This is a genomic window from Streptomyces sp. NPDC002619 (assembly GCF_042889305.1).
Classification (GTDB): domain Bacteria; phylum Actinomycetota; class Actinomycetes; order Streptomycetales; family Streptomycetaceae; genus Streptomyces.
In genome coordinates, this window is sequence record NZ_JBIAQV010000054.1 from 1 (window position 1) to 41,738 (window position 41,738).

At 70.4% G+C, this 41,738-nt stretch carries 26 protein-coding genes and 3 pseudogenes; 4 read left to right on the forward strand and 25 right to left on the reverse strand.

The window, feature by feature from the left end; translation table 11 throughout:
• Nucleotides 1–621: 621 nt before the first annotated feature.
• From ACFYXB_RS39700 to ACFYXB_RS39735, 8 genes are all read right to left on the reverse strand, one after another.
• Nucleotides 622–1,887: a TIGR02679 family protein gene (locus ACFYXB_RS39700; protein WP_389589881.1), complete on the reverse strand. Its 1,266-nt coding sequence runs from the start codon at nucleotides 1,885–1,887 to the stop codon at nucleotides 622–624.
• On the reverse strand, nucleotides 1,884–6,032 hold the full coding sequence (locus ACFYXB_RS39705; RefSeq protein ID WP_389589882.1) for a TIGR02680 family protein: 4,149 nt from the start codon (nucleotides 6,030–6,032) through the stop codon (nucleotides 1,884–1,886). Before ACFYXB_RS39705 ends, ACFYXB_RS39700 begins: the two co-directional genes overlap by 4 nt.
• Before the next feature lie 5 nt (nucleotides 6,033–6,037).
• A complete protein-coding gene (locus ACFYXB_RS39710; RefSeq protein ID WP_388505184.1) occupies nucleotides 6,038–7,267 on the reverse strand; it encodes a TIGR02678 family protein in 1,230 nt (409 codons plus the stop codon).
• Nucleotides 7,264–8,859, reverse strand: coding sequence for a TIGR02677 family protein (locus ACFYXB_RS39715; protein ID WP_389589884.1), 1,596 nt, complete (start codon nucleotides 8,857–8,859; stop codon nucleotides 7,264–7,266). The genes ACFYXB_RS39710 and ACFYXB_RS39715 overlap by 4 nt, the downstream gene beginning before the upstream one ends.
• 1,029 nt (nucleotides 8,860–9,888) lie before the next feature.
• Nucleotides 9,889–12,273 carry a SpoIIE family protein phosphatase gene (locus ACFYXB_RS39720; RefSeq protein WP_389589886.1) on the reverse strand — a complete coding sequence of 795 codons (2,385 nt, stop codon included), beginning with the start codon at nucleotides 12,271–12,273 and terminating at the stop codon, nucleotides 9,889–9,891.
• Nucleotides 12,274–12,774: 501 nt separating this feature from the next.
• Nucleotides 12,775–13,488, reverse strand: a complete 714-nt coding sequence (locus ACFYXB_RS39725) for a hypothetical protein (protein ID WP_389589887.1) — start codon at nucleotides 13,486–13,488, stop codon at nucleotides 12,775–12,777.
• A 769-nt stretch (nucleotides 13,489–14,257) separates the two neighbouring features.
• Entirely contained in the window at nucleotides 14,258–16,630 is a 2,373-nt protein-coding gene (locus ACFYXB_RS39730) for a SpoIIE family protein phosphatase (RefSeq protein WP_389589912.1), read from the reverse strand.
• A gap of 76 nt (nucleotides 16,631–16,706) precedes the next feature.
• A complete protein-coding gene (locus ACFYXB_RS39735) occupies nucleotides 16,707–19,172 on the reverse strand; it encodes a SpoIIE family protein phosphatase (protein WP_389589889.1) in 2,466 nt (821 codons plus the stop codon).
• Between the two features lie 373 nt (nucleotides 19,173–19,545).
• Between ACFYXB_RS39735 and ACFYXB_RS39740 the strand changes: the two genes are divergently transcribed.
• Nucleotides 19,546–20,181, forward strand: coding sequence for a TetR family transcriptional regulator (locus ACFYXB_RS39740; RefSeq protein WP_389589890.1), 636 nt, complete (start codon nucleotides 19,546–19,548; stop codon nucleotides 20,179–20,181).
• 151 nt (nucleotides 20,182–20,332) lie between these two features.
• On the opposite strand, the pseudogene ACFYXB_RS39745 reads toward ACFYXB_RS39740, so the two are convergent.
• The 7 genes and pseudogenes from ACFYXB_RS39745 to ACFYXB_RS39775 all read right to left on the reverse strand — a co-directional run.
• Nucleotides 20,333–20,530 (reverse strand): annotated as a pseudogene (locus tag ACFYXB_RS39745) (cytochrome P450); the annotation flags it as partial.
• A gap of 569 nt (nucleotides 20,531–21,099) precedes the next feature.
• Nucleotides 21,100–21,186, reverse strand: a pseudogene (locus ACFYXB_RS39750) (diacylglycerol kinase); the annotation flags it as partial.
• Between the two features lie 453 nt (nucleotides 21,187–21,639).
• A complete protein-coding gene (locus tag ACFYXB_RS39755; protein WP_389589892.1) occupies nucleotides 21,640–22,686 on the reverse strand; it encodes an NAD(P)-dependent alcohol dehydrogenase in 1,047 nt (348 codons plus the stop codon).
• A 23-nt stretch (nucleotides 22,687–22,709) separates the two neighbouring features.
• The gene (locus ACFYXB_RS39760) at nucleotides 22,710–23,978 is read right to left on the reverse strand and encodes a cytochrome P450 (protein WP_389589894.1); all 1,269 of its coding nucleotides are present in this window, start codon (nucleotides 23,976–23,978) and stop codon (nucleotides 22,710–22,712) included.
• Nucleotides 23,979–24,038: 60 nt separating this feature from the next.
• Nucleotides 24,039–25,442, reverse strand: coding sequence for an FAD-dependent oxidoreductase (locus ACFYXB_RS39765; protein WP_351362112.1), 1,404 nt, complete (start codon nucleotides 25,440–25,442; stop codon nucleotides 24,039–24,041).
• Nucleotides 25,439–25,657, reverse strand: coding sequence for a ferredoxin (locus tag ACFYXB_RS39770; RefSeq protein WP_388505405.1), 219 nt, complete (start codon nucleotides 25,655–25,657; stop codon nucleotides 25,439–25,441). Before ACFYXB_RS39770 ends, ACFYXB_RS39765 begins: the two co-directional genes overlap by 4 nt.
• Nucleotides 25,658–26,194: 537 nt before the next feature.
• Nucleotides 26,195–26,620 carry a hypothetical protein gene (locus tag ACFYXB_RS39775; RefSeq protein WP_351362109.1) on the reverse strand — a complete coding sequence of 142 codons (426 nt, stop codon included), beginning with the start codon at nucleotides 26,618–26,620 and terminating at the stop codon, nucleotides 26,195–26,197.
• 355 nt (nucleotides 26,621–26,975) lie between these two features.
• Here ACFYXB_RS39775 and ACFYXB_RS39780 point away from each other — a divergent pair, with 355 nt between their 5' ends.
• Nucleotides 26,976–27,143, forward strand: coding sequence for a hypothetical protein (locus ACFYXB_RS39780; RefSeq protein ID WP_351362106.1), 168 nt, complete (start codon nucleotides 26,976–26,978; stop codon nucleotides 27,141–27,143).
• A 142-nt stretch (nucleotides 27,144–27,285) separates the two neighbouring features.
• Here ACFYXB_RS39780 and ACFYXB_RS39785 read toward each other — a convergent pair whose 3' ends face one another.
• The 8 genes from ACFYXB_RS39785 to ACFYXB_RS39820 all read right to left on the reverse strand — a co-directional run bounded on the left by ACFYXB_RS39785 (nucleotide 27,286) and on the right by ACFYXB_RS39820 (nucleotide 37,308).
• Nucleotides 27,286–27,972, reverse strand: coding sequence for an HdeD family acid-resistance protein (locus ACFYXB_RS39785; protein ID WP_389589897.1), 687 nt, complete (start codon nucleotides 27,970–27,972; stop codon nucleotides 27,286–27,288).
• Between the two features lie 257 nt (nucleotides 27,973–28,229).
• Nucleotides 28,230–29,897, reverse strand: a complete 1,668-nt coding sequence (locus ACFYXB_RS39790; RefSeq protein ID WP_389589898.1) for a bifunctional 3-(3-hydroxy-phenyl)propionate/3-hydroxycinnamic acid hydroxylase — start codon at nucleotides 29,895–29,897, stop codon at nucleotides 28,230–28,232.
• Nucleotides 29,894–31,039 carry a VOC family protein gene (locus tag ACFYXB_RS39795; protein ID WP_389589900.1) on the reverse strand — a complete coding sequence of 382 codons (1,146 nt, stop codon included), beginning with the start codon at nucleotides 31,037–31,039 and terminating at the stop codon, nucleotides 29,894–29,896. The genes ACFYXB_RS39790 and ACFYXB_RS39795 overlap by 4 nt, the downstream gene beginning before the upstream one ends.
• A gap of 152 nt (nucleotides 31,040–31,191) precedes the next feature.
• The gene (locus ACFYXB_RS39800; RefSeq protein ID WP_389589901.1) at nucleotides 31,192–32,958 is read right to left on the reverse strand and encodes an FAD-dependent monooxygenase; all 1,767 of its coding nucleotides are present in this window, start codon (nucleotides 32,956–32,958) and stop codon (nucleotides 31,192–31,194) included.
• 49 nt (nucleotides 32,959–33,007) lie between these two features.
• The gene (locus tag ACFYXB_RS39805; protein WP_389589902.1) at nucleotides 33,008–33,733 is read right to left on the reverse strand and encodes an amidohydrolase family protein; all 726 of its coding nucleotides are present in this window, start codon (nucleotides 33,731–33,733) and stop codon (nucleotides 33,008–33,010) included.
• Between the two features lie 186 nt (nucleotides 33,734–33,919).
• Nucleotides 33,920–34,270, reverse strand: a complete 351-nt coding sequence (locus ACFYXB_RS39810) for a DoxX family protein (protein ID WP_389589903.1) — start codon at nucleotides 34,268–34,270, stop codon at nucleotides 33,920–33,922.
• 66 nt (nucleotides 34,271–34,336) lie between these two features.
• The gene (locus tag ACFYXB_RS39815) at nucleotides 34,337–36,259 is read right to left on the reverse strand and encodes an acyl-CoA synthetase (RefSeq protein WP_389589905.1); all 1,923 of its coding nucleotides are present in this window, start codon (nucleotides 36,257–36,259) and stop codon (nucleotides 34,337–34,339) included.
• Nucleotides 36,260–36,354: 95 nt separating this feature from the next.
• Nucleotides 36,355–37,308 (reverse strand): fumarylacetoacetate hydrolase family protein, encoded by a 954-nt coding sequence (locus tag ACFYXB_RS39820; RefSeq protein WP_389589906.1) that lies wholly within the window; start codon nucleotides 37,306–37,308, stop codon nucleotides 36,355–36,357.
• Between the two features lie 157 nt (nucleotides 37,309–37,465).
• Between ACFYXB_RS39820 and ACFYXB_RS39825 the strand changes: the two genes are divergently transcribed.
• A complete protein-coding gene (locus ACFYXB_RS39825) occupies nucleotides 37,466–38,116 on the forward strand; it encodes a TetR/AcrR family transcriptional regulator (protein WP_389589907.1) in 651 nt (216 codons plus the stop codon).
• Between the two features lie 288 nt (nucleotides 38,117–38,404).
• On the opposite strand, the gene ACFYXB_RS39830 is transcribed toward ACFYXB_RS39825, so the two are convergent.
• Both ACFYXB_RS39830 and ACFYXB_RS39835 read right to left on the reverse strand, forming a co-directional pair.
• The gene (locus ACFYXB_RS39830) at nucleotides 38,405–39,589 is read right to left on the reverse strand and encodes a cytochrome P450 (protein ID WP_389589909.1); all 1,185 of its coding nucleotides are present in this window, start codon (nucleotides 39,587–39,589) and stop codon (nucleotides 38,405–38,407) included.
• A gap of 31 nt (nucleotides 39,590–39,620) precedes the next feature.
• Nucleotides 39,621–40,987: pseudogene (locus tag ACFYXB_RS39835) on the reverse strand (NAD(P)/FAD-dependent oxidoreductase).
• 277 nt (nucleotides 40,988–41,264) lie between these two features.
• Between ACFYXB_RS39835 and ACFYXB_RS39840 the strand changes: the two are divergent.
• Nucleotides 41,265–41,501 carry a transposase gene (locus ACFYXB_RS39840; protein WP_389589911.1) on the forward strand — a complete coding sequence of 79 codons (237 nt, stop codon included), beginning with the start codon at nucleotides 41,265–41,267 and terminating at the stop codon, nucleotides 41,499–41,501.
• Nucleotides 41,502–41,738 lie beyond the last annotated feature (237 nt).

The window sequence follows — 41,738 nt, forward strand, 5'->3', positions numbered from 1 at the left end:
CGCACCGCGCCGCCGTCCTCGACCACCGCGATCTGCGACCGCTTGCGGTGTACGTCGATACCGACGTAAACAGACATTGAGGGCCTCCTTCCCGAACTCGTGCATACCCGGACGATAGGAATTACCGGGCTGAGCAGGGAAGGGGGCCCGGCCCTCATAGGGTCAGGTCACCACGCCCTCTTCGGCTTAGTCGCCAGCCCGACATCCCCCTCTGCACACCCCCGCGCTCGCCCCGAAACAGAAGAACAGGTGACAGGGGACGGCGGGCGAACGGGGCGGGCGCGTGCTGCCGGGGGATCGGGGCCGCCGTTGCCCATGTTGCGCGTCGGCGGCCGCCTCCGCGCTCGTGCGCCGCAAGAAGCGGCGCACACCACCAGCAGCATCAGGGTCTGGGGCGTCGGATTCGTTCACCTCGGTCAGGACGGCATTGAGTTGCGTCGCCGGCTGCCCAGAAACTCCTTCGCCGATTGGCCACCGGCGGGGGAGGGGATAAAAGGGACGCTCGAGACCCGTTGCCCGGAACGAGCGCGTCACATTGACGCACGGAACACGAGCCCCAGTGCCGACCGGAATGGCCGAGCCGTCGACGTGTGATGTCCACGTTCGGCAGGCGCGACGGTCTCAGGGCACGAGGTCGGCGAGGAGGGTGTCCAGCACGGTCTCTTCCTCGATACGCACCCCGAGTTCGGCCAGGGCCACGGCCAGGTCGGGGTCCCATGCAGCGGTGGCCGGTGTGCCGGTCAGGGGTGAGGCCAGGGGTGTGACGGCGGCCGCGGTGCGGTAGTCGGCGGCGGTGTAGCGCCAGGGCTGCCAGGGGACGCGGCGCAGCAAGGCGTCGGCGATGCGCAAACCGCCCCAGTCGAAGTCGCCGTGGTAGCGGAGCGTGGATCCGTGGGAGTGGAGGTGGCGTAGCAGGGTGAGGGCGGCGGCCGAGGGCTGGCCCTGGAGGCAGACCAGGGGCGGGCACGTGGGGCCGTGGGTGTCGGCCGCGGTGGCCAGGACTGTCGGGTTCTCGCACACGTACACGACTGTGGGTGCCGTTCTCGGCGGGTTGTGAGTGAGCTGGCGCAGCGTCAGGACGGCCGGTTCGCCTGCGTCGGTCATCCAGTCCAAAGCGGGGGTGCCACGCAGGCCCAGAGTGAGGACGGTGGAGGATAGGGCGTCCCTGAGCAGGCCGGCCGAGGCCCAGGCCTCGCGGCGCCATTCGGCTCCATTGCCGTCAGGGAAGCCGGTCAGGGCGCGGACGCCGGAGAGGACGATCGTGGCGAGCGGGGTTCCGTCGTCGAGCGCGTGGGCGTCGCCGAGCGCGGTGGCGGCGAAGGCGGGCAGGGACACGGCCCGGGCGGCGGGCAGTGCCCGCAGGGCCGTCGTGGCGTTGGTGAGCAGGGTCTTCGCCGCTTGCGGGGTGCGGGCGAGGCGGCGTACGAGACCGTCCTGGCGCAACCGGTCGGCCCACTCGGACAGTTCAGGCCGCAGCGTGGCCAGTGGGGCGTACGCATTCTGCCAGGCGTTCGCCTCCTGTTCGCGCACGTCGGCAAGCCGGGCTATGGGACCGGTGAGGGCGATGACGGCTGCGGCGAGGCCCTCGGGGCTGATGCCGGAGTGGCGCAGCACGGCGTCCACCGCGTCCAGGCGCACGGTCAGTGAGCGTCCGGCGCCCGGACCGCGGCCCAGCAGGCGTTCGGCGGCGGCGCGCTCGGCGGTGGTGGGGGCGGCCAGGGTGACCGGACCGGTGAGGGGTTCGTCCCGCTCCATACGGCGCCGGACGCGCTCGACCAGCCAGACAAGGCCGGGGTCGCCGAGCAGGCGGTCGAGGCGGTCGAGGCCGTCGCGATTGACGCGTGTGCCGGGTTCTGCCGGACTACCGGGCTGCCCGGGGCTGCTCATGCCCACAGCGCGTCCTGGCCGGGGTCGGTGCCGTCAGCGGGCCCGGGCGCCGCCGCGCCGACCGCAGCAGCCGGGGACGCCGCCTCGGCGGGAAGGGTCGCCAGGCGGTGGTCCTGTTCCGTCCCCCGTACGCGCTCGGTCCCGTCCCATTCCCAGCGGGTCACCAGGACCGCGGCGATCTCGTCGACGCGGGAGAGCTGGGCGATGGCGATGCCGGGGACCTGGGGGTAGCAGGCCCATTCGCGTTCGCTGGTCATCACCACGTCCAGGTCGAAGGCGTGCAGCAGACCCAGGCACTTGGCGCGCGAGTCGTCGTCCACGCCCGCGAACGCCTCGTCCAGGGTGACCAGACGAGGGGCGTCGGGGGCGGCCGTGGCGTAGTGCGAGGAGGCGGCGGCGAACAGCGGCACGGACACGGCCAGGACCCGTTCGCCGCCCGAGGCGGGGCCGGTGGCCGGAACCCAGGTGCCGTGCTGGTGGCGTTCGATGCCGAACTCGTGCCAGGAGCGGTAGTCGAGCGCCGCCGTGAGCACCTCCAGCCAGCTGCCCGCCGCGTCGTCGGACTGCCGGCAGGCGATCTCGGCCTGCAAAAACTCCCCGACCGCCGCCCGGTCCTCGGGCGCCCAGGCGTCCGCGGACTGGCGTAGGCGTTCGCGGGCCTGGGCAAGGCCCGTCGGTGCCTTGCGCGAGGGGCGCCACACCAGGCGCAGCTTCATGCCGGTGGACGTGGGCCGCTCCTGGAGTTCGGCGTTCATGGCCCGCACCTGCCGCTCGGCGGCCGCGATCAGCTCCTGCAGGGTGCCGGCGACCTCGGTGAGCAGGTGGGTTTCGAGGATCTCGCGTTCGTGCGCGGACAGAATACGCGCCAGCTCGGTTGTCTCGGTGGCGAGGGCCGCGGCCAGTTCGGGCACGGTCCGTCGGCGGCCTTGGTAGACGATGTCGACGACCATGCCGTCTTCGACCATGCGGGCGGTGGCGGTGTGGCCGCCCCGGGAAAGGGCGTCCTGGAGCTTCTTGTACTCCTCGCTGAGCCGCTTTTGTACGCGTTCCCAGGCGCCGTCGGAGTCGTCGGTGCCGGACGGGCCCGACAGCTGCGCCTCGATGGTGCGGGCGAGCGCGACGGCAGGGGTGGCCGCCCACGGACCGCCGTCCAGCGGGGGTACGACCGTCTCGGGCAGGGCGACGGTCAGCAGGCCCGTGGCCGCGAACCGCTGGAGCGCGCCGATTGCCTCGGCGCGGGAGGCGGCGGCCTCGCGTACGTCCTTCTCCAGCTGCTCGATGCGACCCTCCGCATGGCCGACGCGCCGGCCGGCGGCGGTGTGCTCCTCGAGAGAGCGGCGTTGGTCGCGGCCGCAAGCGGCCAGGGCATCGGCGGTGGCGGCCAGGCGCCGCTCCAGCTCCGCGACGGCGGCGCCGACGGTGGAGCGCAAGGTGATGTGACGTTCGTCGGCGGCGGCCGCCAGGCGGGCCGACTCCTCGGCGCGCAGGGCCAGTTCGGCCACCCGCGTGCTGGCTTGTTCGGCTTCCGCGCGCTCGTTGGCGACCGTGCGCCCTGCGTCGGCGCATTCGCGCAGGGCGGGCCACAGGGCGGCGAGGACGGCGATGTAGTCGGCCAGCGCCTGGCGGACGGCGGCCAGTTGCGGCCGGTCGGCGGGCAGGTTCACGGCGGCGGCTGTGTCGGTGAGTTCGGTGGCGGCCTCGGCTTCCTGTCCGGCCGCCGCGGCCAGTTCGGCGGAGCGTTCGTCCTGGCGGGCGCGAGCCCGGTGGGCGGCGTCCGCGGCGGCCGCGGCCAGCGCGTGCGCATGGCGCAGGGCGGCGTCGTCGGGGAGGGCGGCCAGTTCGGCGTCCAGGGTGCGGCGGCACCGCGCCACCGTGGCCCGCTCGGCCTCCATTCGGCTCAACTGGCCTGCCAGGCCGTCGAGTTCGTCGCGCAGGACGGCGATCTGGGCCCGGCGCGCCTCCTCGCGGGCGCCCTCGCCCACGTACACGGCCGCTTGCTTCGACCAGCTGCCGGTCAGGGCCCCGACGCGGAAGCGGCCGTCCGCCGCCACCCAGGTGTCGCCGCCGGAGCCGAACCCCACGGCGGCCAGGAGGCGGACCACCGTCTGCTCGCCCACCGCCACGGCCCGCGCGTCACCGTGGTCCACGGCCGGGCGCAGCACGTCACCGAGCACCGGCCCGGTGAGCGGGGTGCCCGGCGACAACAGGACGTCATGTCCGTCCGCATGCAGGACCGTGCCGTCCGGGCACACCCAGGCATCCAGGAGACCTGAGGCCTCCAACGCCGCCTCCAGGCTCGCGCGTTCGTCGGCAGTGACGTGGTCGTGGAAGTCGACCAAGCGCCACAGGGGCGCCCCGGGAGCCTGCTCGCGCACGCCGGGAGTCCGCGTGTGAGGTGCCGTAGGGCCGCGCTGGCCGCCCGCCTCCAGGTCGGTCAGCTCCCGCTCGGTCTCGGCGCGCCGGGCATGCAGTTCAGTCAGCCGCTGACCGAGGGCGGCCATCTGGTCGGCCAGGTGCGCGGCCCGGGCGCGATGGGCGTCGGCGGCGTGCACGCGCGCGGGACTTGGGCCCTGCAGGTGCGTGACCCAGTCCTGCAGACCGTCCAGCAGGCCCGCCGGGTCCTGGGGCCTCAACTCCTCACAGGCGTCGAGGTGTCCGCGTACGGCGGCGACCAGTTCCCGGCCCGCCTCGGTGGCGGCGGCCTCCGCCTGAGCGTGCCGTTCGGCGGTATGCCCGGCCTCGGTCTGTGCCTCGTCCAGGCGGCGGGCGGCGGCGCGCCGCTCGGCGGTGGCTTGCTCGGCGCGCGACGCCAGCTCCTCCACGTGGTCGAGGGTGCGCCGCCTGCGGGCCACCGACTCCTCGGCCGCGCGGCGCAGTTCGGCCTCCGGCGCGCCCTCGGTGCGCAGATCACCGTCGAGGCGGGCGGCCGCAGCCGCCTCCCGCTCGCGCGTGAGCGTGTCCGCGACCTGCTCCTCGGCCGCCGCAAGCCGCCTCCCGGCACTCTCGAGGCGGTCCAGGACGCGGGTGTGGGCCTGGGCGGCCTGCTCCCGGTCCGCCTCCGAGCGGGCCTGGTCCCTGGCGGTGTGGCGGGCGTCGGCCGCCGCCTGCTCCAGTTCCCGGGCGCTGCGCATCTCCGGGCCCTCGCGCAGCGCAGCCTCCTGCGCCGTCAGCCGTGCGGCACGCTCCTCCAGCTCCGCGATGCGTCCGGCGATCCGCTCCCTCTCCTCTTCGGCCTGCGACCGCTCGGTCTGGGCCTGCGCGAGGTCGCGGTTCAGCTGTTCGTAGCGGGCGTGTTCGTGGCGGGGCAGCCGGGCTCGGCGGCGGGTGGCGACGCGGGCGTAGCGACGGTAGTGGTCGAGGAAGGCGGAGGCGGCCCGCTCGGCCTCGGTGGCCGCCCGCAACTCCTCCTTCTCCTCGTCCAGGGACCGGAACGCTTCGGCCACATCGGCGATCACCGCCTGGTCCATGGGCGGCAGCGCCTCGGTCAACGCACGTGACAGCGCCGCCTCGTTGGGCCGCTTCGACAGCTGCGGCTGGCGCAGCTGGATGAGCAGGTCCACCAGGGCCGCGTACCGCCGCTCACCCAGCCCGAACAGCGCCTCGTCGACTGCCCTGCGGTAGGCGGTGGCGGTGTCGTACACCATGCCGCGCCCCGCGAGCGCCTCCGCGAGTCGGTCCCGCGACAGCGCGGTGCCGGTGGCGTCGAGCAGGCTGAGCTCGGCGCCGATCCGCTGGTCGGTGACGGCGTACCAGTGACGGGCGATGCCTCGCCCCGCCACCGCCTTCAGCCCGCAGGCCAGGGTGAGGTAGCGGTCCTGTCCGGTGGCCTCGTCGTGGCGGCCGAACTCGATCCAGGTGTAGCCGAGTCGCTCGGGGTGCGGGTGCTGCCCGCCCAGCAGCAGGTTCCACTCCATGCGCTTGCCCGGGTCGGCGTCGGGCTCCACACGCCGCGCGGACAGGTCGCCGTCCAGGAGGAAGGGCAGGGTCAGGGCGAGGACCTTGGACTTACCGGTGCCGTTGTTGCCGCGCAGCAGCAGCCGTCCGTCCCGGAACCAGAACTCCTCGGTGTCGTAGTAGAAGAGGTCCACCAGGCCGATGCGCAGCGGCCGCCACCGGCCGTGCGCGGGGGTGGGCAGGGCGGTCACGGCCATCATGCCTTTCGCTGAGAGGCGCGGGGGCTGGGGACGCCCGGTTCCCGTACGACGGTCTCGCCGACCGCGTACCGGGCCAGCGTCGGCAGCGGGACGACGCCGCCGGGTACGGCGGTGACCAGGCCCAGCGCGGTCAGCTTGGCCAGCGCTTGATCGACCAACTCTCTTTCCGCCCCCGGCTGTTTGGCGCTCTTGGACCAGAACCCGCCGTGTTCGGCGGCCAGTTCCCGCACCCTGCGCTCCAGCTCGTCGCGGCCGACCGCGCCGCCCGCGCCCGCGAGGTGCTCGGCGAGCAGCAGGGTGACGTGTCCGTGGGTGCCCTGCTCGGGCATCCGTACGTCGGTCAGGTCGTCCAACGGGTCGACCATGGCGATGCCCTCGGCCCGCACCTCCGCGACCAGGCCGGTCAGTTCGGTGATGCGCGCGGTGATGAAGGCGCGCTGGCGGGTGAGGTAGGCGAGTTCTTCGTCGGTCAGCTCGGCGTAATACATCACCGGGTCGTCCAGCAGGCGCCGCGTCAGCCGCCGGCGGATGGCACGGAAGCGCAGTTCGTCGCTGTCCAGGGCGCTTTCGGCGGTCAGCTCGGCCAGCCGGCCCTCGAAGCCCTCGGCGGTGATCATCGACGGGCCGCGGCGGGCGGCGAGCAATCCGGCCAGGACGCGGCGCTGGACGTCGTAGAGCACATCGCCCGCCCCGCTGACGTAGGCCTCCTCGTCCCCGGCCACCCGGCGCAGCACCCCGTAGCGCATGAGCAGCCGTACCACCGCCGCCAGATCCAGCCGCTCCTCGCGCCGCTCCAGTGTGAACTCGATCCCGGCCGCGGCCAGATGGGGATCGGCGGCGTCCAGGACCACCTGCTCGGCGAGCCGGCCGAGCGCGATCTGCGCCTCGCCCCGCTCCAGTGCGGCCAGCGCCAGGCACAGCAGCACATAGCGGCGGCGGGTGAAGGGCGCGCGGGCGCGGGAGGCCTCGCGGGCCGGATGGGTGGGGTCGGCCAGGGTGCCGGGTGCCCGGCCCAGCCGGGCCGCCTCCGCGTCCACCCGTAGCGGCCAGCCGGTGTTGCGGTCGAACCAGTCGCGCAGCTCGGCGGCGTGCTGGCGTATCAGGCGGAACTCGTCGGCGTACGGGCCGTGCGCGAGCAGCAGCGGCTCCTTCAGCAGCGCGCGGGCGGCCTTGTGGAACTCGGCGGCGCGTCGGCTGTCCAGCACCTCGCCCAGGGGCGTGGTCATCGCTCCCCTCCCGTGGGAGTGTCGTCGGCGCGCACCTGACCGGTCCGGGTGAGATCGGTGATCTCGACCAGGTGGTCCGGGCCGCGGAAGGTGCCGCCGGGGGTGCGGATCTCGGCTGTCGTCCCGTCCGCCAGGGCGGTGAGCCGGATCTCCATCGTGCCGTCGTTGCTGGTCGCGACAGTGGCCGTCGTACCAGGCCGCCAGGTGGCCAGGGCGTCGCCGAGCAGCTGCAGGAAGAGGCTGAAGGCGAGCGGGTCGAGCTCGCCGAGCGCGGACAGCCGGGTGGTGCCGTCCGTCGCGAGGCGGGCGCGGGCGGCCGCGATCTCCTCCGTTTGCTTGGCGGCGATCTCGGCCAGGCGCCTGCGCTGCTCGGACCGGTCCTGCACTCGGCGGGTCTTGCCGCGCCGCTCGTAGCTGCCGGTGCGGCGCAGTTGCGGGCTGATCCGCAACGGCTCGGCCTCGGCCCACGGGGTGGAGGCGGCCACCGGCTGGGCGGCGCGCCGGTCGAGGGTGTCGGCGTCGACAGTGAGGTGACGTGCCGGATACAGCCCGAACGCGGCACGCCACAGCCGGTGCCGCGCCGCGTCGTCGGGGGCCTCGGCGAACCAGCGGGCCAGGGTGCGAAAGTCCGCCGAGCGGTCCGAGCGCCCGGCCCGTCGCTCGTTCAACTGCCGTACGACCGCCAGCAGTTGCGGGATCGCCCCAAGAGCGCGGCCACGCAACAGGCGAGCCTGCGACTCGCGGCCGTCCGCCGACACGAACCAGGCGGCCAGCCCCGACCACCTGGCCACCCACCGCTCATACGCCCGCGCCTCGGCGCTCTCGGCCTCGTCCGGGGCGGCGTCCGCAGCCTCCCGGGCCGCCGCCAGCCGCAACAGCACGCCCACCCGGCCCCGATCCTCCAACTCGCTGATGAGCAGGGTGATCCGCCCGCCCAGGGTGATCAGGTCCTGGATGAACCGCTCCAGGTACTGGATCAGGCGGTCCTTGTAGGCGAGGAACACCTCGACCTCGACATCGTGCAGGTCAATGGTGCGCTGCAGTGAGCCCATGAAAGCCCGCGCGTTTTCCGCCAGCGCCTCGAACCGGCTCGTCAGCGCGGACAGCGCCAGATGCGCCTTGGCCGCGTCCGGCTCGCCCTCCTCCTGCTCGGCGGCGATCACCAGCAGGGCCCGCAGCTGGGTGACGATGTCGTACAGGGCCACCGCCTGCAGTGCGCCGCGCCGCCCCAGCGCCTCGTCATACGCCGACAGCGCCAGCTCGGCGGCCTCACCGGCCTGGGTGAGCTGGTAGATGAAGCGTTTGCGGTAGAAGTCCTCGACCGCGGTGACCCGGGAGGTGTCCGGATCCGCCCGCAGATTGCCCCAGTCGACAAGGCTGTCCAGCGCCTTGACCACCGTGTCCAGGTCGGCGGGCCGGTGCTCCGGCGGCAGCGCCGCGTACACGTCCTCGGGCCGCAGATGAACCGCGAAACGCTCCTTGGCGGCCAGGAACGCGCCCATCACCCGGCGGTAGAGGGCGGCGTTGGGCACGGTGAGGTGGGCGAAGGGCGCGTACCTGGCCCGCGCCGGTCCGGAAGGCGTCGACGTCATCGTTTAGGCATTCTCCCCGACGGACACCTCGCTGTGGCAATCGTGGCCTGACCTTCGCGCAGGGTCACGCAGGGGCGGGCTCCCGCCGCTTGCACGCAGCCGGCCGTACGCCGCGACCCGTGTCAAATTCAATCTACGAAGGCTGCGATTGGCCTTTCTCCTTGAGGGTGGGCTGCCGATGGGCTTCAAGGGCAGAGCGACCGACCTCGATCTGTTGGGCTGTCAGCTTGGATTGGTGACCTACCCGGCGCCGGGATGGACACTCCCCGGGTCACGGTGTCGCACAGCGGCGTGACCGACGATCCGCCCTTGTGGCCCGGGCTGGAGACCAAAGGGACTTGATCCGCGCCTGGCAATGGTTCAGTGGGCCGAGGGCGCGGCGCCCGTTGCGTACGTGGGTCGCGGCGCCTCCCCTGACTGCCACGCCTGTCGAAGCGGGGTGGGAGGCGTGGGATACGAGGGTCGGGTCACCGATCACCTCATGGATCGCCACGCCGACGGTGCGTGTCCGAGCCTGCTTCTGGTGAGCGCGAGCTGAAATCGCGTTCCTCCACGACCCCGTGCAGAACCCGGCGTACAGCCCGACTCGTCTGCTTTTATTCCGTTTTCGCAGTTTATGGCTACTGTGGTTGACTTTGTGCATGTATGTCGAGGGCGATTCGGGTCGAATTCCCGCTGGAGCGACGCGAGACAACGTGTACGTGTACGCCGAGTGTTGCCGTCTGTGTCCGGGCGTAGGGTGCAGACGTGGCTATCTCGGGCGTTCTGTTGAGGGCGGAGCACAGGCGGAAGCTGACGGACGCTGAGAAGCGTGCCTTGGGTGCTCGGGGAAGTATTGTCCGGCGTGTCTCCCTGCTCCAAGAGCGCTTGTAGCGCATGAGAATCAAGAGCGGCGCCCTGATCGGTTCCGCTGCGACAAGTCGTCACGGTATGCCTGGCAGGGGGCGGTTGGGTCCGCACGTGAGGAAACGTGACCCTACTGCGCTGGCATCGGAGCCGGGTTGTCGGACAAACGACCCCATCTCAGAACTATCCCGACCTACCTGGCTGCAGCGGGAGAGGTTGTTCGGTCCAGACGATCTTGCCGTCGGAGGTGTAACGGACGCCCCAGGTCTGCGCGAGCTGCGCGCAGATGAACAGGCCCCGTCCGCCTTCGTCGACCGTCCGGGCATGGCGCAGGCGTGGTACGAGGGCACCGGTGTCTTGGACCTCGCAGGTAAGGACGCGGTGCTTGATGATGCGCAGTCGCACGGGCGGAGAGCCATAGCGGACGGCATTGGTCACCAGTTCGCTGACGATCACTTCGGTGGCATACGCGGTCTCGTCGTCCACTCCCCAGGTGGCCAGCTGCTCTCGGGCACGAGCGCGCGCCGTGCCGGCGGCCGAGGGATGGTGGTCCAGATGCCAGGCGGCGACCTCGTCAGCGGGAATGGCGCGGGTCCGGGCCAGGAGGAGGATGGTGTCAGTGTGACGGTTGTCCCCGCGCAACCGGTACAGGGCGTCATCGCATATCTCCTGCACGGGGCGCTCAGGGCGGTCCCCCAGCACCTCCCGGAGGGAGTCCACCTTGCCCGGGTGGCCCGATGGGAAGGGGGGCAGGAGGGAGATGGTGTAGAGGGCGAGGATGCTGCCCTCGGCGACGCCAACCGTGGTGGCGGCAAAAGGCGGTCCTTCGGTACTGCCCAGCGGAGGTCCACTGGGGTGATCGAAGATCTCGGTGGTGCCGTCCGGGTGGGTGATCACCGGTGGGGGATGGCCGGCCCGGGCGATGGTGTAGGTGCGGGCAATGGGGTCGTAGACCGCATACACACAGCTTGCGGTGAGCGGCCGATGGCGCAAGGGATCACCGATTGGAAGCGCAGCCCGTTCGCTGGCCAGGCGCGTTGCGGTGTCGTTGAGGCGTGCGAGGAGTTCGTCGGGGTCCACGTCGAGTGCGGCCAGGGTGTGGATGGCGGTCCGCAGCTGGCCCATCGTGGTCGCGGTGTGGATGCCCTCTCCGGCAACCTCGCCGACCACCAGCGCGGTACGGGCGTTCGGCAGATTGAGGATGTCCACCCAGCCGCCCGCTCCCTGGTCGCCGGGCACGAGCACGGAGGCGGTTTCGACGGTAGGGCCCGAGGGCCGCCATGGCGGCAGCAGATGGCGCTGGATGGTTGTGGCGATCGTATGCTCCCGGGTGTAATGCCGGGCGTCATTGATGCACAGGGCCGTGTAGTCAGCCACCTCCTTGGCGAGGGCGACATCCTTTTCATCGAAGCCACCAGCGTGCTCCGTTCGATACAGGCTGATCAGACCGATCACGGTGCCGTACAGCGTCAGAGGCATGACGAGAAGTGCGCGGACCCCGGAGGCGCGGATCGCGCGGGCACGCAGGGGGTCGGCCGCCAGCCAGGGCGTGTCAGGACCTAGGGGGACAACGCGAGGCTTGAGGTCGGCCAGAGTTTGTGCGTAGGGGGTCGGGAACGGCAGGGCGCGCACGTCATTCACCGGATGCGCCTGCACCTGCTGCTCGACATCCCCGTGCCGAAAGGCCACGCGGCGCAACGGGACACCCTGATCGAGAGGAGCGAGCGGGGGTTCCTCACCCCGCACCACGGCATCCACCACTTCCACCACGGCAGCGTCTGCGAAGCCTGGTACGAGGGCGTCGACCAAGTCGCGGCAGGTGGCCAACACGTCGAGGGTCTGTCCCACCCGCTTCCGTACCGAGTCCCAGACACACAGACTGGCAAGCGCCCGCTCACGGTCGCCGGCAGCAACCAGCACTGCCGCCACCCCCAGAATCGCACCGTGCCGGTCCTCCAGGCGGAATGCCGAGACGTCCATGATGCGCGGTCGGCCCGAAACACCCCTGGGAGACACGTACACCACGCGCTCCGGGGAGTGCGCCCCGCTGTCCAGCACCGCGCGGAGGATCGCTGCCACCTCGCCGGCGGGCGAGAACTCGTAGGCGTCGGTGAGTCGGCGCCCAAGGATCCGTTCCAGGGTCCCGCCGCACATCGTCTGTGCGGCGATGTTCGCCGCCACTATCCGCAACCCCGTGTCCAGAACGTACAGGCCAACCGGTACCCGGGTGAACAAGGCCTCAAGCACCACGGTGCCACCATCAGGCGCTGGTGCTCCGTTCGCCGGCGCCTGGAAGAGGCCCCAGACCAAAGAGCCGTCCTGACGTGGCAGGGGCCGCACCCGCAAGTCTTTGGCGACAACGTGGCCGCTCGCGTCGTACAGCGCCACTTCATCTCGGCCCGGTTCCGCTTGCTGGTCAGCCACAGCTGCTGTGTGGGCCAGCCAAGGCGTGATGGACCGCCCGAGCACCTCATCCGCTCCACGCCCCAGCAATGCCTCTGCCTCGCGGCTCCACTGCACCACGATGCCCGAGCCGTCCACGACCATCAGCGGATCATCGCCTGCCACGGCAATCACCTCTTCCCCTCCCAGCCTGCCCTCACTCACCCTGCGGCGCGCCTCGGCCAAAGCCGCAACCAGGCAACCCGACCCCCCGCAGGCCGACGAAGGTGGTTCCTCCAGATCCCGCGGACCTGCGCCCGCCCCAGCGGAGGTACCCCGGCCCGCAGTGAACGCCCACCTGGCGGCGAGACAGTGCCGGATGGTGTGGACCGAGGGCCGCAGCAGCGGTCCGGGGATCAGCCAGCGTCCTCGCTCTCTGCGGTGATCTGGTCTTTGGGGAACCGACGGAATGCGCTGGCAGGCACTACACCCGCGCCTTGGAAGCTCGTTTCCCGCGAACAGGTAGATCATTTCCCATCACGAAGGTGAGCCGCTGGTCCAGCTTCGCCCCAGGTGTCTCGATCTCGGGCTGGTGGCAGTCCGGGGTATGCGAGATCTCGTCCGCCGACGGCGGCGGGCAGGGCGCCGACACGTTGGCCTGGCCGAGCTCGGGACCGTCCTCCAGCGCTATTGGTCCGTGCTGCTGTCGCCCTCGCCATCCGACACCTCTCGCTGGGGCTTGGTCTCGCCCTGAGCGGAAGCGTCCTTCTCCTGCTCGTCCAGCAGCAGCTCCAGGAGCGCAGCGTCTGCCTTACGCTGGTCCTCCTTCGTCAGTTCAGCGGGTGCGTTGCTGTAGGCGGTGTACCGATCGGGATGAATGATGTTGGCGGCCCTCAAGGTGAACGTCAGAAGCCGGCGCCACCCTTTGCGGTGGCCTACCCTCACGTGAATTTGGACCGTGTAGTCACGGGCCTCCGAAACGAATCCCGGAAACGGTGCTTCGAACTCGATGAAGAGTTGTTGTGCTTCTCTGCCGGCCACAGCGAAACCTGCTGGCAACTTCAATTCCTCGTCCGGTCCGGGGCTGAGACGAGATGGTGAAGACGTCCACAGGAGTGGTAGGTGAGAGGCAGGCTCATCAGGGAAGGTGAGCATGAGATCCTGTACGACTATCGTCTTGGCGCCGGTGTTGTGAAGGACGAGCGGAAGCCGCAGGCGAGCCTGCGAGCTGTTGGCAATCGCCGCAAAGGAATGAGGCTCCCATGACTTCAGGCGCCCCTGTCTGGCGTTGAGCCACCAGAAGGAGGCGACGGTGAAGACCAATGCGCAGACCGACACAACGGCCGCGCCAGAAAGCGACGAGGACGCATTCTGATCAGCAGCGGCCATCACCGGAAACACAAATTCAGTGTGCCAGCCTCAAGGGGGACACGCTAACGTCGCCCATCAGGGAAACCGCAGCTCCGTCATGCCGCCGGTTTGAGGGAGGGGCCTTGCGGGTCGTGTCAGTGGGAGCCAGCGGACGGTCGTCGAGAAACCGAAGCGATGCGGCAGGGGGCGCGTGGTTCTCGGGCGCCGGGTCTCAGCCCGCCGTCAGCTCTGGGAGGGTCAGGGGATGCTGGGTGGGTCAGCTTGGCGCGGAGGCAGACGCACAGGAAGGGCGATGCCTGTTCCCGGACCGGGGGAACGCCCGCGAAGTCGAATGCGTAGTCCAGGCTCGTACTGGCCGACGATCTCGGCTGACGTGGCCCGCCGCCAGATGTGATCGGCGCCGGTGATCAGCGGTTGTGCCTAGTCATGAGGGTGACGAGTGCCCAGGCCAGGTGGGCTGCGGCGGGCGCTCGTCAGCAGGCCCACGATGCGTTCGATTCTCCAGGCCGTGGCAGCGATGAACCATTGAGGCGGGGCAGGAGACGGCCCGCAGGATCATCCAGAGCCGGTGGTCGGCCCAGTCGACGAGCTGGTCGCTTCAGACCGGGTGCGGGCAGCGGCCCTGCAGCGGCGATCTGGCGCCCCGGCTGGTCGCAGATCCAGTCCACTATCCCGTCACGGGGCCAGTCGGCGAAGATCGCCGCGCACTGCAGGCGGACCGCCTGTCATGGCACACCGCGTCGAGAGACATCAGAGCTGTGGGTGACTCTGCCGCGACCCACCTCGGTGAGCCGTAGCTTCAGGGGGAAATCTGGATGGCTTGCTCGGACCAGATCGTCTTGCCGTTCTGGCCATGGCGGCAGCCCCATCGTCCGCCGAGTTGAGCGACGAGGAACAGGCCGCGTCCTCCCTCGTCGGTTGTGCGGGCACGCCGCAGGCGGGGTTGGGTGCTGCTGGAGTCGGTGACCTGGCACACCAGGACGTTGTGGCGAATCAGACGGAGGTCCATCGGCGGACGACCGTAGCGGATGGCATTGGTCACCAGTTCGCTGACGATGAGTTCGGTGGTGAAGAGGAGGTCGTCCAGACCCCACATGGTGAGTTGGCGGGTTACCCACTCTCGAGCCTTGGAGACGGCGGCCAGGTCGGCCGGGATCTCCCAGTGAGCGGTGTCCGCCGCTGGGACGGCGCGGGTGCGGGCCAGCAGCAGGGCCGCGTCGTCGCGCGGGGCCTGGTCTGCCAGGTCGGCGAGGAGAGCCCGGCCGGTTTCGTCCAGGGCACGATCCGGACGGCAGTACGCGGCGAGGGCTTCCGTCAGGCGCGGCAGGCCTTGGCCGATGTCGCGATCGCCCCGTTCGACCAGGCCGTCGGTGTAGAGAGCGAGGATGCTGCCCGGCTCAACGTCGATCACGGTGGTCTCGTACGGCATGCCGCTGAGGGCGAGTGGTGGCCCCGGGGAGATTTCGACTGCTTCGGCGGTCCCGTCGGGCCGGACCAGGACGGGTGGCGGATGCCCGGCACTGGCCATGGCGCAGCGCCTGGTGACCGGGTCGTAGACCGCGTACAGGCATGTGCCGCCGACGATGTGGTGGTCGTCGGGTGGGGCTTCGGCCGCGAGGCGCTGGACCAGGTCCGCGAGCCGGGTGAGCAGCTCGTCCGGTTCGAGTTCCAGGTCCGCGAGCGTCTGGATGGCGGCGCGCAGGCGGCCCATGGTGGTGCTTGCGGGCATGCCGTGGCCGACCACGTCTCCGGCGACAAGGGCAAGCCGGAGAGAGGGCAGAGCAATGGCGTCGTACCAGTCGCCGCTGCTGCCTGCTCCGCCGCCTGCGGGCAGGTAGACGCCGGCGGTCTCGGCTGCCGGGGTGTCGGTCGTGGCCGGGGGGAGGAGGCTCTGCTGCAGCGCCACGGCCGCCCTGCGCTCGCGCGTGTAACGGCGGGCGTTGTCGATGGCGAGCGCTGCCCTCGAGGCGAGCAGCGTCATGAGATCCGCCTCGTCCTCGGTGAACGGGTCGGATCGGCCGCAGCGCCAGACCGATACGCCGCCGAGCGTGAGACCGCGGGCGTGCAACGGTGCCACCATCACCGAATGGCCTTGCTGGGGAATGAGGAATTCGACCAGCCGCGGATCGCCGAGCGCAGCACCGTAGCCGTCAGCGGCGATGAGGCTGGTCTCGCCCTGCTGGAACCTGCGCAGGAGGGGGTGGTCGGGAAAGGGTGGGAAGAGGTCGCCGTGCTCGGTACGGGTCGGCCACACAGTGACTGCCGGCGCCAGGGCCGCGTTGCGCAGACCAAGATCTCCACCGCCCAGATGCTTCGGGGGCTCCTCCCCGTCGAACACGGACTGTGCAAGGTCGACGGTGACGAGATCCCCGAAAGCAGGTACGAGTACGTCCGCAAGCGCTCGTGCGGTGCGCACGACATCCAGGGAACTTCCTACACGCTCGGCCAGCTCACGGGTGAGGTCCAGATGTTGCACATGGTCGCTGTCGACGTACAGGGCCGCGACCCCTGTGGGGCGTCCTCGCGCGTCCTCCAGACGGAAGGCGGACAGCGACAGGGCCCGCCGCCGCGCCGCATCGTGCCGCCAGCTCACGTGCTGGCTCCTGCGGATGACCGGGGCGCCCGTTTCGAGCACCTGACGCAGTACTGCCTCGAGGTTCTCGGCATCCTCGGCGCAGAGCACGTCGCACAGCCGAGTGCCGGGCTGTACTTGACGGCCGTCGAGAGTGCCCGGCATGGCGTTCGTTTGCACCGTGATCAGATCCGTGTCGTGCAGAGCGATAGTGACCCGGTCCTGTGAGGACAGCGCGCGCAGGAGCGCCGCGCCCTGCTCGTGGTCGACGACGTGCTGTGCAGGCGCCGCCAGGACAAGGAACTCCGCGGGGCCTTCCACCGCTGAGGTCCGGAAGGTCACATCGATACTGTCGCCGGACCGGTGCCACAGCCGTACCCGGCCGGATACCGGCATCTCCGTGGCCCTGCGCAGTTCGTCGGGGAGGTCGGCCACCAGTTCCTGTACGGGGCGGCCGCAGACCTCTTCGGCGGTGAACCCCGTCAGGTCCTTCGCCGCCCCGGTCCACCGGAGCACCGTGCCTCGGTCATCGAGCACGGCGGCTGCCACGTACTCGAACGCCTGCGGCCTGCCGCTGGGGCCAGAACCGGATACGCGCATCGTCCCTTGGATGTCGCATGCCGAGTTGTTCTCACTAACAGCTTTTTTGCTCATTTTTCGCACCTTCTTTAGTGGCTCAGGCGATCGCGGCTGTGGAGGGTAGGTCTTGATCGGACCAGACGACCTTGCCGCCCGATATGGAGCGGGAGCCCCACCTGCGGGACAGCTGAGCGACGAGGAAGAGGCCGCGGCCGTTCTCGTCGAGGATGCGGGGATGCCGCGGACGTGGGTGGCTGGTGCCGGCATCGGAGACCTCGCAGGTCAAAACCCGGTGCTGGATGAGCCGTAGGCGGACCGGCCCGCCGCCGTAGCGGATGGCGTTGGTGACCAGTTCGCTGACGATCAGCTCCACGGTGGCTATGAGAGGCTCCATCCCCCATGCGCTGAGCTGACGGGCGGCCAGGTGCCGGGCCGTGCGGACGGCGGCCGGCTCGTTCGGCAGGTCCCAGGACGCGACCCGGGCCGGCTGGAGTGCGCGGGTCCGCGCTAGGAGCAAGGTGACGTCGTCGGAGTGTGTCCGGGCCGGCAAGGTCTCGATCGCTTCCGAGCACAGGTCTTCCAGGGACCGGCCGGATTGTGCCAAGGCGGCGCCCAGGCGGCGCATGCCGACATCGAGGTCGTCGTCGCGGGACTCGACCAGGCCGTCGGTGTAGAACGCGAGCACACTTCCCTCGGGCAGTTCCAGTTCCACGGACTCGAAGGCGAGCACCCCGAGGTCGAGGCCGAGTGGGGCTCCGGCGGGCAGATCGGGGAAGGTGACACGGCCCTGCGGGTCGATGATTGCGGGCGGGGGGTGCCCGGCCCGCGCCATCGTGCACCGCCGGGTGACCGGGTCATAGACGGCGTACAGACAGGTGGCGCCCACCGCCGCGGGGACCTGGTCCGGGTCGTCGGCGTCTGCCTCGTTTTCCTCGTTCAGCCGCTGGACCGTGTCATCGAGGTGCGCCAGCAGTTCGTCGGGGGGCAGGTCCAGGTCCGCGAGCGTGCGCAAGGCGGTGCGCAGCCTGCCCATGGTCGCCGCGGCGTGGATCCCGTGTCCGACCACGTCGCCAACGACGAGGGCCACCCGGGCGCCGGACAGCCCGATCACATCGAACCAGTCACCTCCCACGCCGTGGTCCATGTCGGCCGGCACGTAGCGCGAGGCCACCTCGACGGCGGCGCCGCCTCGCACATGGTGGGGGAGCAGGTCGCGTTGGAGAGTGAGAGCCGCGGTGCGCTCGCGCGCGTACCGTAGGGCGTTGTCCAGGCAGAGCGCGGCGCGGGTGACGAGCTCCTCGGCGAGGAGCAGGTCGTCCTCCTGGAACGGCGTCTGTTCCTCGGAGCGGCCGAACAGCGCCAGTCCCAGCACGCAGCGCCGCGAACGGATGGGTACGACCATCAAAGAGTGGACCCCGGTGTCACGGACCTTCTGCGCCCGCACCGGGTCGTGGTCGACCCAGGGGCTGGCGGTGTTCAGTACCGGTTCCAGGTGAGAGCTGCCCGTGCGCAGGGCATTGGCGAAGGACGAGGCCGGGTGGACGTGGACCACCTCTTCGCGCATCCACGGCAACTCCGGGACTTCTGGGTCGATGGTGGCCAGACCGGCACGGCGCAGCAGAGGGGGGCGACCGCTCGTCGTGCCGATCCGCACCGAGGGCTCCATAACGAACGGAACCGACTCCACCAGGTCGACGATGGCGTGGTCGGCCAGCAGGGGCACGGTAAGGTCGGCCAGTTCCTGCCCGGTCTGCATGACGTCGAGGGTGCTGCCGATGCGCGTGCTGGCTTCGCTGAGGATGGCAAGGCGCTCGCGCGCCCGCCGGTTGCCGGTGACATCCACGCTCATGGAGCACACCCCCAGTGGCTTGCCGTCCGCTTCCTGGAGGCAGAAGAACGAGGCCGAGAACACGTGCTCCCGGGGCCGATCGGTCGGCGGCCACGCCCGGTACTCGTGGACCATGGTGGTGCCGCTCTCCAGCACCTGCCGCATCACCACCTCGAGCGCTTCGGCTTCGAAACCGGGCAGCGAATCCTTCAGACGGCGCCCGAACCGTCGCTCATGAGGAATGCCGTCGTGGAGTTCCATGGCGTCGTTCACCCACGTGCAGCGCAACTGCAGGTCACGAACGACGATGCCGATCGGTGCGTGGGCGAGCAGCGACTCGCGTAGCGATCCGTTCATCGCTCCCGAGGAGAGCGCGCCTATGTCGGTCACTGATACCAGCCACCGAAGGCTTTCGTTCCCTCCCCACAGCAACGAGACCCGCAGAGTCAATGTGAGCGTGTGGCCGCCGCGGTGGCGGACCGTCATGGTGCCGGACCAGCCACCCTGGGCACGGCACTGCTCGGCGAGCGCTGTGGCCCTCAGAGCGTCCTCGGAGGACGGCAGTACGTGTGCCGCGGGCCGGCCCACCATCTCCCTGGCCGAGAACCCGACCAGCTGCTCGGCGGCCAGCGTCCACCCGACCACCGTCCCCTCCGCATCGATCATGGCGATCGCCGCGTTGGGTGTCTCGCTCGGGTTCACCAGCTCAGCGAGTTCCGATTGATTGGTATTCATTACGGTTCATCCATTCCGGTGCGTAGGTGTGGGGGAGTGTTGGCGTGCGGTGTGGTACCCCGATCCGCAGGACGGCAGCGGCGGCAGGCAAGCGCGGTATCGGACCGGGGCTCGAACGTCCCGTGGCGTGCGAGGGACGGCGCAATGCCCCCATACCGGCACAGAACCCATCAGCACGGCATCTATCAGCGTGTTACGGTATTTCTGATGAAAGCATCATCTATGACCGCTTTGTCGTCAAGAGAATCGCAAAATTGATCAGGTGATCAGATGTGTGCGACGGGCCACCTCGGCGAGGGGCGTCGACCGCAGTCGACGGCCGGGCTCGTCAGTGCACTGATGAGGTCATCAGAACTGCTGCTATCTACGGTGCATGCCGATGTCAGTTCCACTCAGCAATCGATTCGAACGCCGTCGTTCCGAGACCCGGCAGGCACTCGTCCGCGCCGCGCGGCAGATCCTGGCCGAGTCCGGCGACACCAGCGCCAGCATCCGTGCCATCGCGGAGCGCGCGGACGTGGGCTTCGGCTCCTTCTACAACCACTTCGGCTCCAAGCCGGACCTGTTCGACGCGGCCGTGGACGATGCAATGGAGGAGTTCGCCCAAGCCATCGATGAACGCCTGCGCGGCGTCGACGATCCCGCCGAGCGCCTCGCTGGAGGTTTGCGGCTCAGCGCACGTTTGGCCGAGTCACACCCGGAGATCATGCGGATCCTGTGCCACAGCGAGCTCGGCCGCATATGCGCCGGCAGCGGACTGGCTCCGCGCGCGAGGCGCGACGTGGAGCAGGGCAGCGCATCGGGCCGCTTCACCGTAGTCGACCCGGTCATCGCCCTGTCCGCGCTCAACGGCAGCCTGCTGGCGCTTCTGGAGCTGTGGTTCAGCAAGCCCGAGGTCGACATCGACCAGGCCGCAGGCACCATGGCCGAGATGCTCCTGCACATGCTCGGCCTCTCCCCGGATGAGGCCCGCGATGTCGCCTGGGGTCCCCTTTCCGCTGCAGCGTGAAGAGGACCTTATGTCCGCGCACCGGCGGACCAGGGCCGACTGCGTACCGCGCGCAGAGTAGCCCGAGGCAGCCCGAGTGCGGTGATCTTACGAGCGGGATACGGGGCAGACCGTCACTCTTGCCTGCTGTCCCGGGTGCCGCCACGCAGCCTCATGGTTCGATGGTCAGGTGGTGGGGGCCGCGGAGCATGGCGTTCTGCTGGTACGGGGGCGGGTCCTCGACCAGGCGGGCCGTGCCGAGGCGGGGGATCAGCGCGCCGAGCGCGGCCTGGGCCTCGATGCGCGCGAGCGGTGCAGCGTGACACAGGTGGATGCCGCCGCCGAAGCCGAGGTGCTGGTTGTCCGGGCGGGTGCGGCGCCCGGCCGGTGGCGGGGAACCCGTACCCGTAGCGTTCGGGGACTGATCCGGCACCGCACGGGAGTCGGCAGGGTGACGGCTTCACCGTCCAGCCCGACGGGGACGACCGGGGCGTCGGCATCGACGACAACCTCTTCAGAGGTGGCCAGATTGGTCAGGCCGTGCGTCTGCCCACCTCGCATCCGGGCGGCCATCTCGGCGGGCGTCTCCGCCCTGGCGGCCAGTACCCCCAGGAGTCCGGAGTCCAGTTGCGCACGCCTGCCAAGCCCGGTCGTGTCATCGGCCCGGTAGGGGTTGTTGCTTACGAGTACGGCATCAGGCCGGTCCACAGTGAGCAGCCCGGCGCGTACCACCAGCTCCGGGCCCTCGTGGCGGGCCAGGAATTCCGGGAGTATCCGCACCACGGTGCCGATCTTGTCCTCCCGATAGGCCGGGTCCTGCACCAGGGCGGCATAGGCACAGAACGACACGTTGTTGACGAACACTCGCTCGCCGGCGAACCCGAGATCCACGCACAGTTCGACGCCGTCCGTGAGGGCCTGCAGCGCGGCCGAAGGGTCGTCACGGTCCAGGCCGAGGTCCATCGCGAAGTGGTTGCGGGTACCGGCCGGAATGACCACGAAAGGAAGACCGTTCTTCGCAGCCACCCCGGCGACAAGTGCCTGCGTGCCGTCTCCGCCGGCCCCCCCAGCAGATCCGCACCGTCATCCACCGCGCGTCGGGCGACGGTCGCGAGGTCCTGGGGCCGGGAAGGATCGAGCAGGAGAACCTGAGCCCCCAACGCACGGGCCTTGCCCGCGATCCGGAACCGGCTCGCCTTCCCTCCTCCCGAACGGGGATTCACGATCAGAAACGGCCGCCGCGCAGCTGTCACCGGTCGGAACGCGTTCTCGGTCATGGCAAGCAGCGACAGGCCGCGTTCATCAGCCCGGCGCACGTCACAGTCACAGGCGTCGGCACATCTGCCGCTACCACGCCCGCTGCTGACTGTGCCGTCCGCCACCGGCCCGGTCCAGCGATCGCACCGGCCACCGCCTCCATGACGACTCCTCCGACAGTTACGGCCTACGGCACCAGCCCGGTCACCTTGATGACAGTACTCACGGGTGGGGGGTGATGACGGCGCGTCCTTGGATCTTGCCGTCGTGCAGGCGCTGGTATGCCTCGTTGGCACGTTCCAAGGGGAAGTGCTCGACCAGCATCTTGATCTTTTGCTGCTGGGCGAGGGTGATCACTTCCATCAGTTCGGGAAGGGAGCCCCAGTAGGGCGAGGCGACCGAGCACTCGTGCGGCGGGCTCGAGAAGTTGACGGGCAGGGCTCCGCTGCCGAGACCGACGATGGTCAGGTGGCCAAGCATCCTGGCCACCTGAGCAGCCATGCGCAGAGTCGGGTCTATGCCGACCATGTCCAGCACGAGCTGTGCGCCCTGCTGCTCCGTCATGTCCTTGATGTGCGTGACCGCCTCCTCGCCCGAGAGCAGCACCTCGTCCGCGCCCATGCGCTTGGCGGCTTCCAGCTTTCCGGCATCGGTGTCTACGGCGACAACGGTGGTCGCCGCGCTGAGCGCTCGCACCATCTGGATGGCCATCTGGCCCAGACCGCCCACCCCGATCACCACCGCGGTCGAGCCCGGCCCCAGCAGGTGCACCGATCGCTTGACGGCGTGATAGCTGGTCAGCCCCGCGTCGCTGAGCGGGGCGGCCTGGCGGGGGTCGAGTGTGCCCAGCGGAATCAGGAATCGCGCCGCCGGGACCAGCAGGTGCTCAGCCATTCCGCCGTCGTGACCGCCTCCCAGGCCCCCGCCCTGACCACTGACCTTCTGGCAGTAGTTCTCCCGGCCCTCCCGGCAGTTGGCGCACACCCCACAGCCCCAGGGGCCGTAGACCATCACAGGGTCTCCCGGCGCGAACCCGGTGACACCCGGTCCCAGCTTCTCCACCCATCCCGCATTCTCATGGCCGAGCGTGAAGGGTAGTTCCGTGGCGAACCCGGGTGGTGGTCCGGGTGCCTCCATGATGTGCAGATCCGAGTGGCACGCACCGGCACCCCCGACCTTCACCAGGACCTGCCCCGGCCCGGGCTCGGGCACCGGCACCTCGCGCAGCTCGGGCGGTTGCTGCCATCCGACTAGCTGAAAAGCCCGCATAGCGATCCTTCACGCATGCCGAGTCAGTCGCGGATCCCGTCGATGTCGACCAGGAGGTGGCGCGGGCCGCGGAAGATCTGGTTGTGGCGGTACGGCGGTGGGTCCTCTACGAGCCGGGGGTTTTCCACCCGGCGGACGAACTCGTCGACCGCGACCTGGACCTCGAGCCGCGCGAGCGGAGCGCCGAAGCAGAAGTGGATGCCCTGGCTGAACCCAAGGTGCTGGTTGTCCCGGCGTTCGAGGTCAAGCTCGTCGGGGTTGGCAAACCGCTTCGGGTCGCGGTTCGCCGAGCCGTATGCCAGGAAGATCGGCGCGCCCTTCGGGATGGTGGTGCCTGCGATGTCGATGTCTTCCACGGCGGAGCGGGTGTGCCAGAACTGGACCGACGACTCGAAGCGCAGCAACTCCTCGACCCCGGGCACGATCAGCTCGGGCCGGCGGCGCAGCTTCTCGAGCGCGTCTGGGTGCCGCAGCAGGGTGAGCACGCTGTGAGCGATGAGATTGACCGTGGTTTCATGCCCGGCGAAGATCAGGAGCAAGGCATTGCTCACGAGCACGCCCTTGGACATCCCTCCCTCCGGGCCGTCCTCGTTCACCATCGCCGAGAGCATGCCCGGGCCGGGCTGCTGGGCGTACCGGTCGAGCAGCTCAGCTGCGAACTGCCCGAACTCGTTCACGGCCTGGCGACCCCCGGCCAGTCGGCTCTGCATCTCCTCGGAGGCAGCCTCGGGGCCGAAATCCAAGGCGTCCAGGGCCGTCTCGATCCAGCTGTGGAAGCGTGGCTCGTCTTCCAGTGGCACGCCCAGGACTTTGCAGATCACGGTCACCGGCAGGGGATAGGCGAACTCGTCGACGGCATCGATCCGGGTCTTGCCCTGCATGTTGTCCAGCAGGCCGTCCACTATGCGGCGGATCTCGGGTTCCAGCTCGGAGATCAGGTGAGGGGAATGGGGCGGGCCGACGAAATGCGGCGTCATCGTCCGGCGATCTCGATCGTGCTCGGGTGGATCCTGGGTGATGATGTTCGGCTCCAATGAGATGACCGCCTCCGTGATCGGCTCGGCCTCCGCCGAGCCCTCGGCCGGGGCCACAACCGGGACGGGGAGCTTCCTGATATCCGAACTGACCCGGGGGTCGTGCAGCAGCGCGACGATCTCTTGGTAGGTACTGACGACGTAGGTGCCGTCCGGCTGCCGCGCCACCGGTGTCCTGCGGAGTTCCTCGTAGAACGGGTACGGATTGGCGCGGTTGGCGTAGCGAAGGGCCTGCTGCCAGGGGGTTTCCTCGACCATGAGGCTCCCCTCCTTCTTCCTGTCGATGCTGTCCGCTTGCAGGCCCATCCGGCGGGCGCGTCAACGAGGGCGAGACCGGAACTCGGCCCTCCGCTCGCTCGGGTCGTGGCCGGTCAGGACGACGTCGGGGATCGCCGTCGGGACGCCGGGTTGCGGGAACTCGGCCGGGATCGGCTTCATGTCGGGGGGCTGGTCCCAGCCCGGCGGCGGAGGCGGGAACGGACCCGAGTGCTCGATCAGCTTCCCGTAGTACTCCAGCCACTTGCCGTGATCGAAGGTGACGGCGGCGACGATGCGGCCCCGGCGACCGTAGGCGGCGGCGAAGTGGCGCTCCTTGACGGACCCCTGCGTGAAGACGATCTCGTCGCCGAAAGGCGGCACGCCGACGGACTTGATGTTGACGCCGAACTGACCGGACCAGAAGCCGGGCAGCAACAGATGCGGGCGGTAGTGGGGCTCGAGGTTCACCATGTTGTGGGCCGCGGCCTCGGCGCCGAGAACGGCATTGTCCCAGTGCTCCATCGCGAGGAACTGGTACTCGTACAGCACGTGGGGCGCGCGCGCCACGTCCCCTGCCACGTAGATGCTGTCGGTGACCACGCCGTTGATGTCGAAGGCGCGACCGCCGGCGTCGCAACCGACGCCCCAGAAACCGGACGCCAGCCCGGCTCCCTCCAGCCATTCCACGTTGCGGATCGATCCGAGCGAGGCCACCACCACGTCGGCGTCGATGGTGGTTCCGTCCGAGAGATGAGCACGTCGTACGTGTCCGCCGGAGTCGTCCTCCAGTGACGACACGCCCAGCCCGCAGCGCAGGTCCACGCCGTGGTCGCGCTGCATTTCCGCGGCGATCTCACCGATCACCCCGCCGAGCGCGCCGACCAGCGGCCCCGAGCCCCGCTCGACGACGGTCACCGGGAGATCGAGTTCCCGGCAGACGGAGGCCACTTCCGAGCCGATGAACCCCGCGCCGATGACCATGACCCGCGACGGCGGCGCGGCCAGCGCCTTTTGCAGCTGTGCGGCATCACCACGCGAGCGCAGCGTGTAGACCCCGTCCAGGGCGGCCTCGTCCGGGTTCGGCCACTGTCGCGCGCGGGTGCCCGTGGCGATCAGCAACCGGTCGTACGGGATCTGCTCGCCGTCGGCCAGGCGCACCTGCTTGGCGGCCCGGTCCAACCCGGTGGCGGCCACCCCGAGCCGCCACTCCGCATTGACTTCTCGCAGGCGGGGCAGCTTGGTGTGGTCGGCCGGTACCCAGCCTTTGAGTACCTGCTTGGACAGCGGGGGACGGTCGTAGGGCTCGTACGGCTCGTCCCCGATGATGGTCAGAGACCCGGTGAAGCCCTCCTCACGCAGGGCTTCGGCGGCCCGCAGTCCGGCCAGGGACGCACCGACGATGACGATGCGGCCGTTGGCTCTGAACTCGCGCACCAGCCCTGCGACTGTTGCCGGCACGGTCATGACGTCGCGCTCCCCTCCGCGCCGTCCAAGCGGTCGGTCACGATCGCCTGCACCGGACACGCCGCAGCGGCTCGCTCAACCTGCAGGCGCCGCTCGTCATCGGGGTTCGGCTCGTAGGTGAGCGCCTCCTGGCCAGTCAATCTGAAGACCTCGTGCGCCAAATACACGCATTGTGCGTATCCCTGGCACCGATTCAGGTCCACGGCGATCCGCATGGGCAGACTCCTTCCGATCTGCCGCCCAGCTGGACAGCCCACCCGTCGCCCCCGCCGACGCCACCGGCTGAGCACCCGTATGTTCGATCTTCTTCGCCACGGCGGTACCTTCGCGGTGACGCTTACTGCCGGTGAGCTTCACGGTCCCGAGGTCGCGGTACACATCCGATGGCGTCGGCATCAAGGTTTGCCCCGGCCGTTCCGCCCTGAAAAAAATGCTCGCCCCGTCTTCCGACGCAAATCCGCTGTTACGGACGACAACTCTCAGGGCAGTTCTCGTTCTTGATCACTGACCGGTTCATGCACGTCCCGTGGGGCTTGCTTCCGGAGTGCCTGCCCGCATGGAAGCGGCCACCATGATCATGAGCGTTTGTGGAGACAATACGGCCCCGGCCGACCGAGCCGGCTGAAAGCCATACGGATCGTCGGCTTCGGCCACTCGACGACCGTGAGCCCGCAGCCTGCAGGTCACGCACCGCCTGCGGGGCCGGGGCTCTGGGAGGTCACGCAGTGCATGCCGGTGCGCACAAATCCTGACTATCTGCTGGCCAGGGCTTCGGCCTCCGCACGGGCCAGCAACGCTTCCAATGAAGCGGATTCCGCCTCCAGGATCGCTGAGGCGGCGTAGTCGATCGCGAACGACGCATAGTCCTCAGCATCCTCCGCGTTGTGCTCGGCGCGCTTCACGTCATGCTCGTCCTTGCGCTCCTGAAAACGGATCTTGGCCGTCGCTACATGCTCCTGCCATTTGTTCCTTGCCTCATCCAGCGACGCAGCGGCAGCGGCCTTCTGTTCGGCTGCCTCACGGCGGAGTTCCTCTGCCCGCTGTTCCGCCTCCTGCTGAGCCTGTTCGACCGCAGCCGACAACTGCTCCCGGTTCTTGGTGATGGCACTCTGCACCTGCTCTTGCGCGTGCTTCGCCCGATCCGTCAATTGGGTGATGCGGCCCGTCGTCTCCGTCATGGCCCTACCTTTCCGATTGCTCGCAAAAGGGTCCTTATCAACTCCAACACATACGTCAGGAGGCCGCCATACGGGTGGCGACACAGACTGTTCCCAGGCTGGTCGGGTTCCCGGAAGAACCTCACCACCGCCCGCAGCGACCACCGCCGCAATCCACGCTTCCGCCAAGGGGAAACGCGGCCACCGGCGGACGGGGCCTGGACTTCGCCTTCGACTGCGCAGGCGTGCCCATCGTCCGCGAGCAGGCCGCCTCTGTGCTCGGCCCTGAACGGCTCCCTGATCCTGGTGGGCATCATGCCCCAGCCGCTCACCATCAGCGAGGGCCTGACCTTGAACTACCTGCGCAAGCAGGTGCGTGGGCACTACGGCGGCTTTCCCGGCGTCCGTCAGCGGGCTGGTGCGGCTGACCGCAGCTGGCCGTCTCGACCTGGCTCCCTCCCTTACCGACCACATCCCGCTCGCCGACGCCGTCAACCGGCCGGAGAACAAGATCGTCGACCCCGATTCGTCCCCTGACACCTGAACACAAAGTTCAGCGAAGCCACCTCGGGCAGGGGTGAGTGGGCGCCCGTGGTCCCCAGAACACCGGCGCCCACGGCGAGCGGCGAAACCGGGGCGTCAGAACCCTGTGCCGGGCCGAGGGCGCCGCAACCCGGTCGCGGCGGTCAGTGCTGGGGGTGTGGCTGAGAGCGGAACAGAGGCCGTCGTTCGGCGGCGGCGCCGGGAGCCAGGCGGCCGACTTCGACGCGCATCCTGACGGCGTGGAATACCTCAACCACCCCAAGGACTATGGCCATGATGCCCGTGGCCAGGGTGAGCGCGGCGATCGAGGTGAACGGCGAGACGATCAGTACGATGCCCGCCAGCATGCCGATGATCCCGGAGAACAGCATCCAGCCACGCGCCGGCATGGCCGGGGCGGAGGCAGCCGTGGCCGTCGTCGTGGTGCCGCGCAGCAGCCAGCTGAAGCCGATCCACAGGGCGAGCAGCAGGATCGACTGCAGGGTGCCCCGGAAGCAGATCAGCCCGAGCAGGACGGAGAGCGCCCCCGTGAGGAAATGCAGTGCCCGAAGATGCCGGGGGACGTGAGTGCCGAAGGCGGCGGCCAGTTGGAAGACTCCGGTGACCAGCAGGTAGATGCCGAAGAGCACGCCGACGACCCGCAGCGTCTCTTTCGGCCAGGCAAGGACCACGACGCCCAGGGCTATGGCAGCCAGGCCCGTGGTGAGAAGGATCTGCCAGCCCATGTTCGCCAGGGCACCCAGGCTTTCGGTGACGGAGGCGTCTTGTGGCTCTGTGCCGCGCGGGCGCGGAGGGCCGGTGCCTGATGTGGAGTCGGAGGGAGATGGCATACCGTCTCATCCTTCCAGGAACAGCGTGGTCGGATCGGTTCACTTCCATCGTCCCCCCGCCCAGGCATGTATCGCCCGGCGAGGGTGGGTCGGTGGTAAGTCCCCACGAGTACGAATCAACCCCTGCCCAGGTCGGATAAAGAGCCGGTACCAGAATGTGAGAGCTTTCTGCTCGATGCCGATCTGGGCGGCAACGGGGGCGACCGGGCTCCCGGGGGTGGTCCGGGTGCTCCTCCGCGATGCGGACTCAGCCGCCGTCACGGTGGTTCCGTGGCCACGGTTGTGGCGCCCCCGGCTGCCCGGCCGCGGCTGCACAGCATGGGTGTCCAGGCTGTCACGGCGGCCGCGAGGTCGTCTCCGCACGTCCTGCCGGGGCGGGGCCGGGCCGCGGTGGCGAGCACGACCCGGTCGGGACGGAGCAGGACGGCACCCGCGGTGCCCATCCAGTGGACCAGTGCGCTTGTGCCCGGATCGGCACCAAGGTCGGGGCTGCCTGTGCCGGGGGCCGGTCGCCGGGTGTTTTGCAACTGGATGACGCGGGCGTCCAGCGCTCGTACCAGCGCGTACAGGGCCGGGCTGAGCGGCGCGGTGGCCAGGAGCGCGAAGTCTTCGCGGAGCAGGTCGTCCAGCGGGCGTGGGGTGCCGTCGGTGTCGGGGACCAGGGGCTGGGGGCACAGGGTCCCGGGGCGCGGGTGGCCGAGGCGGCGGCGGGAGCTGACCAGGGGGCCCGGCCTCAGCGGTGGGCTGACAACGGACAGCACGCGATCGGAGGCGCCCGGCAGGCGGGCGATGGCGGGCAGGAAGGCATTGCGGGCCAGTGCGGTGCCCGTTCCGCCCCCGGTCATGAGAGCGCCGACGCCCACGGCGGTGCGGATCAGCTGCCGTGCGTGTCGGTGGCGTTCGGCTTGGTAGCTGTTCAGCAGGGCCTCGTTCGCGCGGCCGGTCAGGACGCGGGCGAGCTTCCATGCGAGGTTCTGGGCGTCGCGCATACCCGCGCCCATCCCTTGCCCGATGAAGGGCGGCGTGAGGTGGGCGGCGTCGCCGAGCAGGAAGACGCGGCCCTTGTGCCAGAGGTCGGCGACCTGGGCTCGGAAGGTGTACGAGGCGGTGCGCAGGACGTGCAGTTCGTCCTCGGAGATGCCCGGCGTCCAGGGGGCGATCAGCGCGAGCAGACGCCCCCGGTCGGTGAGCTCCTCCGGCTGCTCGCCGGCGCGCAGGCGGAACTCCCAGCGGTAGCGGTCCTCGCCGACGCGCATGTAGGTGGCCGCACGCTGCGGGTCGCATACCTGGTGGACGCCGTCCCAGGCGGGCAGCGGCCGGCGGCAGCGGACGTCGACGACCAGCCACTGCTGGGCGGTGGCGAGGTCCTGCATCCGGGAGCCGATGGAGGCGCGGACCAGGCTGTTGGCGCCGTCGCACCCCAGGACCGCGTCGGTCAGGAGCGTGTGGGAGCCACCGGTGTCCTCGTCCCGGAAGGAGACCTCCACCGGAGCGCCGCTGTGCGGGGGCGGGGTCACGGCGGTGACCTCGATTCCTCCGCGCAGCGTCACCAGGGGGTGGTTTGTGAGGTTGTCCCGGAGCAACTGCTCGAGTTCGGGCTGGTCGAACATGTTGGCCTGGGGAAAGCCGTGCCGGCCGCAGGGGTTGTCGCGCAGGAACTCGGCCAGCACCCGGTGGGAGCCGTCCAGCAGCCGCATACCGCGGGCGGGGCGGCTGATCTCGCTGAACGTCTCATGGATGCCCATGGCCTGGAGGATGCGGTGCACCTCGTCGTCCAGGTGGACGGCGCGCGGCAGTGGATACGGGGCGCGGTGGCGCTCCAGGACCAGGGCGGGCACGCCGTGGCGGGCGAGGAGGGTGGCGACGGTCAGCCCGGTGGGCCCGGCACCGATCACCACGACGGGCACGTGCTCGGGGGCGGTCACTTGCTCAGGGCTCTCATCAGGCCCAGCAGACGGGCGCGGTCGATTTCGTTGTCCTCGCGCAGCGCGGAGATCGCCTGGAGGAGCATGCCCGGCGACGGGGTGGTGCCGAGGAAGTCCCGGGTGGCGGGCGGGCCCCACTGGGCCAGGCCGGAGGCGGACATGGCGGCCCAGCCGGGTTCCAGCGTGTTGTCGAAGACGTCGCCGTCGGCGTAGTGCTCCATCATGAAGCGGTCGGGGTCACGCCAGTAGTCGAAGATCTGGCTGCCTTGGATGTGTCGGCCGATGCCCCAGGAGCGGTGGTAGCCGCGCTCGCGCAGGTACTGGCCGCCGGCGGCCAGCGTGTCCAGGTCGGCGACCTGATAGGCGGAGTGGACATAGCCCGTGTCGGGGCCCAGGTGCATGGCCAGGGTGTGGTGGTCGGCGGGTTCGCTGCCGCGGTCGCAGCGGATGAAGGCCATGGTGGGGCCGCGGTCGCGCTGCCCGTCCAGATAGAGGAAGTCACTGACGATCAGGCCGAGGTGCTGCAGATACCAGTCCAGGGCGCGCCGGAAGACCCGGGTGGACAACACGACGTGGCCCAGGCGCTGCACCTGGGAGGGTATGCGGGGCGGGCGCTGGGTGGCGTTGACCCGGGCGGCTGCGGGAGTGGTGCCGGTGTTGAGGACCAGGGTCTGTTGCAGCGGTTGTGCGGGCTCCTCCGTGACGCCGTGCACGACGCGCACCGGGATGCCGGAGGGGTCGAGCAGGTCCACGGCGCGGCCTCGGCCGTACTCGGTGAGGGTCCGGACCTTGTGGCCTGTGGCACGGGCCAGCCGGTCGAGGTCGGCGGCGTCGGCAGCCTGGAAGGCGGGGCCGATGAACCGGGAGGCGGGGCCGCGGCGGATCACCAGGCAGTGGGTGCCGGCCATGGCGCCGCGAAGGTAGAGGGCGTCATCGGTACGGGCGGCGGTGGTCAGGCCGAAGTCGTGGGCGAAGGTCTCGGCGCGGTCCAGGTCGGGCTTGGTGAACTCCAGCCAGGCCAGGTCGATCACCTTGATGACGGGCTGAGTCGCGCGGCCGGGGTGTTCCCCGCGCAGGGCGCCCTGTTCGCTGTGCAGGCCCTGGTGGGCGTCGGCGGCGGGGGCGGGGGTCGGGTCGTTCATGGCGTGTCCCTTCGGCGGCTTCCCGCGACTGCTTTGGTGCGGCAGTGTCGCGAGATCCAAGAGGCGAGTGCGGGGTGGGAAGGGTGGGGCGCGGCCCCGCCGACCGTGGCAGCGGTCGGCGGAGCGGGTGGCACCAGCCGCGGCGAATTCCCCTACCGGGCCAGCAGGGTGTCGAGTGCGGTGGTGAGTTCGGCGACCGGGTCGGTGGCCGCGCCCTGGGCACGCCAGCCGATGAAGCGGTCCGGGCGCACCAGGACGGCGCCGTGCGGGCTGTGCTCGCGTGCGGCGGTCCAGGTGGAGCGCAGGTCGCGGAAGTCGCCGTCGAGGTGGCCGACCCGGATCGCGTCCAGCGGCAGCCCGCTCTGGGCGGCGATCTTCTCTGCGGCCTCGCACCAGGCCTGGCCGTCCTCCCCGGCGATCAGCAGGAAGCGGCCGGGGCGGACCAGGCGGGCCAGGGCCACGCGGTTGGCGTCGAGGTCCTCCAGCCAGGCGTGGGGCAGCGGGTGTCCGGGGCGGGCGGCGGGCCTGTAGACGCGGACGGGGTCGGCGTTTTCGGGTGCGGGAGTGCCGTCGGGGACGATGGCCGCGGAGTCGTAGGTGTAGCCGAACTCGATGCCCAGTTCGTTGAATTCCATGGACTGGGCGGCCACGGTGGTCAGGAAGGTGCGGCGGAAGTCGATGTCGGCGGGGTCCTCGCTCCACAGGCGGCGGGCCTGCCGCCAGTTCTCCTCCTCACCGGCCTGCGGCCCGCCGCCGAAGAGGGCGTTGATCGCGATGTGGTTCATGGCGTTCTCCAGCGAACGCTGAACATTGGCGGCGTCCGACGGGCGCCGCTCGGCCCCGTAGGTGTCCAGCAGGGCGTCGCCGGCATGGCCGTTCAGCACGGCGGCGAGCTTCCAGGTGAGGTTCTGGACGTCGTGCATGGCGGAGGTCAGGCCGAGGCCGCCGGTGGGCGGGTGGCGGTGGGCGGCGTCGCCGGCGATCAGGACGCGGCCGGAGCGGTATCGGTCGGCGACCACGCCCTCCAGGGACCAGCGGGAGATCATGTGGACCGTCACCTGCTCCGCGGTCAGCCCCAGCGCCTTGCGCATGTCCGTCAGCACAGCGTCGTCGTCCAGCGCGCGGCCGTCCTCGGGCCCGTAGTTGAGGTGGAAGACCCACTCCTCGGACTCGGGGCCCCAGTGGTCGGGGCCCATGGGCACCAGGACGCCGGGGATGCCGAGGTTGGGCAGCCACAGCCAGCGGATCAGCACATCGGGGTCGGTCGCCCACCGGGACAGGTCGGCGGAGAGGTGGAAGGAGACCACGCGGGCGAGGTTGCGCACGCCCTCCTGGGCGATGCCCACGGCGGGACCGACGGTGCGGCCGCCGTCGCAGCCCAGCAGGTAACGGGCCCGCACGCGGTAGGTCTCGCCGGTGTCGCGGTCGGTGACGGCGGCGGTGACGCCCTCGTCGTCCTGGGCGAGTTCGGTCAGCTCGTGGTGGAACCGGACCCGGCCGGGCGCGAGTTCCTCGGCGCGGGCGCGCAGGACCGGCTCCAGGCGGATCTGGGGCAGGTTGGCCTGCCGCTCGGGGCTGGCCGCGAGCCACTCGGGGGAGTCGCCGCCGGCCCCCCATGCCTCCATCTTGGCGACGCGGCGGCCGTAGTCCTCGTGGTCGCCGGCCAGGCCGACGTACCAGGCGGTGTGGGACATCTGCTCGGCCGGTGTGGAGGCGGCGTAGATGGTGTCGGCCGTGTCGACGTCGCGCATGACCTCCATCGCGCGTTGGTTCAGGACATGGGCCTTGGGCAGGACGGAGGTGCTGGGCCAGGCGGTGACCAGCAGGGACTCGACGCCGATGCGGCTGAGCAGCATGGAGGCGGTGAGCCCCGCACCGCCGCCGCCGACGATGAGGACAGGGACGTCGATGTCGTTCATGGGTACTCCGTGGGGTGTCGCGGCTCGGGGCCAAGGGGCAGGGGACGGCTCAGGAGAGGCGGGGCAACAGCGCGAGGGCGTTGCCCCGGTTGATGGCGTGGTGCGCGGCGGTGTCGAGGCCGTGGTAGCGGTCGTACTCGCCGGTGAAGTGGGCGACGGCGATTTCGGGTGCGAAGGGCCCGTCGGTTCCGAAGACCACCCGGTCGGGGCGGGCGAAGGCCAGCAGGCTGGGGAGTGCCGAGGGGCTGCCGGACAGGGCGGTGTCGAACCAGAAGCTGCGCAGGTCCTCGAGGATCTCTTCGTAGCCGCGGCCGGTCTCGGCGACCAGGGCGGCGGTGATCCGGTGGGCGGCGTAGGGGAGGAAACCTCCCGCGTGGGACAGAATGATCTTCAGGTTGGGGTAGCGGCATGGGACGCCGTGCAGGACCAGGTTGGCCGCGGCGCGGGTGGTGTCGAGAAGGAAATCCGCGGCGAACGGCGGCAGCCCTGGCATGGGCGGCGCGGGCAGCTGCGAGGGATGGACGAACACGACGGCACGGCGCCGGTCCAGTTCGGCAAGGAGCGGGTCGTGGCCGGGGTGTCCCAGGTAGACACCGTCGGTGTTGGCTAGCAGTACGACGCCGTCGGCGGCCAGTTCGTCCAGGGCGTGGGTGGCGGCGGCCTCGGCGGCGTCCGGGTCGGGCAGCGGTACGGTGGCGACGTACCCGAACCGGACAGCACTGCGGTTTCGATGGCGTAGGTGTCCATCAGGGCGATGGCGTGCTGGGGGCTCCATGGCGGCAGTTCGCGGCCACCGGGAGCGTGGATGTTCTTCGACTTCAGCCACCGGGTGTAGGCCGGGGGCAGCAGATGCTGGTGGACGTCGATGCGGCTCATGGTGGTGCTCCTCCCGGTGCCCAGCCGGCGGCTGGGCGGTCACGGCCGCGCGTGCTGACGGCGCCGGCCACGGGGTGTGGGCCTGCTAGCCGCTAGCCAGCAGGACGAGATGGACTGCGGCCAGGGCGCCCACGACGGCGGCCGGCAGGCAGCGGGCGGCCGGGTCGCTGCTGCGCAGGTGTACGACCACGGCTCCGGCCATGAGCAGGATCAGGCCCCCTGAGGCGGCGGCACCGAGCGCGGTGATCCGCAGGCCGGCCAGCAGCCCGGCCGCGGCCGCCACCTCCAAGGTGCCCAGCAGGCGGTAGTGGGTGGTGGTCATGCCGACGTGGGCCGCGGCCTGCCGCATCGCGGGGACTGCCGCGAGCTTGGCCGACCCCAGCAGGAGGAAGAGCGCGGCGAGGACGACGGCCAGGACGGTGGTAGTGGTGCTCATGGAGGTTCTCTCTGTGCGGAAGGGGATGGTCTGCTGCCATCGGGAACCGGGTCGCAGCGACCCGGTTCAGGTGACGGGCTGGGGGGCGTACTGCCAGTTGAGGACGTACCGGTCGAGGGCTGCGGTGACCCTGTGCCGCACCGTCTCGTCGGCAGGGGCGGGCACCATGACGCGGACCCCTCCGTCGTGCGGCCGGCACACGATCCGTTCGGGGTCGCAGTCCGCGCCCTGGGCGGCCAGTTCGGCCAGGACCGCACGGCGGGTGGCGTCCAGGCGAAGGCCGAGCTTGTAGGGCTTGCCGACGGCGGTGAGCGGGATGGCGTCGATCACGATCACCTCCCGCGGCGCGGCGGCGCGCTCCGGGGCCCGTTCGGTGGCCCAGGTGAGCAACTCGGCCGGATCCACGCGGGCGCCGAGGGTGAGGGTGACGTAGGCGACGGGTACCTCGCCGGCGTGCGGGTCGGGGCGGCCCACCGCCGCGGCGGCGGTGACCTCGGGGTGGGCAAGGAGGGCGTCCTCGATCCCGGCGGGGTCGATGTTGTGACCCCCGCGAATGATCAAGTCTTTGGCGCGGCCGGCGAGATGGATGAAGCCGTCGACGTCGATGCGCGCCAGGTCGCCCGTGTCCAGCCAGCCGTCGTGGATCTTCCCGTCGGTCTCCAGGCGCGGCCCGTGGGCGGTGTGCTCGGCGACGTAGCCCGCGAAGACGATGGGGCCGCTGACGGCCAGGACCCCGGTGGCGCCCGGCGGCAGGTCCTGCCACTTGCCGGTGTCCTGGTCGATGTGCACGGTCTTGAGCTGCTGGTAGGGCAGGCGCCGGCCGACGGTGCCGGGCCGGGTGTGACCGGGCACGCCGAGGGCGGAGGCGCAGGTCGCCTCGGTCAGCCCGTAGCCCTCGCACAGCGGGATGCCGGTGTGCTCCTCGAACGACTCCCGTACGGCGGGCGGTAGCGGGGAGGCGCCGACGGCGGCGAACCGCATGCTGGAGATGTCCGCGTCGACGGGGACGCGGGCGAGGACGGAGTACACGGTGGGTACGCCGGACATGGCGGCGACGCGGTAGTGCTCCACCAGCTTCCAGAACACCCCGTACAGCTCGGGATCGCGGTAGCCCAGCGGCCCAGCCCACACCACCCGCTGGCCGCGCAACAACGGGCCGAGCAAGGTGACCATCAGGGCGTTGACGTGGAACAGCGGCAGCGCCGCGAACATCACCGAGTCCGTGGCAAGGGGGATGCTTGCTGCCACCATCCAGGCGTCGACGACCTCGTTGGCGTGCGTGTGCGCGGCGAGTTTGGGGGTGCCGGTGGTGCCGCCGGTGTGGAAGTAGGCAGCCAGGTCCCCGGCGTCCGGGGGCTCGATGTCCACCAGCCGGTCGGCGGGATGGGACGCGGCCAGCTCTGCGAGGTACCCCACGCGTACGCCCTCGACCGGTTCCAGGACCGGGGCGGGGCCGTCGGCCGCGGTGGGGGCCAGGGCCAGCAGCGCGTCCAGGCGCAGGGAGGCGGCGACCTGGCGGGCCGTGGCCCACACCTGCGGGTCCAGCTGCGGACCGGCGGCGATGAGCACCCGCGCGCCGCCGCGCCGCAGCAGCTGCTCGACGTGCTCGGACGCCAGGCCCGGGTTCACCGGGGCGGCGATGCCCGCGGCCTGTGCGGCCAGCAGGGCGGCGGGCAGCTCCGCGGTGTTCGGCGCGAGCAAGCCCACGGCGGCGCGGCGGGTGACGCCGAGAGAGCGCAGCAGGTTCGCCGTGCGATGCACCTGGTCGCGCAGCTGAGCGAAGGTCGCGGTGGCGGGGCGCAGGAAGCGCGCGGCATCGGGCAGCACGGTCAGGGCCGGGCGGTCGGGCCACAGGCGGGCGGCGCGGAGCAGGGCGTCGTAGGTGGTGGCGGGCAGACCGCGCTCGTGCAGCGGGACGGCCTCGATGGCGGGCAGGTCCGCGGGATTGTCGTGGGCAGGCCACAGCAGGTCGGTGGGTGTGAGTGTCACCGGTGCGCCTTTGCAGGGTGAGGGATGGGGGTGAGTGGCCGGTCCGGTACGGGGATGCCGGGCCGGCCGGTCCCGGGCGGGCCGCCCGGGAGCCGTCAGCGGGCGCGCACCACCGTGCGCTGCTCGCCGAGATCGAGGACGCCGTCGTCGGTCGCGATGCGGGCCGTGACGACGTCGCCGTCCTTCAGGTAGTCGGGATTGCTCTCCTGGCGGGCGAAGAACTTCTGCCAGCGCTTGTGCGGGGGCAGCAGGGCGGCCAGCGTGGCCAGGAGCTTGCCCGGGGATTTGAGGGCGGTGCCGCCTGGGGTGCCGGTGAGCAGGACGTCACCGGGCTTCAGGGTCTGGAAGCGGGCCAGCAGGCTGAGTGCGCGCGCGGGCCGGACGATCATGTCCGTGGTGGTGCGGTCCTGTCGCGTGGCCCCGTTGACCTTCAACGTGAGCCGCAGGTCCGGCAGGCGGGCCAGGTCGTCGGCGTCGACCAAAAGCAGGCGGGGGCCGAGCGGGGTGAAGGTGGGGTACGACTTGGACTCGTAGAACTGGGTCTTGGGCAGCTGCAGGTCGCGGGCGCTGACGTCATCGGCGACGACCAGCGCGGCGACATACTCCGGCAGGGTGGAGTCGGTGACCTCGGTGCCGATGGGTAGGTCCGCGCCCATTACGAGGCCGAGTTCGACCTCGTAGTCCAGGAAGCGCACGTGCTGTGGACGCATGATGTCCTGGTAGGGGCCGCTGACGGACCCGGAGGCCTTGCGGAAGAACGCGGGCGGGACGGTGTCCGGGTCGAATCCGGAGTCCACTGCGTGGGAGCGGTAGTTGACCATCTGCGCCACCACCCGGCAGGGGGTGGTGACGGGCGACAGCAGCTCCTCTTCCCCAGCGGAAAGCCCGGCGTCCGGGTCGGCCGCGGCGCGGGCGGCCGCCTCCTGCACGGCCAAGCGGTCGGCGAGCAGGCCGGCGGTGGTGTCCGCATCGGTGACGACGCGGTGCAGCCGTCCTGTGCCGCTCTCCACCCACCAGCCGTCTGCGGTGCGGACGACCTGGATACTCATCGGCTCTCCTGAGTCCTGGACAGCGTCGACCGAACTGCTCCTGCGAGCAACCTCCGGTCATTAGTGATGACAGAATCAGTCCAGATGGTGAACTCGTCAAGAGGTATTTCCATCACTGATGAGCAACCATTATTGATCCCATGGGTAAGGTGTGGGGATGACCAACGACGGACAGGGCAGGGGCAACAGCCAGGCGCCCAACCGCCTGGATCGGCGCAAGGCACGCACCCGGGCCGCGCTGGTCGCCGCCGCGCAGAGGTTTCTCGCCGAGCAGGGGCGGGCCGACGTGAGCATCCAGGAGATCACCGAGGCGGCGGACGTCGGCTTCGGCTCCTTCTACAACCACTTCACCAGCAAGGACGAGCTGTTCGACGCCGCCGTCGCTCTCACCCTGGAGGAACACGGCGCTCTTCTGGACTCCGTCGTAGGAGACCTGAAGGACCCGGCGGAGATCTTCTCCGCCAGCGTCCGCCTGACCGGCCGACTGCAGCGCAGCCATCCCCGGATTGCCAGGATCCTCGTACGCACCGGCATGCCGTACCTGACGTCCGAGAGCGGTTTGGCCCCGCAGGCGATGCGGGACCTGCAGGCCGCCGCCGACAGCGGGCGGCTGGACATCGACGACCCGCATACCGCGGTCGCCATGGCCGGCGGCGCCCTGCTCGGAGTACTGCACCTCCTGGAGAGCCGCCCCGACCTCGATGCCGAGCGCGTCACCGATCAACTGGCCGCCCGCCTACTGTGCATGTTCGGCCTGACACGCACCGAAGCACAGGAGATCGCCACCCGGCCCCTGCCCGCGACCTGACCTGGGCGATTTCCGGCGCACGCAGCGCGTCGCGGACTTCACCCGCTGGGTGGGGCGGCACCGTGATGCCGGATCGGCGAGCTGACCGCTGGTCCGTCCCGCCGACCTCGAAGGCCTCTGGGTGGCTCTACGGGGCGCGCGTCGCCCAGGCGCTGGCTCTCAGGCTGCAGGCGGCCATCGACCGCGAGGGCTGGTCTGTCGCGGAGCTGTCTCGCAACAGCGGCGTCGCTCGCTTCACGATCAGTAAGGCACTCAACGGGGAGGCCTGCTGTCTGCCGCCACGCAGCCTCAGAGTTGGATGGGCAGGTGGCGGGGTCCGCGGAGCATGGCGTTCTGCCGGTAGGGGGGCGGGTCCTCGACCAGGCGGGCCGTGCCGAGGTGGGGGATCAGCGCGCCGAGTGCGGCCTGGGCCTCGATGGGGGCGAGGGGCGCGCCGCAGCAGAGGTGAATGCCGCTGCCGAAGCCGAGGTGCTGGTTGTCCGGACGGGTGGGGTCGAACCGGTCGGGCTCGTGGAACCGCATGGGGTCACGGTTGCCCGAGGCCAGCACCAGGACGACGGACGTGTCCTCGGGGATCGTGGTGCCGACGACGTCGATGTCGGCACGTGGGATGCGTTCGCGCATGTGGACCGGGGGTTCGTAGCGCAGGAGTTCCTCCACCGCTCGGGGCAGCAGGTCGGGGTCGTGGCGCAGGTGGTCCAGGTGCTCGGGGTGGCGCAGGAAGGTGAGCACCCCGTTGGTGATCAGGTTGACCGTGGTCTCGTGTCCCGCGATGAGGAGCAGCACGGCGGTTTCTGCGAGTTCCTCCTGGGCGAGCCGCAGCGCCGGGTCCGGCTCGTTGGCGAAGGCGGAGAGCATGTCGTCGCTCGGATTGCCACGGCGCTGCTCGGCGAGGTTCACCAGGTACCCGCCCATCTCGATGCGCGCCTGGTCGCTGGCCTTGTCCGTCTCGGTGGTGTCCGCTTCGGGCCTGACGTCGGCGGCTGCGACCAGAGCATCGGACCAGGCCCGGAACAGCGGCTCGTCTTCGCGCGGTACGCCGAGCAGGCGGCAGATCACCGTGACGGGCAGCGGGTAGGCGAAATCGTCGACGACGTCGATCTGCCGACCCGCCTCGAAGGGCTCCATCAGTTCCTTGGTGATCTGGTCGATCTCGCCGCGCATGGGGTCGACCCGGCCAGGGCTGTGCAGCGGGCCGAACGGCCGCATGGCCAGGGTGCGCAGCCTGTGGTGCTCCGGGTCGTCGAGCCGCAGGAACGGCGGCTTGTGTGTCACTTCGCCACGGCTGTGGGGGGCGACACTCATCCGCGGGTCGTGGAGCAGAGCCGCGATCTCGTGGTAGGTGCCGACCAGACAGCTGCCGTCCGTCTGCCGCACCACGGGACCGGCCCCACGGAGTTCCGCGTACAGCGGGTAGGGGTTGGGGCGGTTGGCGTAGTCGGTGATCCGTGCCAGCAGGGTGTCGGAGTCCATGGTGGCTCCTCGTGGTCGGGCGGGACCTGGGTCAGCCCGTGGGCTGCACCACGGTCAGCCGGCGGTCGGGCAGGTATCCGGTGAGCGCCACGGTGGGGCCGTGGGACAGCCCGCTCGGGTCCGGCACGTCGGACGGAATCGTGATGTCGGCCGCGATCGCACGGTCCTGCGCGCCGGGTGGCGGAGGGAATGGAGCGGCCGTCTCGATCAGGTGCTTGTAGTAGTTGAGCGACTTGGCCATGTCGACGGTGACCGTGGCGGTGACCCGCCCCTGGTGGCCGTAGACCATGGCCAAGCGGCGCGCCTCCAGAGAGCCTTGGGCGATGACCACATGGTCGGAGTAGGTGGGCACGCCCACCGACTTGATGTTGAGCCCGAACTGGTTCGACCAGAACGATGGGATGGCCAGGTGCGGGCGCTGCAGAGGCCGCGGACTGACCATGTTGTGTGCCGCCACCTCGGCCTGCTCGACCGCGTTGCCCCAGTGCTCCAGGGACAGCATCTGGTAGCCGAACAACGGGTGGGGGAAGCGGGAGACATCACCGGCCACGAAGATGTCGTCGGTGACGATCCCGTACATGTTGAAGGCCCGGCACCCCGCGTCGCAGGCGGTCCCGCACGGGCCCGCCGCCAGCCCAGACTCCGCCAGCCACTCGACGTTGCGTACCGCGCCCAGCGCAGACGTCGGCGTCGACGCGGCTGCCGTCGGACAGCTCCGCACCGGTGAAGCTGCCGTTCCCGCGCAGGGCGGTCACCGTCACCCCGGTGCGCAGGTCCACGCCGTGGTTGCGCTGCATGACGGCCGCGAGCTTCGACAGGGTGCCGCCGAGCGCGGCCACCAGGGGTGCGGGGCCAGGTTCGGCGACCGTGACCTCCAGCCCCCGTTCCCGGCAGGCCGAGGCGATCTCCGAGCCGGTGAAGCCGCCGCCGATCACCAGCACCCGTTCCGGCCCCGCGGCCAGCCGCTCGGCCAGTCCTGCGGCGTCCTCACACGTCCGCAGGGCGAACACCCCATCCAGGGCGGCCTCCTCCGGGTTGGGCCAGGGCCGCGCCCGGGTCCCGGTGGCGATCAGTAGCCGGTCGTACGGCAGCGACTCTCCGTCGGCCAGCATCACCCGTTTCCCGAGGACATCCAGGCCGGTGGCGCGGACTCCCAGCCGCCAGTCGGCACGGGGCCCGGCGCATCGGCAGCCCGGTGGTGTCCGCCGTCGCCTGGCCGAGCAGCACCTGCCTGGACAGCGGTGGCCGGTCGTAGGGCGGGTGGAGCCCGTCCCCGACCACCGTCAGTGAACCGGTGAAGCCCTCCTCGCGCAGCGCCTCCGCGGCTCTCAGCCCGGCCAGCGACGCGCCGACGATGACGATGACGATACGGCCGTCGCGTCGCGGACCGGGCCGCAGTGGTCTAGCTGGGCGGGCAGGCCGCGACGCAGGGCCATGCCGGTCGCGCGGGCCACCTTCCCACCGACGGCCGCCGCGAGGGCACCGAGGCCGTCGGTGCGTCGACTCAGACCCTCTTCGGTGAGGTGCCCTCGACATTTCCATACACCGTATGGTAGTACTGAAAGGGCGATTCCATGCGGCGTATGGAAAAGCTTGCTCGGGCAACGCCAGGCGCATCACATCGCCTGCACAAGCAGCGGATGGTGCAGGTCGCACCAATTCGGAAGGAAAGACCATGAAGAAGCTCACGAACGCGGTCGCGCTCGTGGCGTCCTCGGGCCGGACGGTGACCGAGGTCGCCCAGGAACTCGGCGTCAGCTCGGAGAGTCTGCGGGGCTGGGTGAAGAAGGCGAACGGCGTCGGGCAGACCGCCGCGGGGGCGCGATGCCATCCGGTAACGGGCTGGACGCGGCCGAGCGGGAGGAACTCAAGCGACTGCGCAAGCGCGCCGCCGACCAGGCCCAGACGATGACCTACTCTCGGCCCGGTGCAGCCGGCGGATCTCAGCCCAGTCCTCCACGTCAATCACCCTCTCCTCCTGACCTCGATGAAGATCACGATGATCAGAAGATCGCGAGGTGGGTCACCGTTCATCCGTCGATCAGCGGTCAGTTTTCAGGTTCTGGATCACTTTCAGTGCAGGCCTGACGGACGGTCACCGCCGCGTCGTTTCCGGCACGCGGGTCAGCGGGCGAGGAGGACACGCTTG

Bases quoted from the DNA above. Each gene is read 5' to 3' on its own strand.
- ACFYXB_RS39700 (WP_389589881.1), bottom strand. From the start codon at position 1,887: ATGAGCAGCCCCGGGCAGCCCGGTAGTCCGGCAGAACCCGGCACACGC.
- ACFYXB_RS39710 (WP_388505184.1), bottom strand. From the start codon at position 7,267: ATGACCACGCCCCTGGGCGAGGTGCTGGACAGCCGACGCGCCGCCGAG.
- ACFYXB_RS39715 (WP_389589884.1), bottom strand. From the start codon at position 8,859: ATGACGTCGACGCCTTCCGGACCGGCGCGGGCCAGGTACGCGCCCTTC.
- ACFYXB_RS39730 (WP_389589912.1), bottom strand. From the start codon at position 16,630: ATGCGCGTATCCGGTTCTGGCCCCAGCGGCAGGCCGCAGGCGTTCGAG.
- ACFYXB_RS39735 (WP_389589889.1), bottom strand. From the start codon at position 19,172: ATGAATACCAATCAATCGGAACTCGCTGAGCTGGTGAACCCGAGCGAG.
- ACFYXB_RS39740 (WP_389589890.1), top strand. From the start codon at position 19,546: ATGCCGATGTCAGTTCCACTCAGCAATCGATTCGAACGCCGTCGTTCC.
- ACFYXB_RS39755 (WP_389589892.1), bottom strand. From the start codon at position 22,686: ATGCGGGCTTTTCAGCTAGTCGGATGGCAGCAACCGCCCGAGCTGCGC.
- ACFYXB_RS39760 (WP_389589894.1), bottom strand. From the start codon at position 23,978: ATGGTCGAGGAAACCCCCTGGCAGCAGGCCCTTCGCTACGCCAACCGC.
- ACFYXB_RS39765 (WP_351362112.1), bottom strand. From the start codon at position 25,442: ATGACCGTGCCGGCAACAGTCGCAGGGCTGGTGCGCGAGTTCAGAGCC.
- ACFYXB_RS39770 (WP_388505405.1), bottom strand. From the start codon at position 25,657: ATGCGGATCGCCGTGGACCTGAATCGGTGCCAGGGATACGCACAATGC.
- ACFYXB_RS39775 (WP_351362109.1), bottom strand. From the start codon at position 26,620: ATGACGGAGACGACGGGCCGCATCACCCAATTGACGGATCGGGCGAAG.
- ACFYXB_RS39785 (WP_389589897.1), bottom strand. From the start codon at position 27,972: ATGCCATCTCCCTCCGACTCCACATCAGGCACCGGCCCTCCGCGCCCG.
- ACFYXB_RS39795 (WP_389589900.1), bottom strand. From the start codon at position 31,039: ATGAACGACCCGACCCCCGCCCCCGCCGCCGACGCCCACCAGGGCCTG.
- ACFYXB_RS39800 (WP_389589901.1), bottom strand. From the start codon at position 32,958: ATGAACGACATCGACGTCCCTGTCCTCATCGTCGGCGGCGGCGGTGCG.
- ACFYXB_RS39805 (WP_389589902.1), bottom strand. From the start codon at position 33,733: ATGGAGCCCCCAGCACGCCATCGCCCTGATGGACACCTACGCCATCGA.
- ACFYXB_RS39810 (WP_389589903.1), bottom strand. From the start codon at position 34,270: ATGAGCACCACTACCACCGTCCTGGCCGTCGTCCTCGCCGCGCTCTTC.
- ACFYXB_RS39820 (WP_389589906.1), bottom strand. From the start codon at position 37,308: ATGAGTATCCAGGTCGTCCGCACCGCAGACGGCTGGTGGGTGGAGAGC.
- ACFYXB_RS39825 (WP_389589907.1), top strand. From the start codon at position 37,466: ATGACCAACGACGGACAGGGCAGGGGCAACAGCCAGGCGCCCAACCGC.
- ACFYXB_RS39830 (WP_389589909.1), bottom strand. From the start codon at position 39,589: ATGGACTCCGACACCCTGCTGGCACGGATCACCGACTACGCCAACCGC.
- ACFYXB_RS39840 (WP_389589911.1), top strand. From the start codon at position 41,265: ATGAAGAAGCTCACGAACGCGGTCGCGCTCGTGGCGTCCTCGGGCCGG.